The following is a 57,105-nucleotide window of genomic DNA, read 5'->3' as shown; positions in this document are numbered from 1 at the left end:
TTCAACGAGCAAAAGAGCAAAGCCAATCTGTTGGCCACCATAGGTCCGGCGGAGGTGCCCGGTATCGTGCTTTCGGGCCATACCGACGTAGTATCTGTAGACGGTCAGTGCTGGAGCGTTGCGCCGTTTGAACTGACCGAGAAGGATGGCAAGCTGTACGGGCGTGGCACCGCCGACATGAAGGGCTACCTCGCCTGCGTGCTGGCCAGCGTACCGGCGCTGGTGCAGGCACCGCTGCGCATGCCGGTGCATATCGCGCTGTCTTACGATGAAGAGGTGGGCTGCCTGGGCGTGGGGTCGCTGATCGAAGCGTTCCATGCAAAAACCGTCAAGCCGTTACTGTGCGTGATCGGCGAACCGACCGAACTCAAGCCGGTGCTGGGCCACAAGGGCAAGCTGGCGATGCGTTGCGAGGTACATGGCGCGGCGTGCCATTCGGCGTATGCGCCGTCGGGTGTGAACGCCATCGAATATGCCGCGCTGTTGATCATCGAACTGGGCCGGCTCGGTGAAGAACTCAAGGCGCCGCAACATCACGACGGGAGTTTTGATCCGCCGTTCTCCACCGTGCAAACCGGCATGATTGCCGGTGGCAACGCCCTGAATATCGTCCCGCAAAACTGCAGCTTCGACTTCGAAGTGCGCTCACTGCCCGCACAGAATCTCTGGCACGTCGCGGACCAACTGCGGGGTTACGCCGAGCACACCTTATTGCCCGCGATGCAGGCGGTGAGCGGGCAGTGTGCAATCCACTTCAGTGAGCTGTCGAGTTACCCAGGGTTGTCGACATCAGCGCAGAGCCAGGCGGCTGAATGGGTTGCCGACTTTTGTGGCTCTCAGGCATACGGCACAGTGGCGTTCGGCAGCGAAGGCGGGCTGTTTGATCAGGCGGGCATTCCCACCGTGGTATGTGGACCGGGCAGCATGGACCAGGGGCACAAGCCTGACGAGTTCATCAGCGTTGCGCAGCTTGAGGCCTGTGACCGGATGCTGGAGAAAGTGTTGGTGTTTGCCAGTCGGCAATCCTGATTCAGCAAGCACCCATCCTGTGGCGAAGGAACTTGTTCCCGTTGGGCTTCGAAGCAGCCCTAAACCCTGCAATCGTATCGACCTGAAGGAACACCAGTGCCTGTTTTGGGGCCGCTTCGCAGCCCAGCGGGAGCAAGCTCCCTCGCCACAGGGTGTCGGCTGCCCTTACGCTTGCGGTATTGGTCAGACGGTTACCGTTCTGCCACCTGCGCTGAGTGCTTTCGCCCCATTTTCGCGCACGGCACAGCGTGTTTTGCACGACGTCCCGCCTATCCAGCGGGCCCGACAACAGCGGTCCGTTTCTTGCTAGAGCCAGCTTAATCAATGACATGGCATTTTGCCGTCAATCATTTCAAAGCTTGATTCGCTGTTGAGGCGAGTGGTTCTAGGAGTAGTCGGACATGCAAAGTGTGTTGTCGCCAGGTATCCGCCTGCTCGGACGTTTTGGATTCGCGCGCAAGTTCCAGATCCTGTTTTTCCTGTTCATGCTGCCCCTGGCGGGCAGCCTGTGGATGATCGCGCAGGAGTACCGCACCAAGCTGACGGTGATTTCCAATGAGCAATCCGGGGTGCGCGAACTGCTGGCGCTGGATGCCCTGGACGCCCAACTGACCGCCCAGCGCAACCTGGCGGCGCGCTGGAAAGCCGCCGACATCCTCCACGACCAGACACCCGCGGCCAAGGCGGCCATGACTGCGGTCGATACCAATTTCCCGCTGATCCTGCAAAGCGTGCAGGCCCTGGGCGAGGCCCTCAAAGCCCAGAACGCCCGCCCGGATACCCTTGCACGTTTTGAGGCATTGCAAGCCTCGGTCACGGGCATGGATTCCCAATCCCTGCGCACCGTGGGCTGGTGGCCGGATGGTTATGACCGCTTCACGTCTGCGCTGAGCGCGATGCAAACCCTGCGCGAACAGATCACCATGGACACCGGGTTGATCCTCGATCCGTGGCTTGAAACCTATTTGCTGATGCAGATTTCCACCCAGCAAACCCCCGACCTGATCGAGCGTATCGGGCGTATGGCGAGCGTCGGGCAGTCATCCATCGCATCGGGGCAGTTCACCCTGCAAAGCCGTTTGCAGATGCGTGATTTGCGCGGTCGCATCGGCGATGCAAGGGACCAGTTGGTCAAGGCCGCCGCATCCCTCAAGGCCAAGCAATACCCGGGGCTACAAACCTGGATCGCGCAATACGACGACAGCTTGCAACTGCTGGACAACGAACTGAAGACCCTGGACGAAGGCGTGTTCGGCGGCACCATCAAGCTCGATACCACCGGCTTCGAACGCAGTGTGGATGGCATGCTTGGCGCCCTCGGCGCGTTACGTAAACAGTCGCTGACCTCGCTGGACGCGCGCCTGGGTTACTACCGCGACAGCTCGCTCAAGCAATTCATCCCGGTGGCGGTGACGTTCAGCGTGCTGGCGCTGGCAGCCCTGTACCTGTTCGTGTGCTTGCAGGCATCGATTCGCCGCAGTGCCAGCGGCATCACCACCCTGGCCGAATCCCTGCGCGACGGTAATCTGTGCGTTGAAGTGGCGGTGGAAGGGCGCGATGAACTGGCGGCCATCAGCACGGCGCTCAACGTGGCGGTGGTGCAGTTGCGCACCAGCCTGCTGGGGGTCAATCACGAGACGCAGCAGTTGGGCTCTGCGGTGCTGACACTCAATTCGCAATCGGGCAGCACGCTGACCGAAGTGGAAGACCAGCAACAGCAGATCAGCCAGATTGCAGCGGCCGCCACACAGTTGGCCGCGACCTCCATGGGCGTCGCCAAGAGCTGCGAGCAGGCCTCCGGCAGCGCGCAGAAAACCCGGCAGATTGCCGAGGACAGCAGCCGCGACAGCCAGCGCACCACCGCGAGTATCCAGCAACTCAACCAGCGCTTGACCGACACCTCCGATGCATTGGAGCGCGTCAGCCAGCAGGGCCAGCAGATCCAGTCGGTGGTTGACACCATTCGGGGTATCGCCGAGCAGACCAACCTGCTGGCGCTGAACGCTGCCATCGAGGCTGCGCGGGCCGGTGAACAGGGGCGGGGATTTGCGGTGGTAGCCGATGAAGTGCGCAGCCTGTCGCAACGGACCCAGGCCTCCACGGCGCAGATCGCCGGCACGGTCGACAGTTTGCGCGCGACGGTGAGCCAGGCGGTCACCCTGATGGGCGTGGCCTGTGAGCAGGCGGTGACCGATGCCGAGTCCGTCACGGGCCTGGGCCATCGCCTGGGGGAGATCGCCAGCGCGGTGCAGAGCGTCACTGACACCCTGGCGCAGATCGCCACGGCGGTTGAGGAACAGGCAGCGACGGCGGATGAAGTGAGCGGCAATATCCAGCAGGTTGACCAGGCCGCCGGGCGCTTGCTCGACGGCGCGCGGGCGGTGAACCAGGCGGCGGATATGTTGAGCAAGGGCAGCCGGGCGTTGAGCGACAACACGGCGCGGTTCCAGCTGGGTTGAGGGGCGGCCTACAGCGCAATGGATAGATGTTCTATCATGAGCATCTATTCATAAACGGTGAAGCAATGCCATGAGAGACCTGCCACCCACCTCGGCATTGCGCGCCTTTGAGGTTGCCACACGCCACGCAACCTTCACTTCGGCTTCAGAAGAGTTGCATGTCACCCAGAGTGCCGTCAGCCATCAGCTCAAGCACCTTGAAGAACTCTGGGGATTGCAGTTGTTCCAGCGGGGCAAGTCACTCAGCCTGACGCCTGCCGGAGCAGCCCTTGCGCCGATCGTGCGCGAGTTTTTCATGAACCTTGAGGCGACACTCGCGGACCTGCGCGAGCAAAAGGGCAGGGTCCGGCTCAAGGTCAGTACCACCTATTCCTTCGCGCTGAAATGGCTGCTGCCCCGATTGCCGAGCCTGGCCCAACGGCACCCTGAAATATTGGTCACCCTGGACTCCAGCGACAAGATCATCAACTTCTCCAGTGCGGAGGCTGATGTTGCAATCCGCCTGGGCAACGGGAATTACCCGGCGCTGTATTCGGAGTTCCTGTTCCGCGAGCAGATTTTTCCGGTGGCCAGTCCCGATCTGTTGAAGCGCTTTGGCCGGCCACACACACCCGCCGAATTGCTGCGCTATCCCTTGCTGATGCGCGACGGCGCCGACCTGGTGCCGAAGTGGGAAGTCTGGTTCCAGCACGTCGGGCTCGCGATTGCGCCGCTCAAGGAAAGTGTCAGGTTTGCGGATACCAACATGACGATAGAGGCGGCCTTGCTCGGCCAGGGCATTGCATTGGCGCGCAGTGGGCATGTGGAGTCAGAGCTGAGCGATGGCAGCCTGGTGAGGCTGTTCGATGTGCCGTTCCCGTCACCGGTCGCTTATTACTTTGTCTGCCCCAAAGGCATCGAGTCCCAGCCGCATATCGTCAGCTTTCGTGATTGGCTGATGCAGGAAGCCGTAAACGCCGGACTGGCTTACGAATAAAGCATGAGGATTTGCTCATTCTTCAATGAGCAGACTTCGCTTCAGTTAAGGCGCCGGTTTGCTTAGGATGGGCGCATGCCTTATCCCATTATTCTCCTGGTCCTCTTCGCCGCCTTACTGCACGCCAGTTGGAATGCGCTGCTGCGTGGCGGCGCCGACCGGCTCTGGTCGATGACGGTCATGTGCCTGGCGGTCGCTATCGCCAGTGGCGGCGTTGCGGTGTTCCTGGACCCTCCGGCGCCAGCCAGCTGGTTTTATGTGGTGCTGTCAGCGGTGCTGCACGTGGGCTACAACCTGTTCCTGGTGCGCAGCTACAAAGTCGGAGACCTGGGGCAGACCTATCCGATTTCACGGGGCTCCTCGCCGGTGCTGATCACCCTGGGTGCCGCCGTGTTTGCCGGGGAGAGTGTCTCGGCCAGCTCGCTTCTGGGCATTGCCCTGGTGTCGGGCGGCATCATTTCCCTGGCGTTCAGGGGGCGCCGGCTCGCCGTTCCCAGCCTGCCATACGCCCTGGGCACCGGCTGTTTCATTGCCGCCTACAGCGTGACAGACGGCATCGGCGCGCGCCTGTCGGGTGCGCCGATGGCCTATACGGTGTGGATGTGCGCCTTGTGGGGCGTGTTGATGCCGGCGGTGTATATCGGCCTGCGGGGCCCGAAAAGTCTGTTCAGCCTGCGGCCCGGGTTTTTCACGGCCTTCGCCGGTGGGCTGGTGTCGCTCCTGGCCTACGGAATCATTATCTATGCCATGGCCGGTGCGCCCATGGGCGCGGTCTCGGCCTTGCGCGAGACCAGCGTGCTGTTTGCGGCACTGATCGGCTATTTCTTCCTGGGCGAGACACTGACGGTCCGCAAGGTGCTGGCGTGCGTGGTGATTGCCACCGGCACCATCCTGATCGGCTGACAGCAGGCAAAGCATTTTCCACCACCACATGAAGGTTCGCGCAATGGATACCGTCCCGCAGGCACCGCTGATTCTGATAACAGGTGGAAGTCGTGGCGTTGGCGCCGCCACCGCGCGGCTGGCCGCCGCACAAGGTTATGACGTGGCGATCAGCTTCGTTTCCGATGAGTCTGCCGCCCTCGCGGTGGTGGCGGATGTAGAAGCGGCAGGGCGCCGGGCGTTGGCCGTACGCGCGGACAGCGCAGACCCGGAACAGGTCGTCCAGTTATTTGCGGCGATAGATCGGACGTTCGGGCGCATCGATGTGCTGGTTAACAACGCCGGGATCAACGCGTTGCAGTCCCGGGTCGAAGACTTGCCGTTCGAGCGGATGCAGCGGATTTTCGCGGTCAACGCGATCGGGCCGATGCTGTGTGCCCAGCAAGCGGTGAAGCGCATGTCGTTTCGTCACCAGGGGCGGGGTGGTGCCGTGATCAATATCTCGTCGGCATCCGCCCGGCTGGGCAGCCCCAACGAATATGTCGACTACGCCGCATCAAAGGGGGCTCTCGAGACCTTCACCATCGGGTTTGCCAAGGAAGTGGCCAGGGAGGGAATACGCGTCAACTGCATCCGCCCGGGGCATATCTACACCGACATTCACGCCAGTGGCGGGGAGCCAGGGCGGGTTGATCGCGTGAAGGATTCGATCCCCATGGGCCGCGGCGGTCAGCCTGAAGAAGTGGCTCGGGCGATCCTGTGGCTGGCAGGCGCCGAGGCGTCCTTCATCACCGGTACGTTCCTGGATGTCACCGGCGGGAAATGAGCAGCAGGGCATGGCACCGAGGTTTCCCTCGGTAGGCCACGCCCGGCATGCATGCACTGGCTCAGCTGTTGAGCCTGACTTGCTCCTTCGCCAGCTTCACCACATTGTCCAGGGTAAAGCCGAACTTGGCCTGCAACTTGGACAGCGGTGCCGAGGCGCCAAAGCTGTTCATCACCACCTTGGCCCCGGTTTGCCCCACGTAGCGGTCCCAACCCAACGGGCCGGCCTGTTCCACCACCAGTCGTGCCTTCACTGCGGGTGGCAGCACGCTGTCGCGGTAGGCCTGGTCCTGTTCTTCGAACAGTTCCCAGCTCGGCATCGACACCACTTGCGCCGCCACGCCTTCAGTCTTCAGTTGCTCATAGGCTTCCACCGCCAGGCTGACTTCACTGCCGGTGGCCATCAGGATCACCTGGGGCTTATCGGCGCCGGCCAGCACATAAGCACCACGGGATGTACCCGTCGCCGCTGCGTATTTCGTGCGGTCCAGGGTCGGCAGGTTCTGCCGCGACAGCACCACGCAGGTTGGCCGATGGGTCTGGGCCAGGGCGATCTTCCAGGCTTCCAGGGTTTCATTAGCGTCGCCTGGGCGCAGGGTCAGCAAACCCGGCGTCGCCCGCAACTGGGTCAGGTGTTCGATGGGCTGGTGAGTGGGGCCGTCTTCGCCGACACCAATCGAGTCATGGGTAAACACGAACACCACCGGCAGCTCCATGATCGCCGCGAGGCGAATCGGCGGCTTCATGTAGTCACTGAACACCAGGAAGGTCGAGGTATACGGCCGCAGGTACGACAGCGCCATGCCGTTGGCAATCGCGCCCATGGCATGTTCACGAATGCCGAAGTGCAGGTTGCGCCCGCCGTAGTTCTCGGCGCTGAAGCGCCCGGCGTCGTCGAACGTCAGGTTGGTCTTGGTGGACGGCGACAAGTCGGCCGAACCCCCCAGCAGCCATGGGATCTGCTTGGCAAACGCATTCAACACCTCGCCACCGGCGGCACGGCTGGCGACGCCTTTGGCATCAGTGGCAAAGCTCGGCAGTTGCTCCTGCCAATGCTCGGGCATCTCGCCGGCACGCATGCGGCGCAGTTCATCGGCCAGTTCCTGTTCGTACTGTTCGAGGTGGGACAGGGTCTCAGTCCATTGCTCATACAGCGGCTTGCTGCGCTTGAGCAGTGCATCCCGCAGGACCGTGCGCGCTTCATCCGGCACCAGGAAGCTTGAGTCTTCGGGCCAGCCGTACGCGGCTTTGGTCAGGCGGATTTCTTCTTCGCCCAAAGGCTCGCCATGGGCCGACGCGGTGTTGTGCTTGTGGGGCGAGCCATAGCCGATCACGCTGTCGACCACGATCAGCGTCGGTGCCCCGGTGTTTTTCTGGAAGGTGCTCAGCGCGTCGCTCAGGGCCAGCAGGTTGTTCGCATCGGTGACGTGCAAGGTGTGCCAGCCATAAGCCTGGAAACGCTTGATCACGTCTTCGCTGAAGGCCAGTTCAGTGTGGCCTTCGATGCTGATGGTGTTGTTGTCGTAGATCCAGCACAGGTTCTCCAGCTTCAAGTGCCCGGCGATGGACGCGGCTTCGCTGCTGATGCCTTCCATCATGTCGCCGTCACCGCACAGGGTGTAGACGTTGTAGTCGAACAGCACCTGGTCGTCACGGTTGAAACGTTTGGCCAGCCAACGCTCGGCCATGGCCATGCCGACGCTGTTGGCGCACCCCTGGCCGAGAGGCCCGGTGGTAGTTTCTACTCCCGTGGTCATGCGGTATTCAGGGTGGCCGGGAGTTTTGGAGCTCATCTGCCGGAACTGCTTGATGTCATCCAGGCTGATGGCCGGCTGGCCGGAGCGCTTGCCGTGGGCGTCAATCTCCACCACGCCCGCCAGGTGCAACAGCGAATACAACAGCATCGAGGCATGGCCCACCGACAATACGAAACGGTCACGGTTGGGCCAGTCGGGGTGCTCGGGGTGATAGCGCAGGAAGCGGCTCCACAAGGTGTAACCGACGGGCGCCAGGCCCATGGGCGTGCCGGGGTGGCCGGAGTTGGCCTTCTGCACAGCGTCCATGGCGAGGGTACGAATGGTGTTGATGCACTGGGTGTCGACAGCGTTGGCAGCGTGATTCATGGAACCTGTTCTCCATCGGGTGACGATCTACAGTGGAGGGCAGCGTGCGCCAAAGGTTTTATGAAATCGTCTGCCCCGCGACGAACGGGGACGCAAACGCGACAGGTTGATCTCAAACATGACAAGAGCCCGCCGGATGGGCTAGCTTCAAGGGGCATTCAGTCAATGATCAACTTGCGGAGGTACTCCATGCCAGTGAAACACGACCTGTATCAGGACCTGGGTTTGAGCAAGGAAGCTATTCATGAACGCAGGGCGAGCGATAACCGATTGGATTCGCTGCTCCACCAATACGACAGCGCCGACAAGGAGGTGCTGGAGCTTGAGTCCTCAAGCGGCGGTGACGAGGAGCTGGAGAAGCTGAAGAAGAAACGCCTGTTGATCAAAGACAAGATCGTCGAGCAACTGGAGAAAGCGACGGCCAAGTAGAAGATTTGTTCAGAATTGCCCGAAAGACAGCAGCACCGCCGCTGCCTATCATGCCAACCGTTCGCCCGGCACTGGGGCTCTTAGACGGCGCATGGAATGCGCTGTGGCCGGGCGAACTCTCTCTTTCAAGCCAGCAGCGCGCGCTTGCATTCGTCAATCGAGCGCTGCTGGGTTTCACCGTACAACTTCAACTCGTCGATAGTCTGGCGACCCAGGGCCTTTTCGAACTCGGCCTGGTTGGAGTTGGCCGCGTAGTGACTCTGCGCCGCATCCCCCAGGTTCGACTGGAAAATCCCCGCCGCACTCACCGGCAGAAAATCTTCGTACACCAACGGCTCCACGTCCACGTGGCCGGCGGCGATCAGTTCGTCCAGGGTTTTAAACTTGTCCTGGGCGGCCAAGCCTTTCTCGGTTACGAAATAGCGGAAGTACGCCAGCTCCTGTTCGCGCATCTCGCGGTGATTGTCGGGGAACGCCTGGAAGTGTTGCTCCATCAATTCGGTGTAGCGCCCGGCATTGGCCTCATTCGGAAACGCGCCCAATTCATCCCGTGCGGCATTCAGCAATTGGTCGTACAGCGCGCGGCCCTTGGGGGTCAGCGCCACGCCGCGTTGTTCGATTTCACCAAAGCGCGCGCTGTGGCTGCCCTTGGCATCGGTAAAGGCGATTGCCTCGTCGAGGGCCTTGAAGCTGGTCTGGCGCAGCAGTATCGGGCACTGGCGGCGGGGCGGGCCTTCGATCACCGCCTTGGGGGTGATGCCTTTGCCGGGCATTGCGGCCTGCACCTGGTCAATGTCCAGGGTGCGCGGTGTCAGGTGGTTGATGTGCGGGCCCTTGAAGGCGACCACGTCGGCGATCAGCCGGTGCTGGTCGCTCAGTTGCTGGTATTGCGCGGCAGTGACGGTGGCGGTGTGGTGCCAGCGGAAGGTTTCCAGGGCTTGCTGGATAAACTCTTCGGCATGGGCGGCATCGAGGCCGCCGTCGGCTTCGGCTTGCTGGATCAACTCAAGGGCGCGTGGGGTGAAGATCGAACGCTTGGCCAGGGCTGACTGGGCGAAGGCCCGCAGTTCCGGGTTTTCGATCAGCTCCAGGCGCAGCAGCGAAGTGAACACCCGGAAGGGGCTGGTTTGCAGGGCGCTTTCATGCACGGCGCGAAAGGCGGTGGAGTGCACCGGTACCCCGGCCGGCGTGAGGTCGTAATAGCCCACCGGCTGCATGCCCATCACCGCAAACAGGCGGCTGATGGTGGCCAGTTCTTCAGCGGTGCCCAGGCGGATGGCGCCGTGGCGCTCCCTGTCCAGGCGCTGGATTTCCCCGGTGCGTTGCAGTTGATGAGCCAGCCCTGCGTCGGTGTCGAGCACGTGGGCATTGGTCTCGGCCACCAGTTCCATCAGTGCGCCATACAGCGGCACTTCATCGCGGTACATGTCAGACATGGCCTTGGAGAAGCCTTTGCGAATCTCGTCAGGGCTGACTGGGCGGGCGGCGGGCATAGAAAAATTCCTGGCGGCTATAGAGAGGAAAGGCACGGTTGCCTGATTTTGTTGGGCCTGCCGACGCCTTGCAAACGAAGATTCCTCTGGACTTCATTCTGCAAATGAATGAGCTGGATGACGTCAGCTTCACGTGCATCTCACCGTCGAAGGGCTCTACACTGGCCGTCACCTCTGAACGCGACGGAAGACTCGATGACGGCACAGCCTGCGACGAACATTCTGGAAACGATTGAAGGCCAGCGCCTGGCCAAGCCTGACGGCGAGCGCTGGCGTGACTGGGGCCCCTACCTGAGCGAACGGCAATGGGGCACGGTGCGCGAAGACTACAGCGCCGACGGCGATGCCTGGCGCTACTTCCCCCACGAGCACGCCCGCAGCCGCGCCTACCGCTGGGGCGAGGATGGCCTGGCGGGCTTCAGCGACAAGGCCCAGCGCTGGTGCCTGGGCCTGGCGCTGTGGAACGAGCACGACGCGATCATCAAGGAGCGCCTGTTCGGCCTGAACAACGCCGAGGGCAACCACGGCGAAGACGTCAAGGAACTGTACTTTTTCGTCGATGGCGTGCCGAGCCATGCCTACATGCGCATGCTCTACAAATACCCTCACGCGGCCTTTCCCTACGATGACCTGATCACCGAGAACGCCCGCCGTGGCCTTGGAGATGCCGAATACGAGATCCTCGATACCGGGGTTTTCGAAGACAACCGCTATTGCGATGTCACCGTCGAATACGCCAAGCACCAGCCCGATGATGTGTTCATGCGCATTACCGTGCACAACCGTTCGGACCAATCCACACGCCTGCAGGTGTTGCCGCACCTGTGGGCGCGCAACGACTGGAGTTGGACCCACGATGCCCCCAGGCCCGAGTTGCGCCTGGAGGGCGAACAGGTGGTGGCGCGGCACCATGAGCTGTTCGATCGCCACCTCAGTGCCTGGGGCCAGGACGGGGTGGAATGGCTGTTCTGCGAGAACGAAACCAACTACCCCAGGCTGGACGGGCAACCGGCGCCGGGGCCGTTCAAGGACGGGATCAACGACTATGTGACCACGGGGGCGCAAGCAGCGATTCGCCGGGATGCGGGTACCAAGGTGGCTGCGCGTTTCATCCTCGAGCTGGCGGGCCAGGAAAGCAAAACCCTGTACCTGCGCTTCGCCCCGGCGGAGGCGCCGTGGATCAATGCGCGCAAGCTGTTCGAAGAACGCCGTCAGGAGACCGATGATTTCTATGCGGCGCTGCAACAGGGCATCGCCGATGAAGACGTGCGCAACGTGCAGCGCCAGGCCCTGGCGGGGTTGCTGTGGTCCAAGCAGCTGTATTACTTCGACGTGAATCAATGGCTCGACGGCGACCCGGCCCAGCCCGCGCCGCCGCCCGAGCGTTTGCATATCCGCAATACCCATTGGCGGCACTTGTCGAATTTCGACATTCTCTCGATGCCCGACACCTGGGAATATCCGTGGTATGCCTCCTGGGACCAGGGGTTCCAGGCGGTGGCCGTTGCCCTGATCGACCCCGGTTATGCCAAGCAGCAACTGTTGCTGTTGGTGAAAGACCGCTTCATGCACCCCAACGGTCAGTTGCCGGCCTACGAGTGGCGTTTCGACGACGCCAACCCGCCGGTGCATGCCTGGGCCAGTTGGCGGGTGTATCAGCAGGACAAGGCGCTGAATGGCGTGGGCGACATGGATTTCCTGGAGCGGATCTTCCACAAGCTGCTGCTGAATTTTTCCTGGTGGGTCAACCGCAAGGACGCCGAGGGCCGCAACCTGTTCCAGGGTGGGTTTCTTGGGCTGGACAACATTGCGCTGTTTGATCGCTCGGCTGATTTGCCGCCGGGTTATCAGTTGGACCAGGCGGACGGCACAGCGTGGGTTGCGGCGTACGCGCTGGACCTGATGCGTATCGGCCTGGAATTGGCCAAGCGCAATGTCGTGTATGTGGATATCGCGGTGAAGTTCTTTGAGCACTTCCTGTACATCGCCGGGGCGATCAACCGCGTTGACGATGGCGCCGAAGGCTTATGGGATGAGCAGGATCAGTTTTTCTATGACGTGCTGCATCGTCCGGGCGGTGAAAGTGAGCCGGTGCGGCTGCGTTCTATCGTCGGCCTGATGCCGCTGTTTGCGGTGCTGGTGCTGGAGCAGCGCGAGCATGAAGGGCTGGAGGGGCTGCGCGAGCGGTTGCTGGGGTTTATGAAGCATCGGCCGGACCTGGCCAAGTTGGTGTCGCGCTGGAACGAGCCGGGGCAGGGGAATCGGCTGTTGCTGGCGTTGTTGCGGGGTGAGCGAACCAAGGATTTGCTGCGGCGCATGCTGGATGAGTCTGAGTTTCTCTCGACGTTTGGTGTGCGGTCGCTGTCGAAAGCGTTTGCCGAAGAGCCGCTGGCGCTGAAGATGAATGGCAATACGCTGTGTGCCCGTTATGAGCCGGCAGAGTCGGATTCGCGGTTGTATGGGGGTAACTCCAACTGGCGTGGGCCCTTGTGGATGCCGGTCAATTACATGCTGATTGAGTCGCTGCGGGAGTTTCATCGGTACTACGCGGATAATTTCTCGGTGGAGTATCCGGCGGGGAGTGGGTATCTGGCGTCGCTGGAGGAGGTTGCCGATGGGCTCAGTCAGCGGTTGACGCGTTTGTTTCTGAGGGATGAGAACGGTTCGAGGCCGTCGATGGTGGGGTATGCACAGTTGGAGGCGGACCCGGCGAGCCGCGACCTGGTGTTGTTCCATGAGTATTTTCATGGCGAGACCGGGCGGGGGTTGGGGGCTTCGCATCAGACAGGGTGGAGTGCGTTGGTGGCGCTGTTGTTGCAGCCAAAAACCTGAAAACAGCACAATCAAAATGTGGGAGCGGGCTTGCTCGCGAAAGCGGTGGGTCAGCCAACAAATCCTGCGCTGATACACCGCTTTCGCGAGCAAGCCCGCTCCCACACGGGTCTTGCCAGGGTTGCCCTGATCAGGCCGGGAACAGCTCGCTCAATTTCATGGCCAGCATCATGTCGCCTTCAGTGCGCAGTTTGCCGCCCATGAATGCCTGCATGCCGTCGGTTTCGCCGCTGACGATGCCTTTCATGGTGTCGCCGTCCATCACCAGGGTGACTTGGGCGTCCGGGTTTTCACCTTCCAGCAGTTCGCAGGTTTTGTTTTTCACGACCAGCGAGAAGTTCTGGGTGTCGTCGATACGGAAACCGAACACCAGGTCCAGGCCGTCGGCAGCGGCTGGGTTGAATTTGGCTTTCATTGCTTCTACGGCTTTAGCTACGTCAGTCATGGTTTCGATCCTTTTATGGTGAGTCCAGTGACCTTGGGGTCACGGTTGGCCGCAATTCATCGGAAAGTGATGAGCTGCGGCGCCTTCAACAGTTGCAAGTGGGTATGGCTGTTGAAGGAAGCCAGTGCCACCTCGCGACCACGGAATTTCAGCTGGTTGAGCGAGGTGTTAACAATTTGCCAGTTCAGTTCGAAGGCCTGTGCGGCAGGCATTCGGGTAATCAGGTGGAGCAGGGCCGTGATGGTGCCGCCGGAGGTGAACACGGCGATCTTGTCACGGTTGTCGGCGGCTTCGAGGAGGCGTTGCAGGCCACCCTGGACACGTTCGACAAATCCCAGCCAGCTTTCCAGGCCCGGCGGGTCGTAGGTGCCGGCCAGCCAGCGTTCGACAATCAGGGAAAAGATGCGCTGGAACTCGCCACGGTTTTGCGCGGCGTTACGCAATATGTGCAGGGCTTCGGGTTCGCTGTGCAGCAAGTCCGGGAGCAGGGCGCGGATGATCGCCTCGGCGTCGAATTCGTTGAACGCGCTGTCGATTTCCAGCGTGGGTACCGGCAGGCCGAGGGCGCTGTATTGTTCGAAGGCGGCGGTAGCAGTGTGCTGCTGGCGGCGCAGGTCGCCCGACACGCAGCGGTCGAAGCCCAGGCCCAGTTCCGCCAGGTGGCGGCCCAGCACTTGCGCCTGTTGCACACCGATGGGCGACAGCACGTCGTAGTCGTCTGCACCGAAGGAGGCCTGGCCATGTCGAATCAGGTAGATGCTGCCCACGTCCGTTTTCCCGGTACGTTGAAAGTCTGGCGAGGTTATGAGGATGCCGGGAAGCTGTCAATGAAAAAACATACGCTTGTTTTAAAAGGTCGTTAGAGGCCCGCTGCTGGCGGTTTGATCACTGGCTCCATGGCGGTGGCGTCGGTATGCTTGGGCAATCCGCGCCTGGCGCACTGCACTTGTAAGGAGTCACATGGATTTTCTGGCCGAGTACGCTACTTTCCTGGCTAAAACCGTCACCCTGGTCGTCGCCATCCTGGTGGTGCTGATCAGTTTCGCCGCACTGCGCAGCAAAGGCCGCCGCAAAGCTGCCGGCCAGTTGCAGGTCAGCAAGCTCAATGACTTCTACAAGGGTTTGCGTGAGCGCCTGGAGCAGACCCTGCTCGACAAGGACCAGCTCAAGGCCCTGCGCAAGTCTGAAGGCAAGGCCGAAAAGAAGAAGGGCAAGAAGAAGCCAGAAGCCAAGCCACGGGTGTTCGTGCTGGATTTCGACGGCGACATCAAGGCCTCGGCCACTGAAAGCCTGCGCCATGAAATCACGGCACTGCTGAGCCTGGCCACACCCAAGGACGAAGTGGTACTGCGCCTTGAAAGCGGCGGCGGCATGGTTCACAGCTACGGCCTGGCGTCGTCGCAACTGGCGCGTATCCGCGAGGCGGGCGTGCCGTTGACCGTGTGCATCGACAAGGTCGCGGCCAGCGGCGGCTACATGATGGCGTGCATCGGCGAGAAGATCATCAGCGCACCGTTTGCCATCCTTGGCTCGATTGGCGTGGTGGCGCAGTTGCCCAACGTCAACCGCCTGCTGAAGAAGCACGACATCGACTTCGAAGTGCTGACCGCCGGTGAATACAAACGCACCCTGACCGTGTTTGGCGAAAACACCGAGAAGGGCCGCGAGAAGTTCCAGGAAGACCTGGACATCACCCATCAACTGTTCAAGAACTTCGTGTCGCGCTACCGCCCGCAGCTGGCGATTGATGATGTGGCCACCGGCGAAGTCTGGCTGGGCGTCGCGGCGCTGGACAAGCAACTGGTGGACCAGCTGCAAACCAGCGACGAATACCTGGCGACCAAGGCCAAGACCGCCGAGGTGTTCCACCTGCACTATGCCGAGCGTAAAAGCCTGCAGGAGCGGGTGGGCCTGGCGGCCAGCGGTTCGGTCGACCGGGTGCTGCTGACCTGGTGGAGTCGCCTGACCCAGCAGCGTTTCTGGTAACAATTCCAGCTGACGTTCGAAGATCAAAATGTGGGAGCGGCGGTGCGACGATTCGACTTGCTCGCGAAGGCGGTGGATCAGTCACAGATGTATTGACTGACCCACCGCATTCGCGAGCAAGCCCGCTCCCACATTGGGTCGTGGTGGTCGCATTATCGAGTCAGTAAAGAGGCCTGCGGCACCGCCGGTATGGGATGCCGCATCAACGATCCCACCACCAACGCCCCCAGCAAACCCAACAACCCCGCCACCCATAGCACCACGCTGAACCCGCCGACGAACGCCTGCCGCGCCAGTGGCTGCACCATCCCTCGTGCCGTTTCAGGCAGCAACGCCATGGCCGCGGGCATATCGCCAGCCACTACCCGTGAAGCAATCCCTGCCGCCTGTTCCTGCCACTGGGAGCCGATGCTCGTGTGCAGCAACTGTTCGCTATGGCTGCTCAACAACGCCCCATACACCCCAATCGCCAACATGATCGCGCTGAAGCGCATGGTGGTGCTCATGCCCGACGCCATCCCCGCGCGGTCCCGTGGCACGCAAGCCATGATGTTTTTCTGCGTATCGCCATTGAGCAATCCCGCGCCGGCCCCCGTGACGGCAATCGCCAGGGCGAACGGCAGATAGCCGCCGATATTGACCGCCCAGGCACTCAGCAGGTTGCCGCACCCCACCAGCGCCAGCCCCGTCGCCATCATCGTTGCCGGGGCAAAACGGCTAGCCAGTCGGGCGCCTATCCGCGGACAAATCAACATGGTCAAGGCAAACGGCAACATGCCCAGCCCGGAGGCAATCGCGGAGAAGCCCAGGCCGTTTTGCAGGTAGAACGGCAGCAGCGTCATCATCACCTGGGCACAGCCGGCGTAGGCGAACATCCCCAGCAGTGCACCGATAAAGCGCGGGTGCCTGAACAGTTGCAGGTCGACCATGGGCCGCTGTTGCAGGCGTTCGGCGAGTACAAAAACACCCAGCAACGCAGCGCCTCCCAGCAGCCGCGCATAAGTCAGCGGGTTGTCCCAGCCGATACGGTTGGCTTCGATCAAGCCCCAGATCAGGCACAGCAGGCTGGCACTGAAACTCAGGCTGCCCCAAGGGTCGAGCCTTGCAGCCTGGGCATCGCGGGATTCCGGAATCGCGCGCAGCACCAGTCCCATCAGCACCAGGCCGACCGGCAAATTCAGATAGAAAATCCAGCGCCAGCCCAGGTACTGGGTAATCAACCCGCCGAGGGTCGGTGCGGCGGTCATCGCCACGCCCATGCACGCGCCCCAGAAGGCCCAGGCCTTGGCGCGTTCCACTTCGTCATGGAAGGTATGGCCGATGGAGGCCAGGGCCGAGGTCAGCAGCAGCGCTGCGCCGACACCTTTGACGGCGCGAGCGATATCCAGGAGCAACGCATTCGGCGCCGCACCGCAGCCGAGGGAGGCGAGGATGAAAATACCCAGGCCCCAGACCAGGGTCTTCTTGCGGCCAAAGCGGTCGGCAATGCTTCCGGCCGGCAATAACAGGGCGGCGAAGGCCAGCATATAAGCGCTGACCACCCATTCGATATCGGCAAAATTCGCCCCCAGGTCCCGGGCGATGCTCGGCAGGGTCACGGCGACGATATTGGTGTCGAGCACGATCAGCGAACAGACCCCGGAGGCGGTCAGCAGCGTCAGGCGCGGGCTGACCTTGCTCATGGTTGCACCGAAGCCACCGCCGCGAGGGCGATCTCGTCATCGTGGGCCGGAGTATCTGCGCTAATGCCGATGGCGCCCACTACCTGGCCTTCAAGGATGATTGGCTGGGCGCCCTTCATCATCAACAGGCCGGCGGTGATGGCTGCCGGGCGGCCATTGTTGATGGCGTTTTCCAGATCCCCGGACGGCCGCTTGAAGAGCGCGGAAGTGCGCGCCTTGCCCTGGGCCAGCTCAATACCGGCCACCACGGGAGCGCCATCCATGCGCAGCGTCAGGATCGGCCAGCCACCGTCATCGACGATGGCCACGGCGCAGGGCCAGCCCTTGTCGGCGGCGACCTTGCGCGCGTGTGCGGCGATCTGCTGGGCCGCTGCCAGGCTCAGGATTGCCTTGTGGGCAATGCTTGCCGGGGCTTCTCCGGCCAGCGCTGCGGGCACGGTGCAAAGACCGGCAAGCACCAGGACCAATGATTTGACGAACATGGGAAAGCCTCTCTACTGTGAACGTACCGCGAGCTTATCCCCGGCAGGTGGCGTCCTTGTTAGGCGCCATACAGAACTTCATTACCTTTGAGCTAATCCTGTGATGGAAATACGTCATTTCCGCTACTTCCTGGCGGTTGCCCGGCAACGCAATTTCACCCGTGCTGCCGAACAGCTGGGTATCGCGCCGCCGACCCTGAGCCGGCAGATCCAGGACATGGAAGCCACCCTCGGTACGCGCTTGTTTATCCGCCGCCAGCGCGAGGTCAGCCTGACCGAGGCGGGCGCGGCCTTGCTGATCGAGGCAGAGGCCACCGTGCGCCAGTTCGAGTTTGCCCAACGCAATGCCCAGCGCGCCGGGCGTGGCGAGATCGGTCATATCGAACTGGGTTATGTGGCGTCGGCGGTGTATTCGGGGTTGTTGCAGCGTCAGGTGCAGTCGTTCTGCGCGGACTGCCCGGACGTGAGCCTCACCGTGCGCGAGAGTCCCATGGCGGCGTTGCCGGGGCTGGTGGCGGAGGGGCGTTTCGACATTGGCTACATTCGTTCGCCGATGACCTTGCCTGACGGAGTCGACGGGGTGCGGTTGAGCAGTGAGGGGTTTGTGTTGGCGTTGCCCCAGGATTCGTGGCTGCTGGGGTTGAAGGCAATCAGTTGCGAGCATCTGCAGAACGAGACGTTTATCTTGCCCGAGCAGATCAGCGGCACGCTGCACGTGGCGGCGCAGGGTGGTTATGCGCCGCGCCTGGGGCCGCAGCCGGGTGGGTTGGTGGCGGTGATTGCGTTGGTGTCACTGGGGCAGGGCGTGGCGGTGGTGCCGGAGTCGGTGGTGGGGCATGTGAGCTTGCCGAATGTCGTGTACCGCAGCATTGAAGGCAGCGAGGCGTCGTCCTGGTTGTCGCTGATTTACCGGCGCTTTGAAAAGGCGCCGGCGGTGGCGCGGTATATAGAGCAGGTGAAGCAGGTAGCCAGTTTGAAGGTTTGATCGCGGCGGGTTAGGTGCTTGACGGGTTAAGTGTGTTGCTGCCTTCGCGAGCAAGCCCGCTCCCACATTCGACGGCATTCCAAAGATGGAATTCGGTCGAAGGTGGGAGCGGGCTTGCTCGCGAAGGGGTCATTTCAAGCACTACACCAACCGCGGTTGAACCGAATCCGCCAATCGCGTCAGTATCAAGCAGCACGATACCGCCCCGGCATCCAGCACGCCCAACGAGCGCTCGCCCAGGCGGCTGGCACGCCCAATCTTCGCCACCAGATCCCTGGTGGAATCCCGCCCCCGCGAAGCAGCACTTTTCATCGCCTCCAGCGCATCGCTGAATGACGCTCCTGACCCATGGGCCTGTTCAAACGCCTCCACCGCCGGAATCAAGGTGTCCATCAAACACTTGTCACCCACGCCGGCTTCGGTGATGTCCTGCAACGAGGTCAGCCCGCCCCGCAGCAAATGGGCAAAGGTCGCCGCGTCAATCTGTTCGCTGCCGCGCACCTCATCCGCCATGCCGATAAACAGGCTGCCATACAGCGGCCCCATGGAGCCGCCGATGCCTTCCATCAGGCTCAGTGTCAACTCATCCAGGGCTTCGGCCAGGGTCAGCTGGCGGCCTTCAATCGTGCGCCCGCAATGGGCGAACCCCTTGGCCATGTTGATGCCGTGGTCGCCATCGCCAATGGCGCCGTCGACTTCGCTCAGGTATTCGCGGTTGGCAACGATCACGCTCACCAGGTCGGCGACGATGGCGCTGCCGTCGTGGGTGGAGAAATGCTGGCTCATGGTTTAGTCCGCCTGGGTCATGCCGATGGAACGGCAGGGTTGGTCGATCAGGGATTTCAGCTCGGCGTCCAGGCCCAGTAAGGTCAGGGTCACGCCCATCATTTCCAGGGAGGTGAAGTAGTTGCCCACGTAGCAGCGGTGAATCTTCAAGCCCCTGGCTTGCAGCTGACGTTCAACCTCGGCGTAGAAAATGTAAAGTTCCATCACCGGCGTCGCACCCAGGCCCGAGACCAGCACCACCACGCTGTCGTCCTGGCTGAAGTCGCGGTCGGCGAGGATCGGTGCGAGCATGCGGGCCGCCATGGCCTCGGCGGATTCGATCGGGATGACTTCAATGCCCGGCTCGCCGTGATGGCCGATGCCCAACTCCATCTGCCCGTCGGGAATCTGGAAGTTCGGCTTGCCCACTGCCGCGATGGTGCAGGGCGTGAGGCCGATGCCGATGGAGCGGCAATTGTCGACGGCCTTCTGGGCGACACGAATCACCCCGTCCAGGTCGTAATGCTGGGCCGCGGCTGCACCGCCGACCTTCCACATGAAGATCTCGCCTGCCACGCCGCGACGCTTGGCGATGTCGGCCTTGGGCGCCGAGGCCACGTCGTCGTTGGCGACCACGGTGCGGATGCGCATGTCCTTGCTGGCGGCCATCTTCATCGCCAGCTTCACGTTCATGTTGTCGCCGGCATAGTTGCCGTACAGGCACGCCACCCCGGCGCCGTGGTCGGCGGCACGGAAGGCGTCGAAGAAGCTTTTGGCGGTGGGCGAGGAGAAGATTTCGCCGACGGCCACGGCGTCCACCAGGCCCGGGCCGACATAGCCGAGGAACGCTGGTTCATGGCCGGAACCGCCGCCGGTCACGATGCCCACCCGGCCCTGTGGTGACGGCTTGGCCTTGCCGATCACCCGGGGATTGGTTTCGTATTGGCGCAGCTCGGGGTGCGCGACCAGAATACCCCGCAGCATGTCCTCGACCACCTGGTCGGGATCGTTTATCACTCGATTCATAACGCGGTTTCCTGTGTTCTTGTTCTTGGTGTGGGAGCCAGCTCCCACAAAGAGCCCGGCGCCCGCAGGGTTTTGGGTTATTGGGCCAATCAGGGTTCCAGGACGACTTTAAGCGACTTGTCCCCGCGCTCCATCACCGCAAACGCTTCCTTGAAGTCCGCCAGGGCAAACTTGTGGGTCACCACGTCGCGCATGTCGATCTTGCGGTTGCCGATAAAGTCGATGGCGCGCGGGTACATGTACGGGCCGAGGTGCGAGCCCAGCACGTCCAGTTCCTTGCGGTCACCGATGATCGACCAGTCCACCGTGGCCTCGTCGTTGAACACGCTGAATTCCACGAAGCGCCCCAGCTTGCGCAGCATCGCCAGGCCCTGGTTCACCGCCTTGTGGTGCCCGGTGGCTTCGATGTAGATGTCGCAGCCGTAGCCATCGGTGATCTCGCGAATCTTCGCCATCACGTCGACTTCGGCCGGGTTCCACACTTCGTCCGCGCCCATGCGCAGGGCGAGGGCAGCGCGTTCGGGTTTCATGTCGAGCACGATGAGCTTTTTCGGGTTGCGCATGCGCACCGCACCGATGATCCCCAGGCCCAGGGTGCCGGCGCCGGCCACCACCACGATGTCGTCGAAATCCACATTCGCCCGTTCCGCCGCGTGCAGCGAACAGGCCAGGGGTTCGATCAGGATGGCTTCGTCCGGGGCAATCGAGTCCGGTACTTTGTGGATGATGCCTTCCTTGGTGAAGATCATGTACTGGGCCATGGCGCCCTGGACGTTGTTCTGGAAACCGTACAAGTCGTGTTTCTGGCACATCCAGTACTGGCCGTGGTTGCAGAAGCGGCAGCCCCAGCACGGCACGATCTGTTCGGAAATCACCCGGTCGCCGACCTTCACCCCGCGCTTTTCCGCGCCGGGGCCGAGGGCGACCACGCGGCAGACAAACTCGTGGCCGGGAATCATCGGCGGCTTCACGTAGCGCGGCTGCTCGGCGTCGCCCCAGAACGAGGGCGCGCCGCGGTAGGTCTTGATGTCGCCCATGCAGATGCCGCACAGCTCGACCTTGGTGAGGATCTCGTCGGGGCCGGGCGTCGGCACATCGACGGTCTCCAGGCGATAGTCTTCGGGGCCGTGACAGACCACGGCCTGCATGGTTTTCGGAATGACGGGGGACAGTTGTTCGGCAGTGCGTTCGGTAACGGTAGACATGACGATAAACCTCACGACAAAGGATCAATTACTGGATGCTGTAGCCACCGTCGATCACCACGTTTTCCCCGGTGATCATCTGTGCGGCGTCGCTGAGCAGGTACAACGCCAGCCCGGCGATTTCTTCCGGCTGGGCAAAGCGGCCCGCCGGGATCTGCAATTTGGCCCGTTCCCCCAGCTCGCCCGCCCAGGCCTTTTTGCCGAGGGCGGTTTCGACGATGGTCGGGGAGATGGCGTTGACGTTGATGTGGGGCGCCCATTCCATGGCGAGCACCTTGGTCATGCCGACCACGGCGGCCTTGCTGGCGCAGTAGGCGACGTGACGGTCCAGGCCGATCACCGCCGCTTGGGAGGCGAGGTTGACGATGCGCCCGCTGCCCTGGGCCAGCATGTGCCTGGCGCAGGCCTGGGCCACGAAGAAACTGGCCTTGAGGTTGATGTCGAGAGTGGTGTCCCAGGCGTTTTCACTGACGTCCAGGGCCTTGTCCAGCAGGGCCACGCCGGCGCTGTTGACCAGGTAATCCAGGCGTTTGAAGTGATCGAATACGTAATCGACGGTGCTGTGCACCTGGTCAAGTTGGCGCAGGTCCACGGCGATGCCGATGTTCCCGGCGCCGAGGCTGGCGGCGACTTCGACCACGGCCGGGTCGCGGTCCAGCAGGGCCACCCGCGCGCCGCGTTCCACCAGCAGGCTGGCACAAGCCAGACCGATCCCGGCGGCCCCGCCGGTGATCACGGCGCAGCGGCCGGTGAGGTCGAAGGCTTGATTCCAGAATCCAGACATGAACATGACTCCATTTTTCAGATCGGTGGAGATCCAATGTGGGAGCGGGCTTGCTCGCGAAAGCGGTGTATCAGGTGGCACATCTGTTGAATGATCCACCGCTTTCGCGAGCAAGCCCGCTCCCACACTTGACCGGGTTTCAAGTCAAAACTTACTTCGTACCGCTCACCTGCTGATACAGCGCATCCGCATTCGCATTGGTCACCGGCACCCACGGCAGGATGTAGTTCCTGGCGGTGCCGTCACCCCATTTCACGTCCTTGCCATAACGTTCCCAGATCACCGACTGCGGCTTGTAATCCTTGCCGGCCAGCGCCCGCAGCGCCACATCCAGCGCGCCTTGGGACTGGGCCTGGGCGTCCTGCAGGAAGGTGGTTACTTCATCCTTCTTCGCCGCCTGGATCGCATCCGGCATGCCGTCGATGGACGTCACCGGCACATCCTTGGACGTCAGCCCATGGGACTTCAACGCCTGCACCGCACCGAGGGCCATGTCATCGTTTTGCGCGATCACCCCGTTGATGCCCTTGGGGTGTGCGTTCAGCCAGTCTTCGGTCAGGGCCAGGGCCTGGGCGCGGTCCCAGTTGGCGGTTTTCTTCTCGATGATCTTGATGTCCGGGTGCTTGCCCAGTACTTCCATCTCGCCCTTTTCGCGGTCGATCTGCGCCGACTGGCCAATCGGCCCCTGGATGATCACCACGTTGCCGCGGCCCTTGAGTTTGTCGACCATGGCCTGGGCCTGCAGGCGACCGCCTTCCACGTCATCGTTGCCAACATAAGGCACGTTGGCGTCCGCCACCTTGGTGTTGGAGGCGATCACCACCACGTCATTGCTCATGGCGGCCTTCACGGTGCCGACGCCGGCCTTGGTGTCGATCGGCACAAACAGGATCGCGTCGTAGTGCTGGGTCACCATGTTTTCAATCTGGTTGTTCTGGGTCAGTGCGTCATAGTTGCCGTCGAACACGGTCAACTGCACGGTGCCGTCCTTGACTGCGGGGTGTTCCTTCAGCTCGCGCACCCAGTTCTGCATGAACTGGCCCTTGAGCCCGTACACGGCGGCGCCGATCTTGTAGGTCTTGCCATCGGCGGCCAGGGTGACACTGCTGGCGAGCAGGGAGATTGCCGCGACGGCGGCCAAAGTCGTACCAGGTTTCATGAGAGAACTCCGTTATTGTTGTAGTGGTAGTTTTCAGAACTAGCGTTTCTTCTTGCGCCACACGTCAATCAGCACTGCGAACACGATGATCAGGCCCTTGGCGACCTGCTGGTAATAGGAGGACACGCCGAGCAGGTTCAGGCCGTTGTTGATCACGCCGATCAGCAATGCGCCAAACAGCGTGCCGACAATCGTGCCGGTACCGCCCGACAGGCTGGTGCCGCCGATTACCACGGCGGCAATCGCATCCAGCTCATACGAAGTGCCGGCCTGGGGCAGGGCAGAGGTGGTGCGCGCCGACAGCACCACACCGGCCAGCCCGGCGAGCAGGCCCGAGACCACGTACACCGAAAACATCACCTTGCGCACGCCGATCCCGGAGGTGCGCGCGCTCTTCTCGTTGCCACCCACCGCGTACACATAGCGGCCGTAGGTGGTGTAGCGCAGTACCATCCAGAAGATCAGCGCGACCACGGCGAAGATCACGATCGGCACACCGATCGGGCCGATCTTGCCGATACCCAGCGCCAGGTAGGCGTCGGGCAGGTCAGTGATCGGGCTACCGTCGTTCAAGATGAAGGTCATGCCCCGGGCAATGCTCAACATGCCCAGGGTCGCGACAAAGGGCGGGATCGACAGGTTGGCGACCATAAAGCCGTTCACCACCCCGAGCATCGCCCCGGCGAACATCCCGGCGCTGACTGCCGCGAGCACGCCATAGCCCTGGGTCGCGACCATGGCGCTGCACAGCCCGGCAAAGGCCAGGATCGAGCCCACCGACAGGTCGATGCCCTTGGTCAGGATCACGTAGGTCATGCCCACGGCGAGGATCCCGTTGATCGAGGTCTGGCGCAGGATGTCCATCCAGTTGCGCCAGGTCATGAAGTATTCGCTGGCGAAGGCCATCACCAGGCACAGGAGGATGAACACCAGCGGCAGGCCGAAGCGGTCGAGGGACAGGCGCAGGCGACTGCGGGGTGCGGTCGTGACGGGGGCGGCTGCAGGTGTAGAAAGTGATTTGGCATTCATGAGGCAAGACTCAACAAGGCTTCCTGGGAAAGGGCGGTATCGCTGCTGATGGTCACCAGCCTTCCGCCTTTGAACACGGCAATACGGTCACTCAGGTGCAGCAATTCCGGGGCTTCGGACGACACCACAATTGCCGCGCCGCCGGCGCGCACGAACTGGTCCAGCAGGTGATAGATCTCCTGCTTGGCGCCTTCATCGATGCCCCGGGTCGGCTCATCGCACAGCAGGCAGATCGGCTGGGTCGACAGGCATTTGGCGAGCACTACTTTCTGCTGGTTGCCGCCGCTCATGGATTCCACCGGCAGGTCCAGGGAAGTGGTCTTGATCTGCAGGCGCTTGACCATGTCCTGGGCCAGTTGGTTTTCCTTGCGGGCATTGATCAGCGACCAGCTCGACAGCTGCTTGTACGCCGACAATGCGATGTTCGAGAGGATGCTGCCGCTGAGCACCAGGCCGCTGTCCTTGCGGTCTTCGGTGACCAGTGACATGCCGGCCTGGATCGTTGCCTTGGGCAGGCCGATGGGCATCGGTTTGCCTTGCAGGGTCACGCTGCCGGAGTCCGGCGTGGTGAGGCCGTAGATGCAGTTGAGGAATTCGCTGCGGCCCGAGCCCATCAGCCCGTAGATGCCGAGAATCTCGCCCTGGCGCAGTTGCAGGCTGATGTCCTGGAACTCGCCGGCGCGGCTCAGGCTGTCGACGTCCAGGCAGCATTCGGCGGCGCATTCGCGGCCGACCTTGTGGTCGATGCGGGTCAGTTCCTGGCCGACGATGCCGCGCACCAGGTGGGCGCGGTCGATATCGGCCATGCGCCCGGTCTCAACGAAGGCGCCGTCGCGAAAGATGCTGTAGTCGTCGGCAATCTGCGCCAGTTCACTGAGGCGGTGCGACACATAGATGATGCCGGCACCACGGGCGGTGAGGCGGCGGATCGCCTTGAACAGGGTTTCGGCCTCACGCTCGCCGATGGCCGAGGTGGGCTCGTCCATGATCATCACCTGGCAGTCGTGGCTGAACGCCTTGGCGATCTCCACCAGCTGGATCTGCGCCACGCTCAGGCGATGCATGGGGCTGGTGGCGTCGACGTCGAACTCCAGGCCTTCCAGCAGTTCGCGAGTGCGCCGGTTGAGCTCCTTGCTGTCGACGATGCAGCCGGCGCGGCACGGTTCGCGGCCCAGCCAGATGTTTTCGGCGACGGTCATGTAGGGGATGGGTTCCAGCTCCTGGGTGATCATCGCGATCCCCGCCGCGAGTGCTTCGCTGGGGCGGTTGAACTGGACGGGGGAGCCGTTGAGCAGGATGGTCCCGGCGTCACGCTGGGTGATGCCCATCAGGATGCTCAGGAAAGTCGATTTGCCTGCGCCATTGCCGCCGCACAGGGCGTGGACGCTGCCGGCCCGCAGAGAGAGGCGCCCCTCACGCAGGGCAGGAATCCCGGCGTAAGCCTTGGCGACGTGTTCAGCCTGGAGCAGTAATGGCGTGGCCATCGGCGTGTCCTCGTGCTGTGAATTCTTATTAGGTCGCACAGTCATGTTTCGCTGTGAGCATATGTGTATCAAATGAAATTCTGATCAGTCAATCTCTTTCACTGAAAAGTTGTAAATGGATGGATTTGCGCAAAGTAAGCCGGTTTAGAGGGCTTTGACTGGAAGGTCAGCTAAATCCTGCTTGACAGGGCGACTGGAATATCCGAGAAATGACTGAGCTAAATTTCACAGAGTGATCATATGATCACTCTCCAGCACCCAAAACGGCAGCGGAGCCAAACGCCATGAACACACCTTTCCCGGTGGCTATCGGATGCGATGAAGCGGGTTATGAGCTCAAAGAACTGTTGAAGCGCCATATCGAGGCGCTGGGTTACCCGGTGACGGACTTCGGCACCCATTCCACGGCGCCGGTGCTGTACCCGGACATTGCCCTGGCGGTGGCCACGGCGATCAATGCCGGCGAGCAACGCTTGGGCGTGCTGGTGTGCGGCACTGGCATCGGCATGGCCATCTCGGCCAACAAAGTCCTGGGGATTCGTGCGGCCCAGGCCCATGACACCTATTCGGCGGAGCGGGCACGCAAGAGCAACGATGCGCAGATCCTGTCCATCGGTGCACGGGTGATCGGCGCGGAGCTGGCCAAGAGCATCGTCAAGTCGTTCCTGGAGTCGGAGTTCGAAGCCGCGCGTTCCGGGGCCAAGGTCGACCGCATCAACGCGATCGAGCGTGACGGGCATCAGTAGTGGACGGAACGGGGCAAGAGTCGGGAGAATGCGCCTTTGACACCGAAACGGAAGCCCGTGCCCATGAGTGACAGTACCCAGCGCATCGCCAGCGACATCGACCTGATGACCGAAGTGGCGATGCTCTATTACCTTGAGAACGTCACTCAGGAAGCCATCGCCAAGCGCTTCGACCTGTCCCGGGCAAAAGTCAGCCGCCTGCTCAAACGCGCACGGGATGAAGGGATTGTCGAGGTGCGGGTGTTGCAGCACCCGGCGATGAACAACGAGCTGGAACAGGCGCTGGTGGAGCGCTTCCAGCTGGACCGCGCTTTGATTGCGGTGGACCACAGCGACCCGGACACCCAGCGCTCGGCGGTGGCGAGCCTGGTGGCCAACTACCTGAACAAAACCCTCAGTGACGGCATGATCGTCGCGGTCGGCATGGGGCGTAACGTCGGTGCGGTGGCCGATAATGTGTTTTTGCCGGTGACCCGCAACTGTACGTTTGTGTGCGCGATTGGCGGTTCGCTCAAGGCGGGTGAATACATGAACCCCGACCACATTTGCCGGCGCCTGGCCCTGCGGTTTGGTGGCGAGAGTGAAAGCCTGTACGCCCCGGCGCTGGTGGCCAATCCGGAACTGCGTGGGGTGTTGATCAGCAACGATACGGTGCGTTCCACGCTTGACCGTGCCCGCCGTGCGGACATGGCGTTGATCGGCATCGGTGACATGAGTGAAAACAGCAACATGGTGCGCATGGGGTGGTTTTCGCCCCAGGAAATTGCACAGGCGCGGTTGTCCGGCACCGTGGGGGACATGATGGGTTATGACTTCATCGACATTCATGGCCAGCCGGCGGTCAACGCGATTCAGGGGCGGGTGATCGGGTTGACGGTGCAGGAGCTGTTTCGGATTCCGGATGTGGTGGCGATTGCCAGTGAAAACACCAAGGCGGCGGCAACGCTGGGGGCGTTGCGTTCGGGAGTGATCAATACCCTGGCGACCACGGTGACCAATGCTCACACCATCCTTGCGCTGGATGACGCGACGCGTAAAAGCTGACACCGCCGATAGTCCAGGCCCTGAACATCACCTGTGGGAGCTGTCGAGCCTTGGCGAGGCTGCGATGGCATCACCGCGGTATGACTGGAGTACCGGGTTGTCTGCATCGCGGACAAGCCCGGCTCCCACAGTTGACTGCCTCAGGGTTTCCACACCTGCACATCCTGCGCATCCACCGCCTTGGGCAACAACCCCGCCTTGAAGAACGCATCCGCAATTTTCTGCTGTTCCCCCAACTGATCCAGCGTCACCGGTTGCACCTCATAGCTGCGATGAGCATTGGCGGCCTCGACAGTCTCCACATCCAGGTTGCCCCACAATGGCCCCAGCACTTTCGCGGCATCACGCGGGTGGCTCTTCACCCACTCGCCAGCCTGGTGCAACTGCTCGTACACCAGCTTCAGCACTTCGGGATGCGCCTTGGCGTAGGGCGTAACCGTCAGGTAATAGCGCTTGTAGCTGGCCAGCCCGGTACCGTCCGCAAGGGTGCGGGTGGGCAGTTGGCGCTGCACGCTGGTGAGGAACGGTTCCCACGTGACCCAGGCATCAACCTTGTTGTTTTCAAATGCAGCGCGGCCATCGGCGGGCGTCAGGTACGCCGGCTCGATATCGGAGAAGGCCAGCCCCGCCTTGTTCAAGGCAGCGATCAATAAATAGTGAGTGCCGGCGGCCTTGGTCACGGCGATTTTCTTGCCTTTCAAGTCCGCCAGTTGCTGAATCGGCGAGTCCTTGCGCACCACGATCGCCTGGGCTTGGGGCGAGGGCGCTTCCTGGGCGAAGTAGGTGAGCTTGGCCTGGGCGGCCTGGGCGAAGATCGGTACGGTGTCGGCCACGTCAGCGCTGATATCCACGTTACCGACGTTGAGTGCTTCCAGCAGCGGCAGGCCACTGGGGAACTCGTGCCAGGTGACGTCGATGCCGTCGGCCTTGAGGGCTTTTTCCAGGGTGCCCTGGGTTTTCAGCAAGGTGATCAGGGTCGAGGATTTCTGGTAGCCGATGCGTACGGTTTCCTCGGCCTGAGCGTTCAGGGCGGTGCAGAGGCCCAGTGTGGCAAGGCCTGCGATGAAAAGGCGATGGAGCGAAAACTGGGGCATGGCGTGCTCGACTCTTAATGGATTAAGGTGAGCTTATTGTTCTAAAAAACATTCGATAAATAATTTTTCGATCTTAGCTTAGGCCTTTATCGGGTGCGCCGTTCGCGGCCTTTCAGCGTCAGGATGAAGGAGGGCGGTATGCAGTTGTATGTTGTTCGTCACGGCGAAACTCAAGCCAATGCCGAGGGGCGTTACCAGGGCTCGCTGGACATTGATCTCAACGAACGGGGCGTGCTGCAGGCGCGGGAGTTGCGGGAAAAATTGCCGGCGCAGATCGACGCCGTCATCGTCTCGCCGCTGCGCAGGGCTCAGCAAACGGCGGCCATTGTGTTTGCGGATGATGGGCTGCAACTGCCTACGCTGGATGCGTTTCGTGAGCGCGGCGTGGGGGTGTTTGAGGGACTGACCCAGGCGGAGGCGGCGCAGCGTTATCCCGACCTTTGGGCGCAGAATATTACCCGGCAATGGGAGCGGGCACCCACGGACGGTGAGTCAATCTCGCAGTTCGTCGAGCGCATCCGGGGCGGATTGAATCAGTTGCTGGTGAACCATGGGCAACAGGTGGTGGTGCTGGTTGCCCATGGGGTTGTCGCCAAGGCGATTCGCGCATTGGTTCGCGATGATTTCTCAGACTTCTTCGCCTGGCAGTTGCGCAATGGCGAAGTGCTGAGTCTCAACATCGCCACAGAGCCCAATGTGGCGAGGGAGCTTGCTCCCGTTGGGGTGCGAAGCGCCCCCTGGTAGGCCTCTGCGGTCTTTCAGGATGGGCCGGTCAATGCTTTTGGGGTTGCTGCGCAACCCAGCGGGAGCAAGCTCCCTCGCCACAGTGTGGGTGTGAGTCATGTCTACAGGGGAACGCTCAACGCCTGCGCAAACGCCTGGGGCGTAGGGCTTTCCGGCCAGGTCGGAACACCCTCCACCAGCGTTACCCACGGCTGCTTGTGCCGCAGCCAGATATGCGCCACCGGCTGCACGGACGGGCTCTCATCCAGTGTCCCGACCCGCAGCACAACCAACCCCGGCGCGGCCGTCGTGGTGTTGCAGATCCGCGTATGGCACACCCCGCACAACCGATGTTCCGAGCGCTGCCCATCAACGTCATAGGCATATTCCGTCAGCGAACCTTCAACCCGCAGCGCATCCGCCGGCAACAGCGCATGCAGGGCAAACGCGCTGCCGCTCCAGGTCTGGCAGTGGCGGCAATGGCAGGCATACACCGCCAGCGGCGCGTCGGTATCGAGGGTGTAGGTCACGCGGGTGCAGCGACATTGGCCCGTGAGTGTCATCAAAAACGATCCTGTGCAAAGTGAGGGCGAAAGCCCCATCGGTTATGCTCGCCAGCATGCCGCAGCCCCCGAACAAAGAACATCCGCCAAAACTGCCCAGCGGCTCACAGGAAATGTATGAACGCCCCGCAACTCCAATGGGAAACCCAGCGCGCCTTCCTCGCCGTGTTGCGCACCGGCAGCCTGTCGGGCGCGGCCCGTTTGCTGGGGATTGCCCAGGCCACCGCGCGGCGACGGATCGAGGCCCTGGAGCAGAGCGTCGGGGTCAGCCTGTTTATCCGCTCACCCGCCGGGCTGTTGCCCACCGACACGGCCAAGGACCTGATCAGCCACGTTGAAGCGATGGCCGTTGCCGCCAACGCCTTCAGCCGCGCAGCCTCGGCCGACACGGCCCTCGCCGGCGGCACGGTGCGGCTCACCAGCGGCAAGCTGCTGGGCGTTGAAGTGCTGCCGCCCATGTTGCGCAGCCTGCGCCGTGATCATCCGCAATTGGCCATCGAGCTGAGCGTATCCAATCGGCTGCAGGCGCTTGCCCGGCAAGAGGCCGACGTCGCCGTACGCATCCGTCGTCCGGTCGAATCCACGGTGGTCGCGCGCAAGGTCGGCGACCTTCACGTAGGGTTGTACGCCGCACCCGACCTGTTGGCAGAGCAGGGCACGCCGGACACCGTTGCGCAATTGCACGGCTACCCGCTGATCGGGCCGGACCGCAACTTGCTGGAGATCGAATTCCTGGGTGAGCGCGGTTTCGACTGTTCGGCGCCCAGTACGGTGATTCGCACCGACGATCACCTCGCGCAGTTGGCCGCTCTGCGTGCGGGGCTTGGGATCGGCGTGTGTTCAGCCCAGGTGGCACAACGTCACGGGCTGGTGCGGGTGTTGCCCGCGCAGGTGGATTTCAAGGTTGACGTGTGGATCGCCATGCATCAGGACATGCGCAAGGTTCCGCGCATCGCCGTGGTGTTCGATGGCTTGGGCGCGGCCCTGACGGACTTCTTTCAGCCGCGATAACGCAACGCGTCAACCAACAATGCAAATGCGGGGGAGGCCGTGCGGGCCATTCGCCCCGGCGACACGGTATGGATTGCACCCGGTGTCAAGCATTGGCATGGCGCCACGGCGAACACCGCCATGACCCATATCGCGATCAACGAAATGCTCGACGGCAAGGTGGTGGACTGGATGGAGCAGGTCAGCGACGAACAGTACGCCGCGCAGTAATCGGTCTCACCGCCGCAACTGCGGCTCGCCTTCAATGCAGCTCACCAGAAACTCCATCACCACCTTCACCGAAGGCGAGCGGCGCATATCCGGATACACCGTCAGCCAGATATCGCGAACCGGGCCTTCGGTGTTCGTTGCCAACCGCACCAATGCCGCGTCGTGATCGCCCACCAGCGTGGGCAACACCACTGCACCCACCTGGGCCCGGGCGGCCATTTGCTGGGTGATCAGGTCGCTGGCGGCGAAGGCAATCGTGCGGTTGCCGCGCACCTGATGCATCCACGCCTGTTGGGGCAGGTGGTCGCGGGTGGCGTCATAGGCAATGAACGTCCACTGTTCAGCGGGTAACTGCTTGAGCTCGGGCGTGGCATAGAGCCCGAAACGCACGGCGCCGACCTTTCTGCGTACCAGCGCTTCTTCATCGGGACGTACCGTGCGCAGGGCAATGTCGGCTTCGCCTTTGTCGAGGGCGGCCAGCGTCGTCGAGGACATCAACACGATATTCAGCTTGGGATACTGCGCCCTGAACCGTGCGACATGGGGCGCGATGCAGTGGATGGCAATCGACGGCGGGCAACTGACCCGCACGGTGCCGGCCACTTCGATCGAGGCCACGCGGGACAGGCGCATCACTTCGGTAGCCATCTCGCCCATGCCGGCCGCCAGCTTCGCCAGTGCCAGGCCTTCCTCGGTGAGCGGTCGGCTGCGGGGCAGGCGATCCACCAACTTTACGCCGAGGGCTTTTTCCAGGGCATTGACGCGCCGGCCAACAGTGGCGTGTTCCACCTGCAGTTCGCGGGCGGCAGCCGACAGTGATTGGGTGCGCGCCAGCACGGTGAAGAAATACAGATCCTGCCAGTCGAACATCGGGTTATTTCCGCACGGAGGGTGGGAGGTATTGGGGAATTCTCGTACAGAGTAGCGCCTTTTACCATGGCGCATTCCCACTGCAAACGGAGTTGTCCCGCGATGAAAGCCCTCACCCTTGAAACCTACGGCGGCCCGGAAGTTGTTCAACTGCGTCACGATGTCCCCACACCTCAGGTGACCGCCGGCCATGTACTGGTCAAGGTGGCCTGTGCCGGGATCAATTTCATGGATGTTCACACCCGCCAGGGCAAGTACGCCAAGTCGGTGACCTACCCGGTACGGCTGCCGTGCACCCTGGGCATGGAAGGCGCGGGTGTGGTGGTGGCGGTGGGCGAGGGCGTGAGCCATCTGGCGCCGGGTGATCGAGTGGCCTGGTGCATTTCATGGGGCGCGTTCGCCGAATACGCCAGCGTACCCGCCGCGCGAGTGGCGCAGATTCCCAATGCGATCGGCTTCGATCAGGCGGCTGCGGCGATGTTCCAGGGCTGCACGGCTCACTACCTGATTGAAGATGTTGCGCGGTTGCAGGCGGGCAACAGCTGTTTGATCCACGCGGCGTCCGGCAGCATCGGCCAGTTGCTGGTGCAAATGGCCCGGCGACTCGGTGCCACGGTATTCACCACCGGCAGCAGCACTGAAAAATGTGCGATTGCCCTTCAGCGCGGTGCTGATCACGCCTGGTCATACGACGGGTTTGCCGAGCGAGTCTTGCAGGTAACGCAGGGGCGGGGTGTGGACGTGGTGTTCGATTCGGTGGGCAAGGCCACCTTGCGTGAAAGCTTCAAGGCCTGTCGTACGCGGGGGCTGATCGTCAATTACGGCAACGTCTCCGGTTCGATCACTGACCTCGATCCGATGGAGTTGGGGGAGGCCGGTTCACTGTTCCTGACTCGCCCACGGCTCAACGACCACATGGCTGACGGGCCTACGGTGCAGAGGCGTGCCAATGCGGTGTTCGCGGCGATACTTGAAGGTTCGCTGACGGTGGATATCGAAGGGCATTACGCCCTGGAAGAGGTGCAGCAGGTGCACGCGAGGATTGAGGCACGGCAGCAGATTGGCAAGGCGGTGGTGTGGCTGGACCGTGAACTTCACTAATGGAGAGGGAGCTTGCGTGGCGAGGGAGCTTGCTCCCGCTGGGCTGCGAAGCGGCCCCAACACCTGCCAATGGGGTCTTCCTGGAGAAACGCGGTGAGTTCATTGGGGCTGCTGCGCAGCCCAGCGGGAGCAAGCTCCCTCGCCACAGGGGTCGTGGCGCTTGTGAGGATCAGTTAACAGCAGGCGAAAAAAAGCCGGCTGATCAGGCCGGCTGGGGGTGAACCGCGAACGACAGGGGTTACGCGCGGTTTTCCATCAGGCGGTCAGCGCCACCTTCAGCTACACGGTTTTCTTGAAGACGGTCAGCACCACCTTCAGCTACACGGTTGCCCTGGAGACGTTCAGCGCCCCCTTCAGCAACACGACGTTCCAGCAGGCGATCAGACCCGCCTTCAGCAACGCGGCGTTCCAGCATACGGTCAGACCCACCCTCAGCCACGCGGCTGTCCATCAGGCGATCCGCGCCGCCTTCAGCGAGGGCAGGTTGGGTAAAGGCGCTTACAGCAAGTACCGAGAAAGCGAGGCTAAGCAAGAGTTGGCGTTTCATGAGGGTGTGCTCCGGGAAAGTCGTTGGTTGGTATGGATGCGATGTTACGCGGCAGATTTTTTAAGAGAACTTCATTGGGCTGATGGTGACTATCGACGCCAGCGATGGCCCGTTTTCCCGGGCCATCGCGTCGCTCATCACGGCATTTCTGGCAGTTCCCGAGGGCGCAGGTCGAACACCAGCACCTCGGCGTCCTCCCCATGGCTCAGGTGAATCTCCCGCTCATCGCGCACTCGGGCACCGTCGCCTTCGTGCAAGCGTTGGCCGTTGACTTCAACGCTGCCCCGCGCCACATGGATGTAGGCGTAGCGTTCCGGGGCCAGCGGCAGGCTGGCGGTTTCAAAGCCGTTGAACAGCCCGGCATACACCCGCGCGTCCTGGCGCACGCCGAGGGAGCCGTCGGTGCCTTCCGGCGAGATGATCAACTGCAACCGGCCGCGTTTTTGCGCCTCGGTGAAGTGCTCCTGCTGATAGCGCGGTTCGGCGCCCGCCACATCCGGCACGATCCAGATTTGCAGGAAGTGCACGCCCTGGGTGTGGCTGTGGTTGAACTCGCTGTGGGCCACGCCGCTGCCGGCGCTCATCAGTTGCACGTCGCCGGGGCGAATCACCGAACCGGTGCCCAGGGTGTCCTTGTGTTCCAGGGCGCCTTCGAGCACATAGGAGAAAATCTCCATGTCGCGGTGCGGGTGTTGGCCGAAGCCCTTGCCGGCGGCAACCCGGTCATCGTTGATCACCAGCAGGTCGGAAAAACCCTGTTCTTTGGGATTCCAGTAGTTGGCGAACGAGAAGGTGTGGAACGACTTCAACCAACCGTGATTGGCGGCGCCGCGTTCCGAGGCTTTGCGAAGGGTCAGCATGGGGTGTTCTCCTCAAGGGAAGCCTGGCTGCGAGATGCAGGGCTTCGGTGTGAGGAGAAGATTACTGGTTAACGATAGGTTGATTAAGAAGCTGAAATCGGAATGACTGTCTCTTTTAGATTGACGATCGCCAGCTGTGCCGTCCGCAGATGATGGCGGTAGCGCAGCTGAAGTTTGCGCCAGGCCATCGGGTTCACGCCTTCGCTGCGGCTGAACAGGTGACAGAAGTGCGCCTGGTCGCAGAACCCGCATTCCTGGCTGATCTGCGTCAGGCTCAGGGCGGAGCCGGTGATCAGCACCTTGGCCTGCTTGATGCGTTGCTGGCGAATCCATTCCTGGGGCGATACACCGGTGGTGCGCTTGAAGGCCCTGGAGAAATGGCTGCGGGAAAGCTCACAGGCGCGAGCCAGTTCCGTCACCTCCAGAGGGCCAGCAAGATTGGCGAGGATCAATTGCTTGACCCTCTGTTCCCGCTCTGAACACAGGGTCCCGGTTGCAGCTGCTGGTTGAGCCATGATCGCTATCCGTGGTCGATGGGCGCTTGTTTTCACACACCTTACCGGTGAATGAATCCCCAGTGTAGACCGCTGCAAGCATCTGTTGAACTGAGCACATGCATGCAATTTTTCTGGATCGGGCCGTCGCAAACTAGCGCGAACGTTCAAGCATCCAGGGGAAGGGCACGATGGACTCAACAGCACAAGGCGGGCCGGACGAGGTCGTGACCCTGGTGGTCAAGCACCGCATAAAACCCGGGCTTGAAGCCGACTACGAAGCCTGGCTGCGACGCATCGTGCGTATTGCCGGTGAGCGTCCCGGGCACCTCGGCGTCGATGTGGTGCGCAGTAAACAGGGCGGGTTGGCGCTATTCACCTGCGTGCTGCGTTACCGCTCCACCGAAGACCTGGAGCGCTGGCTCGATTCGCCGCAGCGCCTGGAGCTGATCAACCAAGCCGCACCAATGCTGGCCGACGGCGACCAGACCGAAGTCGGCGCGGTCAACGAGTTCTGGTTCTCGCCCCTGGCCGATGCTGCCGCCAAGCCGCCGCGCTGGAAACAGGCAGTGGTCACGCTGCTGGTGATCCTGCCGCTGACGTTGCTGGTGCCGATCATCTGGGGCCCGGTACTGCGGCTGCACCCGTTCCTGTCCAACTACATCGTCGCCACCTTCCTGGTCACCCTGACCATCGTTGTACTGGTGGTTTACCTGCTGATGCCGGCGGCCACCCGCCTGTTCGCGCCCTGGCTTGAAGCCTCTGTAAAGGAAACCCTATGAACGCCGACCTGATTCTGTTCAATGGCCAGTTCCACACCGTGGACCGTGAAAATCCCCGCGCCACGGCAGTTGCGATCCACCAGGGACGCTTCGTCGCGGTGGGCACCGACGGTGAAGCCATGGCCCTGCGCGGCAGTGGTACCCAGGTCATCGACCTCAAGGGTCGCACCGTCATCCCTGGCCTCAACGACTCGCACCTGCACCTGATCCGTGGCGGCCTGAACTACAACCTCGAACTGCGCTGGGAAGGCGTGCCGTCACTGGCCGATGCCCTGCGCATGCTCAAGGATCAGGCTGACCGCACGCCCACGCCGCAGTGGGTGAGGGTGGTGGGCGGCTGGAACGAATTCCAGTTCGCTGAAAAGCGCATGCCCACCCTCGACGAACTCAACCAGGCCGCCCCCGACACGCCGGTGTTCGTGCTGCACCTGTATGACCGCGCCTTGCTCAACCGTGCCGCCCTGCGGGTGGCCGGCTACACCAAGGACACGCCGAACCCGCCCGGCGGCGAGATCGTGCGCGACCATAACGGCAACCCCACCGGCATGCTGGTGGCGCGGCCCAACGCGATGATTCTCTACGCGACCCTGGCCAAGGGCCCGAAACTGCCCCTGGAATACCAGGTGAATTCCACCCGCCAGTTCATGCGCGAACTCAACCGCCTGGGCCTGACCAGTGCCATCGACGCCGGCGGTGGTTTCCAGAACTATCCCGACGATTACGCCGTGATCGAACAGTTGGCCAAGGACCAGCAACTGACCGTGCGCATCGCGTACAACCTGTTCACCCAGAAGCCCAAGGAAGAACTCAGCGACTTCAAGAACTGGACCGGCAGCGTGACCCTGCATCAGGGCGACGACTACCTGCGCCACAACGGCGCCGGCGAAATGCTGGTGTTCTCGGCGGCCGACTTCGAAGACTTCCTCGAGCCACGCCCGGACCTGCCGCTGACCATGGAGCAGGAACTGGAACCGGTGGTGCGCCACCTGGTGGAACAGCGCTGGCCGTTCCGCCTGCACGCTACCTACAACGAGTCGATCTCGCGGATGCTCGACGTGTTCGAGAAGGTCAACCGCGACATCCCGTTCAACGGCTTGCCATGGTTCTTCGACCACGCCGAAACCATCACCCCGCAGAACATCGAGCGCGTGCGGGCGCTGGGCGGCGGCATCGCGATCCAGGACCGCATGGCGTTCCAGGGTGAGTACTTTGTGGAGCGCTACGGCGCCAAGGCCGCCGAGGCCACGCCGCCGATCAAACGCATGCTCGCCGAAGGCGTGCCGGTGGGCGCTGGCACCGACGCCACCCGGGTGTCGAGCTACAACCCCTGGACCTCGCTGTACTGGATGGTCAGCGGCCGCACCGTCGGCGGGCTGGAACTGCACGCCGAGGGGCTGCCCCGGCTGACGGCCCTGGAACTGTTCACCCACGGCAGCGCCTGGTTCTCCTCCGAGCAGGGCAAGAAGGGCCAGATCAAGGTCGGCCAACTGGCGGACGTGGCGGCACTGTCGGCGGACTTCTTCAGTGTCGATGAGGAGGCCATCAAGTGGATCGAATCGGTACTCACCGTGGTCGGCGGCAAGGTGGTCTACGGCGCCGGCGACTTTGAAGATTTCGCACCACCCAGCGTGCCGGTGCTGCCGGACTGGTCGCCGGTGGTCAAGGTACCGGGCCACTGGCGCCCGGCCTCAGCGCTGCAAGCCCAGGTGCACCAGTGCAGCGGCCCCTGTGGCGTGCATGCCCATAGCCATGAACGGGCGCGTCTCTCGAACGTGCCGGTCAGCGACTTCCAGGGTTTCTGGGGCGCGTTTGGCTGCTCTTGTTTTGCCTTCTGAATCTAACCCCAAAGGAGTATTCCCATGACTTACAAACGCCTGAACAAAGATGACGCCGTGGTCTTGCTGGTGGATCACCAGACCGGCCTGATTTCCCTGGTGCAGGACTTCTCGCCCAACGAATTCAAGAACAACGTGCTGGCCCTGGCGGACCTGGCCAAGTTCTTCAAGCTGCCGACTATCCTCACCACCAGTTTCGAAAGCGGCCCCAACGGCCCGATGGTGCCGGAGCTGAAAGAACTGTTCCCGGACGCGCCGTACATCCCGCGCCCTGGCCAGATCAACGCATGGGACAACGAAGATTTCGTCAAGGCAGTGAAAGCCACCGGGCGCAAGCAACTGATCATTGCCGGTGTGGTGACCGACGTGTGCGTGACCTTCCCGACGCTGTCGGCCCTGGCTGAAGGGTTTGAAGTGTTTGTGGTGACCGATGCGTCGGGCACCTTCAATGAGACCGTGCAACAGGCGGCGTGGGCACGCATGACGGCGGCCGGTGCACAGCTGGTGAACTGGTTCTCGGTGGCCTGCGAGCTGCAGGTGGACTGGCGCAACGACATGGAAGGCCTGGCGAATCTGCTGTCGCCGCGCATTCCCAATTATCGCAATTTGATGAACAGCTACTCGGCGCTGACGGCCAAATAAACCGCTCTCTGATATGCAGGTAATCCAATGTGGGAGCGGGCTTGCTCGCGAAGGCGGTGTGCCAGTCAATACATGTACCGACTGACCCACCGCCTTCGCGAGCAAGCCCGCTCCCACATTTTGATTTGTGGTGTGGCGACTGACCGGCTATAAAACAGCCCAGCGTCCACCGAGAAGCGACAATGAACCCCTTCGAAGACATGCGCCTTTTTTGCCAGGTCATGGAATCCGGCAGTTTCACCGCTGCCGCCGAGCATCTTGGCCTGTCCAAGCAGTTTGTCAGCCGCCGCCTGATCCAGCTGGAAGAGCGCCTCGACGTACGCCTGCTCAACCGCTCCACCCGCCGCCTGGACGTCACGCCGCTGGGCCAGAGTTACTACGAATCCGCCCTGCGCCTGCTCAGTGAAGTCGAGCAAGTGGAGCAGGGCATCGCCGGGCAAAACACCGAGCCCCGAGGCACCATTCGCCTGAGCGCGCCGTTGTCGTTTGCCATGGCGCACCTGGGTTGCCTGTTGCCGCTGTTCCTGCAACGCCACCCTCACGTCACCGTGGAAGTGGACCTCAGTGACCGCCCGGTAGACCTCATCAGCGAGGGCTACGACCTGGTGCTGCGCATCGGCACCCTTGAGGATTCGACCCTGATCGCCCGACGCATCGCCAGTGTGCAGCGCGTCTACTGCGCCAGTCCCGACTACCTGGCCCGCCACGGCACGCCGCAGAGTCCCGATGACCTGGCCGATCACGCATGCCTGCCTTACGGCCATGGTCGCCAGGTGCAATGGCACTTCAAGGTCGATGGCAACCCCCACACCCGCAACGTCAGCGGGCGCATGCGGGTCAACAACGGTGAGCTGCTGCGGGATGCCGCCGTGGCCGGGTTGGGCATCACCTATCTACCCCATTTTATCGTTGCCCAAGCCTTGCAGGACGGCCGCCTGGTGACGCTGCTGGAAGACTGCGCGCCCGAACCCCTGACCCTTTCCGCCGTTTACCCCCAGCACCGCCAGAGCTCGCGCCCGGTGCAGGCGTTGATCGAGTTCCTGCGTGAACGCCTGGCCGGCGGTTGTTGAATCAGAACGCGTACTGCACCCGGCTGTAGTAATACCCGCCGGTAAACCCGAACGGCGAATAGCTGCCCCAGTTATCGCCGAACGACGAGTTCTTCACGCCGATGTGATCCGGGTATTTGTCGAACAGGTTGTGCGCACCTACGGCCACCGTCAGCTGTTTGCTGATCGCGTAGGCCACGTCGAGGTCAGTGATCCACTTGGCCGAATACGTGCGGTCCAGGCTCGCGTCGCTGGAGCTGTTGACCTCGGTGTAGGTGCCGTAGCGAGTCAGGCGCAGGTTGACGTCGAAGTCGTGGATCGCCCAGTCGGCGGAGAAGATCATCTTGCTGCTGGGTGAAGTCTTGGTGATCAGTGCCCGTGACTGGCGACCCATCAACTGGAAGTTGCCCAGGGCGGCTAGCTGCGCCGGGGTGTCGTTGACGCTGAGGATCTGCGTGTGGTTGTAGTTCAGCGCCGCCGTCCATTTCACCGAGCCGTAGCGGTCGAGGTTCTGCCGGTAGTTGCCCACCACGTCCACCCCGGAGGTGCGGGTGTTGGCGCCGTTGGTGAAGTACTGTGCGCCCGCCGTGGCCGGTACGCCGATGCTGTCCAGCAGGGAGGCAATGCCCGGGCCCTGGAAGCGTTCGCTGAGCACCAGGCGGTCCCGCAGGTTGATCACGTAGCCGTCCACCGTGAGGCTCAAGTCATCGCTTGGGGTCACGGCGAAACCGAGGCTGAAGTTGGTCGAGCGCTCCGGCTTCAGTGACTTGGCACCCAATGCCTGAGCGCCGGCGGAATCCACCGGCAGGATCACGTAGTTATACGACTGGTACACGCCATTGATGGTGTCGAACCCGGTGGAGCGTGCGGTAAAGATCTCGTTGGCCAGGGACGGTGCGCGAAAGCCGTTGCTCACGGTGCCGCGCAGGGCGAACACCGGGTTGAACGCATACCGCGTGCTGAGCTTGCCGCTGCGGGTACCGCCGACGCCTTCGTTGTAATGTTCGTAGCGTCCGGCCACGCCGATGTACCACTGCTCGGTGGGGTAGAACCCGAGGTCGACATAGCTGGCGACGCTGTTGCGGCTGACCTTCTGCGCGTCTTCCGGACGGATGCCGTTGGTGACCTGAGCCCCCGGATCGGGACGCTGCCCGGCACGCGGATGGCCTGCCGGGAACACGTAGCCGCCATCGATATAGGAAGCCTCGGAGCCGGCGCGGGTCTCGTAGCTTTCGCGCCGGTGCTCCAGGCCGAACGCCACGTCCAGCGGCTTGGCCAGGCCGATCTCGTAGGTGTTTTTCAGGTCGAGGTTGGTGGTGAGCTGGTCGGCGATGTAGATCCCGGAGGTGAACTTGTTCGGTGTGCTTTCGCCCAGGGACGGGTTCTGGTTGTCGTAGGTGCGCTGCTTGGCGTAGTTGCGCCCGTAGGTGCTGCTCAGGTCCCAACCCCAACCGCCGCCAAGGTCGTTGCCCTTGGCGCCGAAAGCCGATTGGAAGTCCGTCTCGTTGACCAACCAGTACGGGCTGTAGCCATCGGGGTATCCATTGGGCCCGGTGGTGATGGTGTTGCGGCCGTTGGGCAGACGGAAGTTCTGGCCGTCGTTGTTCTCTCGGGTGGCCAGGGTGGAAAACGAGTACAGCGTCAGGTTGTCGTTCAGCGGCAGGTCGAGGTTGTACGCCACATCGCCCAACTGGCTGCGGGGCGAGCCGTAGCCTTTGTAGGTGTGGTGGCTGGAGGTGGCTTCGCGCGGGTCGGGGGAACCGTCCGCCAGCGGGTAGTAATGGCTGCTGTAGCCGTTGCTGCCGGCCTTGTTGTCGCGCTCCTGGTAGCGGGTGTCGAGGGACACGTTGAGCACCCCGGCTTCACCCACCTGGAAGCCATAGTTCAGCGCCTCCTGGCCGGTGCCGCGCTTGCCGTCGTAGTTCTGGCCCAGGGTGGTGTCGGAACTGCCGCCGGTGGTCTGCTTGAGGATGATGTTGATCACCCCGGAAATCGCATCCGAGCCGTATTGCGCCGCTGCACCGTCGCGCAGCACCTCCACATGGTCGATGGCAGCCACCGGGATCAGGTCGAGGTCGCTGGGGGCCGCGCCGCTGTTGATGCCGTTGATGTTCAGGGTGGCGCTGGTATGGCGGCGTTTGCCGTTGACCAGCACCAGTACGTGAGAGGCGGTGAGGCCGCGCAAGGTGGCCGAACGCACCACGCCGCTGGCATCCCAGCCGGCGCGGTCGGGCAGGTTGAACGAGGGGATGAGCTTGCCCAATGCCTCCAGCAAACTCGGCTTGCCCACGGCCCGCAGCTGTTCGCCGCTGATCACATCAATCGGCGTGGGGCTGGTGGTGACGGTGCGTTGTTCGGCGCCACGGTTGCCGGTGACCACCACGGTGTCGAGGGTGGGGGAGCGGTCTTCGGCAGATTCGACGCCGAAGGACGCCAGGCCGCACGCCAGCGAGAGCGGCAGGAGTTTCAGATGATTGTACCGGTGTAGCCTTTTACGGTGAGCGAGCTTGCTGTGGCGAGTGGGCTTGCTGTGGCCAGGGAGCTTGCTGTGACGAGGGAGCTTGCTGTGGCGAGGGAGCTTGCTCCCGCTGGGCTGCGTAGCAGCCCCAATACGGTCTTCCGAGGAAATTGCGGAGTCAGGCTTCAGGGCCGCTGCGCGCCCCAGCGGGAGCAAGCTCCCTCGCCACAAAGGTGCCGTCAGCCAGTTGAATTTTCGCATGAGAGTGGAGCTCCTTGGTCTCGAGTGATGTCCCTGTCAGCGTTTGCGCGCGGCAACCGCTTCGATTTCTACCAGCCCGCCGGGCAATGGCAACGCGACGACTTGCACCGCGGTGCGCGCCGGTTTTTTCGGCTGCTCGGCACTGCCGAAAAACGGCGTGTAGCCTTCCTGCAACCCGGCAAAGTCGAGCTTGCCGCCCTTGGCTGGATCGCCCACCAGGAATATCCGCAGCTGCACCACATCTCCCAAATCCAGGCCCTGGCCTTGCAGCACACCCTTGAGCTTGTTGAGGATCGACGTGGTCTGGATGGCCGTGTCGCCATAGGCGGCAAACGAGTCTTTCGGCGCCTTGGGGTCATGCAGGTCGGCCAGCAACCCACTCACAAACAGCAGCTCGGTCTGCGGCGGCACCGACACCGCCAATGAGATCGGGAAATTCGAGTTCGGCAGCGGCACGCGCTTGATCTCATCGGCGTGGGCGGCAAGGGTGGTGGCGGTCATCAGCAGTCCTGCAAAAAGCGTCTTCATCGGTTCATTCCTTGAGAGAGAAAAGTCAGGCGGCGACGCCCGGTTGCTGGCGTTCGGCATGCCGGCCGATCAGCGAGACGATGCGCCGCGCCGAATCGGCGGCGCTGTTCTGCCAGATGCCGACGCCGCCGTGGGCGAGGGCGTCGCTGGCCAGGTACGTGCGGCCCTGGGGCTCGTTGAGCAGGCGGTAGGCGCTTTCGCCGACCTCGTCGTTGACGATCCACGGGCCCTTGCTGTAGCTGACTTTCGACCAGTTGATCGCCACCGGTTTTTGCAGCTTGGCGCTGTGGCCGGGGTGCAACAGCTCCACCGCCTGGCGTGACGAGGCGAACTGTTCGGCCAGGGATTTCTGGCTGAAGGCCTGGGCCGATTCACTGGTGTTGTAGGCCGCCACCAGAATCCCCTGGGCGCTGTTGAGGCGGTCGCTGGGGTACCACAGGCCTTTGACTTCATGGTCGAGGTACGACAGGCCGCCGTAGATGTTGAAGTCGGTTTCCCAGAAGCGCGGCGCCTGCCAGGCCACCTTGTTGGCCTGGTCGCTTTGCGCGGTCTGGATCGCCTGCTTGAAGGGTGCCGTGAAGTTGGTTGGCAGCTTGGCCAGCAGCGGCAAGGGCACGGTGACAATCGCGTAGTCGGCACTCAGCACCTGGGTCTTGCCGCTGATGCGGTCGCGGTAGGTGATTCGGCTGCCTTGCTCCGAGGTCTGGATATCGCTGACTTCGGCGTTGAAGCGCACCGCATCTTTCAGATGTTCGTAGAAGGCATACGGAATGCGGTCCATGCCGCCCACCGGCTGGAACATGGTGGAGGAAAACTCCGGGATTTCATCGAACACCAGTGCGCCCCACAGCTTGGGATTGAGCAGGGTCTGCAGCTCCAGCGGCGCGCGGGTCACGCCGGTCTGGTCGCCGGCGCCGGGCACGCGGGTGTAGCCGGAGCGCACCGAACCCTTGTATTGCAGGTCGCCGTTGAGGTCGCCGTACACCTTGAGGAAACTCAGCAGCGCCTTGCGGTCATCCACGCTCAGGTCCTGGTCCAACGCCTTGCGGCTGACTGTGCGGGCCAGCAGTTCCGAGAGCTGGCCACGGGTGTCATTGACCGCCTGGCGCAACTGGAACGCCGGCTGTTGCGTATCCGGCCGGGCCAGGGCGTTGCGGCTGCTGTTGACCAGTACTTGCAGCTCCACACCCAGCTCGCGGCAGTAGCCGAGGATCGTCTGGTGGTGGCTGGGAATACGCGCGGGGCCGGCGTTGAAAAACTGCCCGTCATCAAAGTCGACGGTCTGGCTGACGCCGTCGTCGAAATCGACCTTGGTGCCTCGGCGCAGGGTCCAGTTGCGTCCACCCACCCGGTCGCGGGCTTCCAGGATCGTCACGTTGAACCCGGCCTTGCGCAGCTCATAGGCGCTGACCAGCCCGGAGATCCCGGCGCCGACCACCACCACCTGCTTGCCTTTGCCGGTGCTGCCCAATTGCAGCGGGGTAAAGCTCGATGCCACCGCCTGAGGCGTCAGCCCCAGCGCGCCCAATGCGCTGACAGCGGCGGAATAACCGCCCACGGCGGCAATACGGGAAATCAGTTCCCTGCGGGTAAAAGCCATGATTCGCTCCTTGAGATAGCGGTTTGTCAGAGGTCGTAGCGCACGGTCAGCAACAGGGTTCGCGGGTCGTTGACCGAGTAGTAGCGGGCGCCGCTGGAGGGCACGTAGCCCACCGACTGCGGGTAGGCGCGGTCCAGCAGGTTTTTCACCGCCAGGGTGGTGGTCCAGTGGCCGTCGCCGCTGATGTAGCGGGTGTTGGCGTTCCAGAAGGTCTGTTGCGGGATTTCCTGGATGTCGTCGTTCAATGCGTTGGCGTAGGACTTGGTCTGGAACTGCGCATCGGTGCCTGCCAGCCAGGTGCCCGGCAGCCCGGCCGGGATGGTGTAGTTCAGGCCAACGCTCGCGTTCCAGCGTGGCGAGAACACCAGTTGCTTGCCGTTGGCATCCACCCCGGCACCGCTGGCGTTCTGGAAGTCGTCGTACTTGCTTTGCAGGTAGCCGACGTTGGCGGTCAGTTGCAGGTCGCGGCTCAGGGCGGTGAGGGTTTCCAGCTCCACGCCGTAGGTGTGGGCACGGCCGACGTTGGTGCGCAGGCTCACCCCCAGCGCCGGGTCATAGGCGTTGGTTTGCAGGTCTTTGTAGTCGTTGTAGAACAGCGCGACGTTGGCCCGCAGGCGCTGGTCGAAGAAGTCGCCCTTGACCCCGGTTTCCCAGGTGGTCACGTCTTCCGGGGAGAACGCCTGTTCGGCGGCGGCCTGGGTGGGGGCGCGGTTGTCGTAGCCACCGGCCTTGAAGCCCTTGGCGACGTAGGCGTATTGGTTCAGGTGCGGGGTCCAGGCGTATTCGAAGCCGATCTTCGGGCTGGTGGACTGCCAGGATTTGCTCGACTCGGCGGTGAAGTTGGTGCCGGTGATTTGCCGGTCGGTGTTGATCGCGTAGTTGGTGAAGTCGAAATTCTTGTGCTCGCGAGTAAAGCGCAGGCCGGCGATCAGCGACAGTTGTTGCGTCAGCTTGTAGGTGCCCTGGCCATACAGCGCATAGCTTTCGGTGTTGGTGGTGCTGTATTGGCCCTGGCCGATCACCCGATTGCGGGCGATGGAATAGGTAAGGTTGTCGCGGTCGGCGTCGAACTTCTCGCGGTACAGGTACACCCCGGTGCTGAAGCTGAAATCGTCGTAGTCGCCGTTGAGCTGGAACTCCTGGGTCGCATAGTTCTGCTTGTAGAGAATCAGGTTGTTCTGGATCAGCGCGGCTTGCCCTGAGTTGTCGTAGTCCACCGGTTGGTGGAACGCCGAGTAGGCGGTCACCGATTTGAAGTTCAGGTTGTCATTGATCGCGTAAATCGCCCGCAGTACCGAGCTGCCCTGGTCCAGGCGGTTTTTCGGGTCGAGGCTGCTGTAGCTCTTGAATTTGTCGAAATGCCCGTTGGCGTCGAAAGGCGTGTAGCTGGTGGTGTCGCCCCGGTCGAAGGTACCGGCCAGGGTCAGTTGCACATCCCACGGCGAATCCACCGGCTTGTAGCGCAGCTTGCCGCGGTAGGACTGGATGTCGACGTTGTTTACATCCTTGCCCCGGGTGGGGTCGGAGACGGTGCCGTCGCGGCTCAGGCGGATCGCCGAGAAACTGCCGAACAGCGCGTTGTCCACCAGCGGGCCGCTGATCAGCAGGCGTGCGTTCTGCGCGTCGTAGTTGCCGGCGCCCAGCTCTACAAAACCACGGGTTTCCTGGGTCGGATCGCGGGTGATCACGCGGATCGCGCCGGCGCTGCTGTTGCGTCCGTACAGGGTGCCCTGGGGCCCGCGCAGCACTTCGACACGCTCCACATCGTTGAAGTCGAGCATCGACGAAATCGCACGCGGGATGTACAGGTCATCGGCATACACGGCGACGGCGGCTTCCTGGATCGGGTCGGTTTCACCGATACCGCGAATGCCGTAGGTCTGCGCGCTGTAGGAGATCGACTGGCGGCTGAGTGTCAGGTTCGGCACCTGGCCCGAGAGGTCGCGCACGCTGTTGATCTGCTTGTCTTCCAGGGCCTTTTCATCAAACGCGGAAATCGCCAGCGGGGTTTTTTGCAGGTCTTCGCTGCGGTGCTCGGCGGTGACATTGACCACCGGCAGGGCGGTGTCGTCGGCGTGAACGGAAAGCCCGAACAGGGCGAGGGAGATGGCCAGTGCCAGGCGATTGGGTACGGCGGTAGGACTCATGATGGACCCCTGAGGTGGTTGACGGTTTAGGCAAAATTGGGCCTCCACCTGGTCAGGGGTCGGTACTGGATGTAACAGTATTTGTATAAATGCCGGGCGTAAAAGTCCGATTAGTTATAAGTTAATTATAAAAAATAGGTATGTATTGGTTTGAATGTGATGCGTAAGGCTGATGATATTTTTCAGCCGACAAAAAACAAATGTGGGAGCGGGCTTGCTCGCGAATGCGGTCGCTCAGTCAACATTGATAGTGACTGAAACACCGCATTCGCGAGCAAGCCCGCTCCCACATTTTGATCTCTGTTGGGTTTAGTAACCGCGTTGGGTATCAGCGAGGTTTTCCAGCGGCCGATCGCTCAGATACCTTTCCAGATTGCCCAGGAAACTGTCCGCAATATCATGCCGGCTATTGGTCGAAATCGCCGACGTATGCGGCGACACCCTGACCCTCGGATGCCCATACAACGCATGCCCGTCCGGCAATGGCTCGGGCTCGGTCACATCCAGCGAAGCCAGCCCGATATGGCCGCTGTCCAGCGCCTCCAGCAGCGCCTCATGATCCACCAATCCTCCCCGGGCAATATTGATCAGGTGCAACCCTGGCTTGGCATTCGCCAGCGCCTCCCGATCGACGATATGCCGTGTGGCCTCGGTCAGTGGCGCTGCCAGTACCAGGTGATCGGAACGAGCAAACAGGTCATGGATATCCCGCGCCGCTTCCACACCCTCCACGTCAAACGGCGTGTCAGTTTGGCGTAATGCCACCACCTTGATCCCCAACCCATGAGCCTTCTGCGCCAGGCTGCGGCCAATCGCGCCAAACCCGAGAATCCCCAGGGTGGTGCCCTTGAGCGGGCGCAACGGGGTGAACTGCCATTGGGCATCCTTTACCCAGATATCCGGCAAATGCTTGGCCGCCGCGAAGATTGCCGCGAGGGCGAACTCGGCGAGGTTTTCGGCGGCGCTGCCCCGTGAGGTGCTCACCGGCGGCCCGTTGAACAGCCACCTGGGATAGAAGTCGATGCCCGACGACACCACCTGGATCCACTGCACGCCGTACGGCCAACCCGGTGGCGGTGTGTCCGGCGCGGTGTAGCCGCGCACATTGATCGGCCGGGCCAGCAGGATATTGGCCTGGGCCGGCAAGTCGCTGGGCACACCGGCCGGCACACTGATCACCTCGGCACCGGGGTGGGTGAGGGCCAGCCGCTGGCGGATGACTTGATTGAAATCTTCGTCCAGCTGGCTGGCGATAATCACCTGGCTCATGGGCGTTCCTTGTGTCGTTGAGCGAAGACGGCCTTGCCGACGCCTTGCAGCACCGCGTCGTTCTGCGGGGTATGCACGCGGCTGCACAGCACGTCGCGGTAATGCCGCTGCAGTGGGCTGTGTCGGGACAGGCCGGGATTGCCGGACGCCTCGATGGCCAACTCGACGGCACGGATCGCGTTGCCGGTCACCAGGTATTTGATCTGTGCGGCGTGGGCTGCCGGGGTGTGCCCGTCGGCGGCGGCGTCCAGCAGGCTGCGGTTGGCAAACAGCAGAGTGTCGATATGCCCGACGGTCTCCTGAAAGCGCGGCAAGGTCGACAGCGCGGCGCCGAGGTTGGACGGCTTGCGTTGTTCCAGCCAGTCCACCAGCCAGTCGCGCGCGGCCTGGGCCACGGCGTCGTACACCGATGAGAGCAGTACCGACATCCACAGGAACCCGTCACCGTCCAGTTCCGCCTGCGGTGCGCTCCAGGGGCTGACGCTGACCGCGTGGTCCAGCGGCACCAGCACGTTGTCGAACACCACTTCATGGCTGCAGGTGGCGCGCATGCCGAGGTGGTCCCAGGTGTCGATGATGCTGATGCCGGGGCTGTCCCTGGGCACCAGCCAGGCGCCTACCAACGGGTCTTCATCGCTGCTGCGGGCCCACACGCTGAACCAGCTCAGGCCATGGCTGCCGGTGGAGTAGATCTTGCGCCCGCTGATGCGCCAGCCGGCGGCGGTACGCCGGGCGATGGTCGCGGGCAGGCCGCCACGGGCCGGGGTGCCGAGGTCGGGTTCGACGCGCAGGGCATTGATCAACGCCCCATTGCGCGCAGCGTCTTCGGCGACCTGGGTGCGCAGGGCGGGCGGCCAGGTTTTGCTGTCTTGCAGGCGCGTGTGTTGCAGGTACTGCATCACCAGGATCAACGCGGTGGACGGCTCGCCCTTGGCAATCGCGCTGATGGCCTTGCGCGCCTGGCTCAGGTTGGCACCGCCACCGCCGAGGGCCTTGGGCACGGTCAGGGCGACAAGGCCGTGTTCGTGCAGCAGCTTGAAGTTGTCGTGGGGGAAGGTGCCGCATTCATCAACGATGTGTGCAGTGGCGGCGAGCTGGGCGCTGAGGCGTTCCAGCAAGGCTTCGAAATTGGCCACTTCCACGGAGCGCAGTGACGGTTGAGAAGAAAGGCTCATGATGGGTGTACTCGTTCAAAATGTGGGAGCGGGCTTGCTCGCGAAAGCGGTGTGTCAGGTTGCACATCCGTTGGCTGATCCACCGCTTTCGCGAGCAAGCCCGCTCCCACATGGGTTATTCGGCGTTTTCGAAGGCGGGTTATATCGGCAGCAACTTGAACTGCCGGTCCCACAACGGGCTGACATCCAGCCGCTCGTTCAATACCCCGGCATTGAAGAACAGGTCCGCCACTTCCTGCTGCGAAGCGATGGCCTGGTCGTTCACCTCGATCACGCTGTAGGGCTGGCTGCGGTTGTTGTACACGTCGAGGAACACGGCCTTGTCCACACCGAGCAACTTCGCCGATTTTTCAGCCCACGGCTCAGGGTTGTTGTTCATCCATTCCAGCGTGCGCGCCTGGCGCTGCAAGTAATCCTGGATCGCCTGTTTGCGCAGCGGGTCTTCCAGGGCAGCGGGGCGGGCGCCGATCAGGTAGTTGCCGGAGAGGTAGCCGAGGGCGGTTTTCAATACCCGGGCGCCGCTGCGGAATTTCGCCAGCTGGATAAACACCCCATAGATCACCCAGGCGTCCAGTTGGCCACTCTGGAACGCGCTGAAACCGTCCTGTGGCGTGAGTGCCACGGGGGTGATGTCGTTGAAGGTCAGCCCTTGCTCCTTCAAGGCCTTGATCAAGAAGTAGTGCGAGGTGGTGGAGCGCACATAGCCCACACGCTTGCCTTTCAACTGGGCGATGGATTCAATTTTCGACTCCTTGGGAATCAGGATCACCTGGTTATTCACGTCACCTTGCAGCACCGCAATCAGCTTCGGCTCGCGGTGGCTCTGGATCGAGAAGATCGGCGGGATCTCGCTCATGCCGCCAATGTCCAGGCTGCCGGAGGCCAGCGCTTCGACGATCAGGTTGCCGCCGGCGAACTCGGCGTAGTCGACTTTATAGGGCGTGTTGGAAGTGCCGGCGTCGTCGGTGAAATACGAGTCCTGGCCACGGTAGGTGGCGACGGCCAGGGTCAGGTCCGAGAGCTTCGCAGGTGCAGCGAAAGCCCGGGGCACCAGCGAGGCGAGGCCCAGGGCGCCAAGGGCAATCGAACTGGCACCCAGGAAGCCGCGACGATTGAACTGTCCGTGTTTGATCGTGTTCGTCATGGTTGTGCCCTGGTCAGATGGCGATCTGCGTTGGTTGAGTTTCGAACGGGGTGCTGTAGCGGTTCGCCGGCACGTCCAGGCCAAGGTTTTCCCGCAGGGTGGCGCCGCTGTATTCGCTGCGCAACAGCCCGCGTTGTTGCAGCACCGGCACTACCAGCTCGGTGAAGTACTGCAAGCCGTCCGGCAGCAGTGAATTGATGATGAAGCCGTCGGCCGCGCCGGCTTCGAACCAGGTCTGGATCGCGTCGGCGACCTGCTCCGGGGTGCCGACAAAATCGCGCTTGGGCCGGGAGAACCGCAGGGCCACTTCCCGCAGGGTCAGGCGTTCATCGCGGGCCAGTTGCTTGATGCGGTCGGAGCCGCCTTTCTGGCTGTTGGAGCCCAGGTCGCCGAGTTCCGGGAAGGGTTCGTCCAGCGGGTACTTGCTGAAATCGTGGTCGTTGAACGGGCGGCCCAGGGCGACGATTGCGTCCTCGACGGTCACCAGCTCCACAGCTTGCTGATAGCGGCTTTCCACCTCGGCTTCGTCGCGGCCAACAATCGGCCGGATGCCCGGCAGGATCGACAACTGATCAGCATCACGGCCAAAACTGCGGGCGCGTTTCTTCAAGTCCTGGGCGTAGGCTTTGGCTTCGTCGAAGGTCTCGGCATGGACAAAAATCGCGTCGCTGTTTTCGGCGGCAAAATTGCGCCCGTCCTCGGAAGTGCCCGCCTGGAAAATCACCGGCTGGCCCTGGCGCGAGCGGGCGATATTCAGCGGGCCCTTGACCGAGAAAAACTCGCCTTTGTGTTCCAGTGCATGCAGCTTGCCAGGGGTGAAAAATTCGCCGCTTTGCTTGTTGTAGGCGAAGGCATCGTCTTCCCAGGAATCCCACAGGCCCTTGACCACATTTACGTGCTCCCTGGCGATGCGGTAGCGCACGGCGTGGGGCGGGTGCTCGGCCTTGCCGAAGTTGTCGGCGGTGCCGCTGAGCCACGAAGTCACCACGTTCCAGCCGGCGCGGCCGCCGCTGATGTGGTCCAGGGAGGCGAACTGGCGCGCCACCTGGAACGGTTCGGTGTAGCTCACGGTGACGGTCGCCACCAGGCCGATGTTCGAGGTCAGGGCCGCCAGGGCCGAAAGAATGGTCAGCGGCTCAAAACGGTTGAGGTAGTGCGGGCTGGATTTTTCATGGATATGCAGGCTGTCGGCGATGAACACGAAGTCGAACTTCGCGCCTTCGGCCAGTTGCGTCTGATGCTTGTAGAACCCGAAGTTGACGCTGGCATTGGGCTGCGCCTGCGGGTGGCGCCATTCGCCCCAGCCGTGACCGACGCCGTGCACCATGGCACCGAGTTTCAGTTGGCGTTTGCTCATGTTCTCTCTCCTTTTAGCGGGAAGCCTGGGTAAGCGGGGCACGTTTGGCGTTGAAGCTTTTGTCGAAGCCTTGGGAGACGTCGATGTGTTTGGTCAGCAGGCCTTCGTCCTGATAGATGTCGGCGGTGGTTTGCAGGCCGCTGATCACCGAGTCGTCAATCGCCACCGGTTGCATATGGGTGGCGTTGGCCACGGCTACGTGCACCTCCAGCGGCAAGCCGGTGATTTTGGCCATGGCGGCGGCGAACGCCTGCGGGTGATCGTTGCTCCAGCGGTAGGCGCGGTCGACCCGGGCCACGAAGTCGTCCAGCTGCACGCGCTTGTCGGCAATCGCCTTGCTGGTGGCGGCGAGGTACAGGTGATTGCTCAGCAGGTTGTTGCCGCTGGCAAGGACCCTTGCCTGGCTCTGGCTGGTGACCACGGTGGTGTAGGGGTCCCAGGTCGACCAGGCATCGGCGGTGCCGTTATCCAGCACCAGCCGTGACTCGCTGGGCAGCAGGAAGATGAACTGCACGTCGTGGGTGGAAAGGCCGGCGCTGCGCAGCGCCTTGATCGCCAGGAAGTGCCCGATGGAGCCGCGGGTGGTGACGATGCGCTTGCCCTTGAGGTCGGCAAGATCGTGGATCGGGGAATCTTTCGGAACAATCAGCGCGGTGGTGTTGCGGCCTTCGGCGTGGATGATGCTCACCACCTTCAGCGGTGCTCCGGCACCGAGGGCGAACACGTAGGGCGCGTCCCCCAGCGCGCCGATGTCCACGGCCCCGGCGTTGAGGGCTTCGCCCAGCGGTGCGGCGGCGGGGAACTCGGACCACTGGATTTCGTAGGGCACATCCCGGGTTTCGCCGGCGACTTCCAGCAGCGCCTTGATGGTGGATTTCTGGTTGGCCACTCGCAGGGGCTGCAGGTCGGCGGCCTGGCAAGTCGCACCCAGGGTGAGGGCGGCCAGTAAAAGGGCAAGGGTAAAGCGCATCAGGCGGGCTCCAGGCTAGGTCTTGCGTTCAGTCGCCTCCGCCTGGAGAAGGGGTCGGCTGGTAGTGGGAAGAGGAGCGAGCGGGCTCGCTCCTGGGGGTGTTCAGATCACATAAAACCCGTGGGTGCCGTCGCGGGCCAGCTGGTCCACCAGGCCGAACTCCCAGTCGAGGTAGGCCTGCATGGCTTCCTTCGGATTGTCGGTGCCTTCGTACGGACGGCGGTAGCGGTCGATGCGCGGTGAAGCGAGGCGGGTCTCGCCTTCCTCCAGCGGCAGTTGCGCGGCGATCCAGCTGGCAGTGCCGTCCTGCAGCAGGAACACGGGCTTGCCGGTCAGCGCTTCGACTTGCGCCACCGCGAGGCGCGCCAGCTGGCTGCTGCCACAGGTCAACACGTAGCGTTCGGCAGCAGGCACCTTGCGCAAGGCTTCGGGCAACTGCCCGCGCAACGCCCACCATGCACCGGGAATGTGGCGCTTGACGTAGTTGGCGCTGGCGGTGAAATCCAGTACTGCGGTGTCGCCATGAGCCTGCCATTCGGCGAGGGTGTGCGGGCTGATGAGTTCGGCCTGTTGCGGCGCCGGGACGGGGGCAACCCAGGCCCCCGGTTCGCTGAAGTGCGCAGGTTGCAGGTCATCCAGCACATGCACTTCCCAACCCAGTTGTGCGAGCCAGGACGCAGACATATCGGCCCGCACGCCGTCGTCATCCACCAGTACCAGCCGGGCGCCGCGTACGCTGGCGACGTGATCGGTTTCCTGCACCAGTTGGCCGCCCGGTGTGGAGCGCGAGCCGGGCAGGTGGCCGGCTTCGAATTCTTCCGGGGTGCGTACGTCGAACAGGTAAGTGGTGCGCGCCGCTTCCTGCTGCCAGCGTTGCAGGTCGGCGAGGGTGGCGCGGCCTACGCGGGCCTTGTCGGCGACTTGGCGGGCGTCCCTGGCGGCGATCTGGCGGTGTTCTTCCGAGGTCGGCGCGAAGCGTCGAGCCTGGCCGTGTTGCAGCTTCTGCCCGGCCAGGGTCCAGCCGATGGTGCCGTTGCGCAGGGCAGACACCGGGTTGGCGATGCCGGCATTGATCAGCGACTGGGTGCCGATGATGCTGCGGGTACGCCCGGCGCAGTTGACGATAATGCGGGTGGCCGGGTCCGGTGCCAGCTCACGGGCGCGCAGCACCAGTTCGGCGCCGGGCACGCTGATGCCGGTGGGAATGCTCATGGTCTGGTATTCATCGAAGCGGCGGGCGTCGAGCACCACCACGTCGGCGTTGCTGTCGAGCAACGCCTGCACTTCTTCAGCCGCGAGCGACGGTGTGTGGCGCTGGCTTTCCACCAGCTCGCCAAAGGATTTGCTTGGCACGTTGACGTCGATAAACAGCTCGCCACCGGCGCTGCGCCAACCGTCCAGGCCGCCTTCCAGCAGGCTGACCTCGGTATAGCCGAGCGCCTGCAAGCGCTGGGCGGCGATCTGTGCCAGGCCTTCACCGTTGTCGTACACCGTCACCTGGGTATCCCGGCGTGGGATGCGTGAATACACTTCCAGTTCCAGTTTCGACAGCGGGATATTCGCGGCGAACAGCGGGTGGGATTCGGCGAAAGGCGCTTCCTCGCGCACATCCACAAGGGCGACTTCTTCACGGTCCAGCAGGGCCTGGCGAATCTGGGCGAAGCTGCGGTTCGATACAGTCATGGGGCAGGGCTCTCTTTGGACAGGGCGTCTTTGGACAAATCCCAGATGTTCGGGAGAAAAGCGTTGGAATAACCGGAGATAAACAGTTTCTCGCTGCCGTCCGGCTGGTACACGGCGCGGCGTACCGCACCGATGTTGGCGCCATACACATGAATGCTGATGGACACCTGGTCACTGAAGGCATTGCTGACTTGATGGATGTCACCGATCTTCGGCGACACGGCTTCCACCTGGCCGGGTTCCAGCTGGATGCGCTTGCCGTCGGCGACCAGTGCGCCCTCGGCGTTACGCTCAAAGCCCTGGGAATACTCGGAACCGCGCAGCATGCCGATCAGCCCCCACACGCGATGGTCATGGATCGGCGTGGTCTGCCCCGGCCCCCACACAAAGCTGACGATGCTGAAGCGCTGGCGCGAATCGGCGTGCAGCAGGAATTGCTGATAACGCTCGGGGTCGGGTTGGGCAAACTCGTCCGGCAGCCAGTCATCGTGGCTGACCAGTTGCGCCAGCAGCTTGCCGCCGCGGTGCAGCAGGTCGCCTTCGCGAGGGTTGCCGTCGATCAATTCCGCCAGGGCGCCAATGAATGCTCTGAGTCTCTCCGGGTGTCGGGCCTGGGTCATGACAATTCCATCGTGGGTGGTTCGTGGTGATGGGTTTATCTAAGCATAATGTTTATAGTTAATATGCTATTTTTTAATGATTAGGTTATAGCGGAAAGTAATTTAGAACCGGTTTGAATAGCGTTAGACGTTATCGATCCGGGGGTTGGGCTATCCAGCCACCGTTTATGGAACTATGCTTTTCACACATCTTAATGACTGTTCTCTATGTGCGGCCCAAATGAAAATTGACGATATCGATGCCTTTGTCGAAGTGATTCGTTGCCAGTCCATCAGCCATGCCGCCGAGTCGCTGCAACTGACCCAGCCGGCCATTACCCGTCGCGTGCAGAACTTCGAGCAGGCGCTGGGGGTGGAGTTGTTCGACCGCAACACCAAGCCGCTCAAGCCTACTTTGATCGGAACGCGGGTGTATGAACAGTGCCGTTCGATCCTTCGGGAAATGGACGCCCTGCGGGAACTGGTGGCCACCGACGCGCCGCCCACCGGCCTGCTGCGCCTGGGGGTGCCGCAGACCATTGGCGACGTGGTGTTGCTGGACGCCCTCAAGCACCTGCGCAGTGAATTCCCCGAGCTGCGGGCCCAGGTGGCTACCGGCTGGGGCAGCCAACTGGTGGGCAAGATCGAGCGCGGCGAACTGGACGCGGCGGCGGCGCTGTTTCCGGCGGGCAAGATCTTCCCGGACAACATCGTCGGCGAGTCCATCGGCAAGATGGAACTGGTGGTGGTGTGTGCCAAGGCCCAACTGCCGAAGAAGCCCTGCAAGCTGGCGGACGTGTACCAGAATGGCTGGATCCTGAACCCGGATGGCTGCGGTTTCCGTGCCGGGTTGCAACGCACCCTGTCGGACCAGGGCCTGGCGTTGCGGGTCAACCTGGAGACCTTCGGCACCGAGCTACAGTTGGGCCTGGTGGCTGACGGCCTGGGCCTCGGCCTGGTGCCACGCCCGCTGCTGGAGCGCAGCGCCCATCGCGATCAACTGGCGGCCATGCCACTGAAGGACTTCAAGCCGGTGATGGACCTGTGGCTGATCTACCCGCATTTTCTGGGCAACCTGCAAGGGCCGGTGGACGCGTTTGGCAAGCTGGTGGCGGCGTCGTTGCACAAGGTGCGCAATGCGGCGTGATATGAAAAAAAATAATAATTAGCTTAGATTAAAATGTGCTTTTTATTATTTTTGGTCATCCCCTAGGCTTGCCTGGAAGTCCTTAAGGCCATCCAGGAAGTTTTGCCATGAGCAGCGTCACCTCGATCTCCAGTGTCTCGAACAACGTCCGCCAGCGGGTTACCCCGGAAGAGTGGGAGGTGCGCGTTAAACTTGCGGCGGCCTATCGGCTGGCGGCCTTGTACAAGTGGACCGACCACATCTACACGCACTTCTCCGCCCGGGTGCCGGGGCCTGAGGAGCATTTCCTGATCAATGCCTACGGGCTGTTGTTCGATGAGATCAGCGCTTCGAATCTGGTCAAGGTGGATATCGACGGCACGATTGTCGATGACCCTACGGGCCTGGGGATCAACTATGCGGGCTATGTGATCCACAGCGCGATCCATGCGGCTCGCCACGATTTGCAGGCCGTGCTGCATACGCATACGCGCGACGGTATTGCGGTGTCGGCGCAGAAGGACGGGTTGTTGCCGATCTCCCAGCATTCCATCGGGTTTTCCGGGCGCGTTGCGTACCACGGGTATGAAGGTGTGGCCCTTGACCTGGATGAGCGTGAGCGGTTGGTGGCGGACCTGGGGGACAAGAGTGTGATGATCCTGCGCAACCATGGATTGCTGACGGCGGGGGTGAGTGTGGAGCATGCGTTCCAGCAGCTGCAGGGGCTGGAGCGGGCGTGCAATATCCAGATTGCGGCGCAGGCGGGGGGAAATGCCGAGTTGATCTTTCCGCCGGCGGAGGTGGTGGCCAAGGTGGAGAAGCAGGCAGAAGTGTTCAAGAGCGGGGATGGGCCGGGGGTGGCGCGGCACTGGAATGCGTTGATTCGGCAATTGGAGCGTACGGATACTGATTACAAACTTTGACGTTGTGGGTTTGGTATTTTCGCTTGGTTGTGGGTGTATATCCGTTATTTGGGTGATGGCCGCCATTGGTTCCGCTCTTACAGCGGCTCACTTTTGAACAGCGCAAAAGTAAGCAAAACGCTCTTTCCCCACCACTCGGCACCTCGCCTAGGCTCGGTGTGCCCTCACTCCGGCATTACTCCGCGGGCCGCCGCGACGGGGCGTCCCTGCCCCG

Annotated in this window: 50 protein-coding genes and 1 pseudogene (1 of these 51 only partly in view); 21 read left to right on the top strand and 30 right to left on the bottom strand. The window is 62.5% G+C overall.

Translation table 11 applies throughout. The features are described from left to right. The 5 genes from argE to A462_RS18100 all read left to right on the top strand — a co-directional run. Positions 1–1,029, top strand: the 3' portion of a protein-coding gene (argE, locus tag A462_RS18080; protein WP_008434684.1) for an acetylornithine deacetylase. Its footprint begins 129 nt before the window's first position; the window shows 1,029 of its 1,158 coding nt (coding positions 130–1,158); its start codon lies off the left edge, out of view; its stop codon occupies positions 1,027–1,029. A 401-nt stretch (positions 1,030–1,430) separates the two neighbouring features. Next, on the top strand, positions 1,431–3,488 hold the full coding sequence (locus tag A462_RS18085; RefSeq protein ID WP_008434682.1) for a methyl-accepting chemotaxis protein: 2,058 nt from the start codon (positions 1,431–1,433) through the stop codon (positions 3,486–3,488). A gap of 70 nt (positions 3,489–3,558) precedes the next feature. Then, entirely contained in the window at positions 3,559–4,464 is a 906-nt protein-coding gene (gene gcvA, locus A462_RS18090) for a transcriptional regulator GcvA (RefSeq protein WP_008434679.1), read from the top strand. A 75-nt stretch (positions 4,465–4,539) separates the two neighbouring features. Then, positions 4,540–5,367, top strand: a complete 828-nt coding sequence (locus tag A462_RS18095; RefSeq protein ID WP_008434678.1) for a DMT family transporter — start codon at positions 4,540–4,542, stop codon at positions 5,365–5,367. 43 nt (positions 5,368–5,410) lie between these two features. After that, positions 5,411–6,172 (top strand): SDR family oxidoreductase, encoded by a 762-nt coding sequence (locus tag A462_RS18100; protein WP_003215653.1) that lies wholly within the window; start codon positions 5,411–5,413, stop codon positions 6,170–6,172. Positions 6,173–6,233: 61 nt separating this feature from the next. Here A462_RS18100 and tkt read toward each other — a convergent pair whose 3' ends face one another. Beyond that, complete coding sequence (tkt, locus tag A462_RS18105; protein ID WP_008434675.1) at positions 6,234–8,294, bottom strand: transketolase; 2,061 nt, start codon at positions 8,292–8,294, stop codon at positions 6,234–6,236. A gap of 189 nt (positions 8,295–8,483) precedes the next feature. On the opposite strand from tkt, the gene A462_RS18110 reads away from it, so the two are divergent. Then, on the top strand, positions 8,484–8,723 hold the full coding sequence (locus A462_RS18110; protein ID WP_003215657.1) for a DUF465 domain-containing protein: 240 nt from the start codon (positions 8,484–8,486) through the stop codon (positions 8,721–8,723). A 125-nt stretch (positions 8,724–8,848) separates the two neighbouring features. Here A462_RS18110 and hglS read toward each other — a convergent pair whose 3' ends face one another. Then, on the bottom strand, positions 8,849–10,216 hold the full coding sequence (gene hglS, locus A462_RS18115; protein ID WP_008434672.1) for a 2-oxoadipate dioxygenase/decarboxylase HglS: 1,368 nt from the start codon (positions 10,214–10,216) through the stop codon (positions 8,849–8,851). Positions 10,217–10,411: 195 nt separating this feature from the next. On the opposite strand from hglS, the gene A462_RS18120 reads away from it, so the two are divergent. Next, positions 10,412–13,048, top strand: coding sequence for an MGH1-like glycoside hydrolase domain-containing protein (locus A462_RS18120; RefSeq protein ID WP_008434671.1), 2,637 nt, complete (start codon positions 10,412–10,414; stop codon positions 13,046–13,048). Positions 13,049–13,178: 130 nt separating this feature from the next. On the opposite strand, the gene A462_RS18125 is transcribed toward A462_RS18120, so the two are convergent. Continuing rightward, complete coding sequence (locus tag A462_RS18125) at positions 13,179–13,493, bottom strand: SCP2 sterol-binding domain-containing protein (RefSeq protein ID WP_008434667.1); 315 nt, start codon at positions 13,491–13,493, stop codon at positions 13,179–13,181. A 56-nt stretch (positions 13,494–13,549) separates the two neighbouring features. Next, a complete protein-coding gene (locus A462_RS18130; RefSeq protein ID WP_008434665.1) occupies positions 13,550–14,260 on the bottom strand; it encodes a histidine phosphatase family protein in 711 nt (236 codons plus the stop codon). A 193-nt stretch (positions 14,261–14,453) separates the two neighbouring features. Here A462_RS18130 and sohB point away from each other — a divergent pair, with 193 nt between their 5' ends. Then, complete coding sequence (gene sohB, locus A462_RS18135) at positions 14,454–15,479, top strand: protease SohB (RefSeq protein WP_008434663.1); 1,026 nt, start codon at positions 14,454–14,456, stop codon at positions 15,477–15,479. 152 nt (positions 15,480–15,631) lie between these two features. On the opposite strand, the gene A462_RS18140 is transcribed toward sohB, so the two are convergent. Both A462_RS18140 and A462_RS18145 read right to left on the bottom strand, forming a co-directional pair. After that, positions 15,632–17,161 (bottom strand): MFS transporter, encoded by a 1,530-nt coding sequence (locus A462_RS18140; protein ID WP_008434660.1) that lies wholly within the window; start codon positions 17,159–17,161, stop codon positions 15,632–15,634. Beyond that, positions 17,158–17,643: a GlcG/HbpS family heme-binding protein gene (locus A462_RS18145; RefSeq protein WP_008434658.1), complete on the bottom strand. Its 486-nt coding sequence runs from the start codon at positions 17,641–17,643 to the stop codon at positions 17,158–17,160. Before A462_RS18145 ends, A462_RS18140 begins: the two co-directional genes overlap by 4 nt. Before the next feature lie 103 nt (positions 17,644–17,746). Between A462_RS18145 and A462_RS18150 the strand changes: the two genes are divergently transcribed. Beyond that, the gene (locus A462_RS18150; RefSeq protein WP_008434657.1) at positions 17,747–18,628 is read left to right on the top strand and encodes a LysR family transcriptional regulator; all 882 of its coding nucleotides are present in this window, start codon (positions 17,747–17,749) and stop codon (positions 18,626–18,628) included. Between the two features lie 141 nt (positions 18,629–18,769). On the opposite strand, the gene dhaL is transcribed toward A462_RS18150, so the two are convergent. From dhaL to A462_RS18185, 7 genes are all read right to left on the bottom strand, one after another. Next, on the bottom strand, positions 18,770–19,414 hold the full coding sequence (gene dhaL, locus A462_RS18155) for a dihydroxyacetone kinase subunit DhaL (RefSeq protein ID WP_003215682.1): 645 nt from the start codon (positions 19,412–19,414) through the stop codon (positions 18,770–18,772). A 3-nt stretch (positions 19,415–19,417) separates the two neighbouring features. Continuing rightward, positions 19,418–20,419 carry a dihydroxyacetone kinase subunit DhaK gene (locus A462_RS18160; RefSeq protein ID WP_003215684.1) on the bottom strand — a complete coding sequence of 334 codons (1,002 nt, stop codon included), beginning with the start codon at positions 20,417–20,419 and terminating at the stop codon, positions 19,418–19,420. Between the two features lie 89 nt (positions 20,420–20,508). Next, positions 20,509–21,624, bottom strand: a complete 1,116-nt coding sequence (locus tag A462_RS18165; protein ID WP_008434653.1) for an erythritol/L-threitol dehydrogenase — start codon at positions 21,622–21,624, stop codon at positions 20,509–20,511. A 28-nt stretch (positions 21,625–21,652) separates the two neighbouring features. Beyond that, entirely contained in the window at positions 21,653–22,408 is a 756-nt protein-coding gene (locus A462_RS18170; RefSeq protein WP_008434650.1) for an SDR family oxidoreductase, read from the bottom strand. A gap of 151 nt (positions 22,409–22,559) precedes the next feature. After that, positions 22,560–23,567 carry a substrate-binding domain-containing protein gene (locus A462_RS18175; protein WP_008434646.1) on the bottom strand — a complete coding sequence of 336 codons (1,008 nt, stop codon included), beginning with the start codon at positions 23,565–23,567 and terminating at the stop codon, positions 22,560–22,562. 39 nt (positions 23,568–23,606) lie between these two features. Continuing rightward, complete coding sequence (locus tag A462_RS18180) at positions 23,607–24,596, bottom strand: ABC transporter permease (RefSeq protein ID WP_003215711.1); 990 nt, start codon at positions 24,594–24,596, stop codon at positions 23,607–23,609. Beyond that, the gene (locus tag A462_RS18185; RefSeq protein ID WP_008434644.1) at positions 24,593–26,080 is read right to left on the bottom strand and encodes a sugar ABC transporter ATP-binding protein; all 1,488 of its coding nucleotides are present in this window, start codon (positions 26,078–26,080) and stop codon (positions 24,593–24,595) included. The genes A462_RS18180 and A462_RS18185 overlap by 4 nt, the downstream gene beginning before the upstream one ends. Positions 26,081–26,364: 284 nt before the next feature. Here A462_RS18185 and rpiB point away from each other — a divergent pair, with 284 nt between their 5' ends. Together rpiB and A462_RS18195 are read left to right on the top strand one after the other, a co-directional pair. Beyond that, positions 26,365–26,826, top strand: a complete 462-nt coding sequence (gene rpiB / locus A462_RS18190) for a ribose 5-phosphate isomerase B (protein ID WP_003215716.1) — start codon at positions 26,365–26,367, stop codon at positions 26,824–26,826. A 63-nt stretch (positions 26,827–26,889) separates the two neighbouring features. Beyond that, a complete protein-coding gene (locus A462_RS18195; protein ID WP_003215718.1) occupies positions 26,890–27,870 on the top strand; it encodes a sugar-binding transcriptional regulator in 981 nt (326 codons plus the stop codon). Between the two features lie 140 nt (positions 27,871–28,010). On the opposite strand, the gene A462_RS18200 is transcribed toward A462_RS18195, so the two are convergent. Next, positions 28,011–28,964 (bottom strand): aliphatic sulfonate ABC transporter substrate-binding protein, encoded by a 954-nt coding sequence (locus A462_RS18200; protein WP_008434641.1) that lies wholly within the window; start codon positions 28,962–28,964, stop codon positions 28,011–28,013. Positions 28,965–29,102: 138 nt separating this feature from the next. Between A462_RS18200 and A462_RS18205 the strand changes: the two genes are divergently transcribed. Beyond that, the gene (locus A462_RS18205) at positions 29,103–29,708 is read left to right on the top strand and encodes a histidine phosphatase family protein (protein ID WP_008434639.1); all 606 of its coding nucleotides are present in this window, start codon (positions 29,103–29,105) and stop codon (positions 29,706–29,708) included. Between the two features lie 101 nt (positions 29,709–29,809). On the opposite strand, the gene A462_RS18210 is transcribed toward A462_RS18205, so the two are convergent. Then, the gene (locus tag A462_RS18210; protein ID WP_008434637.1) at positions 29,810–30,250 is read right to left on the bottom strand and encodes a GFA family protein; all 441 of its coding nucleotides are present in this window, start codon (positions 30,248–30,250) and stop codon (positions 29,810–29,812) included. A 117-nt stretch (positions 30,251–30,367) separates the two neighbouring features. On the opposite strand from A462_RS18210, the gene A462_RS18215 reads away from it, so the two are divergent. Both A462_RS18215 and A462_RS18220 read left to right on the top strand, forming a co-directional pair. Then, complete coding sequence (locus tag A462_RS18215) at positions 30,368–31,261, top strand: LysR family transcriptional regulator (RefSeq protein WP_008434634.1); 894 nt, start codon at positions 30,368–30,370, stop codon at positions 31,259–31,261. A 30-nt stretch (positions 31,262–31,291) separates the two neighbouring features. Further along, a pseudogene (locus A462_RS18220) lies at positions 31,292–31,471 on the top strand ((R)-mandelonitrile lyase); the annotation flags it as partial. A 6-nt stretch (positions 31,472–31,477) separates the two neighbouring features. On the opposite strand, the gene A462_RS18225 reads toward A462_RS18220, so the two are convergent. Continuing rightward, positions 31,478–32,341 (bottom strand): LysR family transcriptional regulator, encoded by an 864-nt coding sequence (locus A462_RS18225; RefSeq protein WP_008434631.1) that lies wholly within the window; start codon positions 32,339–32,341, stop codon positions 31,478–31,480. A gap of 102 nt (positions 32,342–32,443) precedes the next feature. Here A462_RS18225 and A462_RS18230 point away from each other — a divergent pair, with 102 nt between their 5' ends. Continuing rightward, positions 32,444–33,442: a quinone oxidoreductase family protein gene (locus A462_RS18230; protein WP_008434629.1), complete on the top strand. Its 999-nt coding sequence runs from the start codon at positions 32,444–32,446 to the stop codon at positions 33,440–33,442. Positions 33,443–33,680: 238 nt separating this feature from the next. On the opposite strand, the gene A462_RS18240 is transcribed toward A462_RS18230, so the two are convergent. From A462_RS18240 to A462_RS0132450, 3 genes are all read right to left on the bottom strand, one after another. Beyond that, positions 33,681–33,989, bottom strand: coding sequence for a hypothetical protein (locus A462_RS18240; RefSeq protein WP_008434626.1), 309 nt, complete (start codon positions 33,987–33,989; stop codon positions 33,681–33,683). A 137-nt stretch (positions 33,990–34,126) separates the two neighbouring features. After that, entirely contained in the window at positions 34,127–34,849 is a 723-nt protein-coding gene (locus A462_RS18245) for a pirin family protein (protein ID WP_008434624.1), read from the bottom strand. An 83-nt stretch (positions 34,850–34,932) separates the two neighbouring features. Then, positions 34,933–35,364, bottom strand: coding sequence for an AraC family transcriptional regulator (locus A462_RS0132450; RefSeq protein WP_023658747.1), 432 nt, complete (start codon positions 35,362–35,364; stop codon positions 34,933–34,935). 170 nt (positions 35,365–35,534) lie between these two features. Here A462_RS0132450 and A462_RS18250 point away from each other — a divergent pair, with 170 nt between their 5' ends. The 4 genes from A462_RS18250 (at position 35,535) to A462_RS18265 (ending at position 39,672) form a co-directional block, all read left to right on the top strand. Further along, positions 35,535–36,125, top strand: a complete 591-nt coding sequence (locus A462_RS18250) for an antibiotic biosynthesis monooxygenase (protein WP_003207311.1) — start codon at positions 35,535–35,537, stop codon at positions 36,123–36,125. Further along, positions 36,122–37,960, top strand: a complete 1,839-nt coding sequence (locus A462_RS18255; protein ID WP_003207313.1) for an amidohydrolase — start codon at positions 36,122–36,124, stop codon at positions 37,958–37,960. Before A462_RS18250 ends, A462_RS18255 begins: the two co-directional genes overlap by 4 nt. Positions 37,961–37,978: 18 nt before the next feature. Further along, on the top strand, positions 37,979–38,602 hold the full coding sequence (ycaC, locus tag A462_RS18260; protein WP_161635723.1) for an isochorismate family cysteine hydrolase YcaC: 624 nt from the start codon (positions 37,979–37,981) through the stop codon (positions 38,600–38,602). A gap of 182 nt (positions 38,603–38,784) precedes the next feature. After that, positions 38,785–39,672: a LysR family transcriptional regulator gene (locus A462_RS18265; RefSeq protein ID WP_008434618.1), complete on the top strand. Its 888-nt coding sequence runs from the start codon at positions 38,785–38,787 to the stop codon at positions 39,670–39,672. 1 nt (position 39,673) lies between these two features. Here A462_RS18265 and A462_RS18270 read toward each other — a convergent pair whose 3' ends face one another. From A462_RS18270 to A462_RS18320, 11 genes are all read right to left on the bottom strand, one after another. After that, positions 39,674–42,370, bottom strand: coding sequence for a TonB-dependent receptor plug domain-containing protein (locus A462_RS18270; RefSeq protein WP_008434616.1), 2,697 nt, complete (start codon positions 42,368–42,370; stop codon positions 39,674–39,676). A 36-nt stretch (positions 42,371–42,406) separates the two neighbouring features. Further along, complete coding sequence (locus A462_RS18275; RefSeq protein ID WP_003211308.1) at positions 42,407–42,898, bottom strand: RidA family protein; 492 nt, start codon at positions 42,896–42,898, stop codon at positions 42,407–42,409. A 25-nt stretch (positions 42,899–42,923) separates the two neighbouring features. Further along, positions 42,924–44,498, bottom strand: a complete 1,575-nt coding sequence (locus A462_RS18280; RefSeq protein WP_008434613.1) for a flavin monoamine oxidase family protein — start codon at positions 44,496–44,498, stop codon at positions 42,924–42,926. Between the two features lie 26 nt (positions 44,499–44,524). Further along, positions 44,525–46,645 (bottom strand): TonB-dependent receptor, encoded by a 2,121-nt coding sequence (locus A462_RS18285; protein ID WP_008434610.1) that lies wholly within the window; start codon positions 46,643–46,645, stop codon positions 44,525–44,527. A 309-nt stretch (positions 46,646–46,954) separates the two neighbouring features. After that, positions 46,955–47,914 (bottom strand): D-isomer specific 2-hydroxyacid dehydrogenase family protein, encoded by a 960-nt coding sequence (locus tag A462_RS18290; protein WP_003211305.1) that lies wholly within the window; start codon positions 47,912–47,914, stop codon positions 46,955–46,957. Further along, positions 47,911–49,089 carry an acyl-CoA dehydrogenase family protein gene (locus tag A462_RS18295; RefSeq protein WP_008434608.1) on the bottom strand — a complete coding sequence of 393 codons (1,179 nt, stop codon included), beginning with the start codon at positions 49,087–49,089 and terminating at the stop codon, positions 47,911–47,913. Before A462_RS18295 ends, A462_RS18290 begins: the two co-directional genes overlap by 4 nt. A gap of 139 nt (positions 49,090–49,228) precedes the next feature. Next, positions 49,229–50,233: an ABC transporter substrate-binding protein gene (locus tag A462_RS18300; RefSeq protein ID WP_003211303.1), complete on the bottom strand. Its 1,005-nt coding sequence runs from the start codon at positions 50,231–50,233 to the stop codon at positions 49,229–49,231. A 13-nt stretch (positions 50,234–50,246) separates the two neighbouring features. Further along, positions 50,247–51,590 (bottom strand): LLM class flavin-dependent oxidoreductase, encoded by a 1,344-nt coding sequence (locus A462_RS18305; RefSeq protein ID WP_008434605.1) that lies wholly within the window; start codon positions 51,588–51,590, stop codon positions 50,247–50,249. Positions 51,591–51,603: 13 nt separating this feature from the next. Then, positions 51,604–52,560: an ABC transporter substrate-binding protein gene (locus tag A462_RS18310; RefSeq protein ID WP_003211301.1), complete on the bottom strand. Its 957-nt coding sequence runs from the start codon at positions 52,558–52,560 to the stop codon at positions 51,604–51,606. Positions 52,561–52,662: 102 nt separating this feature from the next. Continuing rightward, complete coding sequence (locus tag A462_RS18315; RefSeq protein ID WP_008434602.1) at positions 52,663–54,243, bottom strand: rhodanese-related sulfurtransferase; 1,581 nt, start codon at positions 54,241–54,243, stop codon at positions 52,663–52,665. Next, the gene (locus tag A462_RS18320) at positions 54,240–54,863 is read right to left on the bottom strand and encodes a cysteine dioxygenase (RefSeq protein ID WP_008434600.1); all 624 of its coding nucleotides are present in this window, start codon (positions 54,861–54,863) and stop codon (positions 54,240–54,242) included. The genes A462_RS18315 and A462_RS18320 overlap by 4 nt, the downstream gene beginning before the upstream one ends. A 220-nt stretch (positions 54,864–55,083) precedes the next feature. Here A462_RS18320 and A462_RS18325 point away from each other — a divergent pair, with 220 nt between their 5' ends. After that, on the top strand, positions 55,084–55,989 hold the full coding sequence (locus A462_RS18325) for a LysR family transcriptional regulator (RefSeq protein WP_008434597.1): 906 nt from the start codon (positions 55,084–55,086) through the stop codon (positions 55,987–55,989). A 107-nt stretch (positions 55,990–56,096) separates the two neighbouring features. Then, positions 56,097–56,891, top strand: a complete 795-nt coding sequence (locus A462_RS18330; RefSeq protein ID WP_003211295.1) for a class II aldolase/adducin family protein — start codon at positions 56,097–56,099, stop codon at positions 56,889–56,891. Positions 56,892–57,105: the final 214 nt, after the last annotated feature.

The sequence above is a fragment of the Pseudomonas sp. Ag1 genome (assembly GCF_000278565.1).
In the GTDB taxonomy this organism is placed as follows: Bacteria; Pseudomonadota; Gammaproteobacteria; order Pseudomonadales; family Pseudomonadaceae; genus Aquipseudomonas.
Note: the sequence above shows the minus strand (reverse complement) of the source record. Positions and strands in the feature narration are given on the sequence as shown.

Bases quoted from the DNA above. Each gene is read 5' to 3' on its own strand.
- A462_RS18085 (WP_008434682.1), top strand. From the start codon at position 1,431: ATGCAAAGTGTGTTGTCGCCAGGTATCCGCCTGCTCGGACGTTTTGGA.
- gcvA (WP_008434679.1), top strand. From the start codon at position 3,559: ATGAGAGACCTGCCACCCACCTCGGCATTGCGCGCCTTTGAGGTTGCC.
- A462_RS18095 (WP_008434678.1), top strand. From the start codon at position 4,540: ATGCCTTATCCCATTATTCTCCTGGTCCTCTTCGCCGCCTTACTGCAC.
- A462_RS18100 (WP_003215653.1), top strand. From the start codon at position 5,411: ATGGATACCGTCCCGCAGGCACCGCTGATTCTGATAACAGGTGGAAGT.
- tkt (WP_008434675.1), bottom strand. From the start codon at position 8,294: ATGAATCACGCTGCCAACGCTGTCGACACCCAGTGCATCAACACCATT.
- A462_RS18110 (WP_003215657.1), top strand. From the start codon at position 8,484: ATGCCAGTGAAACACGACCTGTATCAGGACCTGGGTTTGAGCAAGGAA.
- hglS (WP_008434672.1), bottom strand. From the start codon at position 10,216: ATGCCCGCCGCCCGCCCAGTCAGCCCTGACGAGATTCGCAAAGGCTTC.
- A462_RS18120 (WP_008434671.1), top strand. From the start codon at position 10,412: ATGACGGCACAGCCTGCGACGAACATTCTGGAAACGATTGAAGGCCAG.
- A462_RS18125 (WP_008434667.1), bottom strand. From the start codon at position 13,493: ATGACTGACGTAGCTAAAGCCGTAGAAGCAATGAAAGCCAAATTCAAC.
- sohB (WP_008434663.1), top strand. From the start codon at position 14,454: ATGGATTTTCTGGCCGAGTACGCTACTTTCCTGGCTAAAACCGTCACC.
- A462_RS18140 (WP_008434660.1), bottom strand. From the start codon at position 17,161: ATGAGCAAGGTCAGCCCGCGCCTGACGCTGCTGACCGCCTCCGGGGTC.
- A462_RS18145 (WP_008434658.1), bottom strand. From the start codon at position 17,643: ATGTTCGTCAAATCATTGGTCCTGGTGCTTGCCGGTCTTTGCACCGTG.
- A462_RS18150 (WP_008434657.1), top strand. From the start codon at position 17,747: ATGGAAATACGTCATTTCCGCTACTTCCTGGCGGTTGCCCGGCAACGC.
- dhaL (WP_003215682.1), bottom strand. From the start codon at position 19,414: ATGAGCCAGCATTTCTCCACCCACGACGGCAGCGCCATCGTCGCCGAC.
- A462_RS18160 (WP_003215684.1), bottom strand. From the start codon at position 20,419: ATGAATCGAGTGATAAACGATCCCGACCAGGTGGTCGAGGACATGCTG.
- A462_RS18165 (WP_008434653.1), bottom strand. From the start codon at position 21,624: ATGTCTACCGTTACCGAACGCACTGCCGAACAACTGTCCCCCGTCATT.
- A462_RS18170 (WP_008434650.1), bottom strand. From the start codon at position 22,408: ATGTCTGGATTCTGGAATCAAGCCTTCGACCTCACCGGCCGCTGCGCC.
- A462_RS18175 (WP_008434646.1), bottom strand. From the start codon at position 23,567: ATGAAACCTGGTACGACTTTGGCCGCCGTCGCGGCAATCTCCCTGCTC.
- A462_RS18180 (WP_003215711.1), bottom strand. From the start codon at position 24,596: ATGAATGCCAAATCACTTTCTACACCTGCAGCCGCCCCCGTCACGACC.
- A462_RS18185 (WP_008434644.1), bottom strand. From the start codon at position 26,080: ATGGCCACGCCATTACTGCTCCAGGCTGAACACGTCGCCAAGGCTTAC.
- rpiB (WP_003215716.1), top strand. From the start codon at position 26,365: ATGAACACACCTTTCCCGGTGGCTATCGGATGCGATGAAGCGGGTTAT.
- A462_RS18195 (WP_003215718.1), top strand. From the start codon at position 26,890: ATGAGTGACAGTACCCAGCGCATCGCCAGCGACATCGACCTGATGACC.
- A462_RS18200 (WP_008434641.1), bottom strand. From the start codon at position 28,964: ATGCCCCAGTTTTCGCTCCATCGCCTTTTCATCGCAGGCCTTGCCACA.
- A462_RS18205 (WP_008434639.1), top strand. From the start codon at position 29,103: ATGCAGTTGTATGTTGTTCGTCACGGCGAAACTCAAGCCAATGCCGAG.
- A462_RS18210 (WP_008434637.1), bottom strand. From the start codon at position 30,250: ATGACACTCACGGGCCAATGTCGCTGCACCCGCGTGACCTACACCCTC.
- A462_RS18215 (WP_008434634.1), top strand. From the start codon at position 30,368: ATGAACGCCCCGCAACTCCAATGGGAAACCCAGCGCGCCTTCCTCGCC.
- A462_RS18225 (WP_008434631.1), bottom strand. From the start codon at position 32,341: ATGTTCGACTGGCAGGATCTGTATTTCTTCACCGTGCTGGCGCGCACC.
- A462_RS18230 (WP_008434629.1), top strand. From the start codon at position 32,444: ATGAAAGCCCTCACCCTTGAAACCTACGGCGGCCCGGAAGTTGTTCAA.
- A462_RS18240 (WP_008434626.1), bottom strand. From the start codon at position 33,989: ATGAAACGCCAACTCTTGCTTAGCCTCGCTTTCTCGGTACTTGCTGTA.
- A462_RS18245 (WP_008434624.1), bottom strand. From the start codon at position 34,849: ATGCTGACCCTTCGCAAAGCCTCGGAACGCGGCGCCGCCAATCACGGT.
- A462_RS0132450 (WP_023658747.1), bottom strand. From the start codon at position 35,364: ATGGCTCAACCAGCAGCTGCAACCGGGACCCTGTGTTCAGAGCGGGAA.
- A462_RS18250 (WP_003207311.1), top strand. From the start codon at position 35,535: ATGGACTCAACAGCACAAGGCGGGCCGGACGAGGTCGTGACCCTGGTG.
- A462_RS18255 (WP_003207313.1), top strand. From the start codon at position 36,122: ATGAACGCCGACCTGATTCTGTTCAATGGCCAGTTCCACACCGTGGAC.
- A462_RS18265 (WP_008434618.1), top strand. From the start codon at position 38,785: ATGAACCCCTTCGAAGACATGCGCCTTTTTTGCCAGGTCATGGAATCC.
- A462_RS18270 (WP_008434616.1), bottom strand. From the start codon at position 42,370: ATGCGAAAATTCAACTGGCTGACGGCACCTTTGTGGCGAGGGAGCTTG.
- A462_RS18275 (WP_003211308.1), bottom strand. From the start codon at position 42,898: ATGAAGACGCTTTTTGCAGGACTGCTGATGACCGCCACCACCCTTGCC.
- A462_RS18280 (WP_008434613.1), bottom strand. From the start codon at position 44,498: ATGGCTTTTACCCGCAGGGAACTGATTTCCCGTATTGCCGCCGTGGGC.
- A462_RS18285 (WP_008434610.1), bottom strand. From the start codon at position 46,645: ATGAGTCCTACCGCCGTACCCAATCGCCTGGCACTGGCCATCTCCCTC.
- A462_RS18290 (WP_003211305.1), bottom strand. From the start codon at position 47,914: ATGAGCCAGGTGATTATCGCCAGCCAGCTGGACGAAGATTTCAATCAA.
- A462_RS18295 (WP_008434608.1), bottom strand. From the start codon at position 49,089: ATGAGCCTTTCTTCTCAACCGTCACTGCGCTCCGTGGAAGTGGCCAAT.
- A462_RS18300 (WP_003211303.1), bottom strand. From the start codon at position 50,233: ATGACGAACACGATCAAACACGGACAGTTCAATCGTCGCGGCTTCCTG.
- A462_RS18305 (WP_008434605.1), bottom strand. From the start codon at position 51,590: ATGAGCAAACGCCAACTGAAACTCGGTGCCATGGTGCACGGCGTCGGT.
- A462_RS18310 (WP_003211301.1), bottom strand. From the start codon at position 52,560: ATGCGCTTTACCCTTGCCCTTTTACTGGCCGCCCTCACCCTGGGTGCG.
- A462_RS18315 (WP_008434602.1), bottom strand. From the start codon at position 54,243: ATGACTGTATCGAACCGCAGCTTCGCCCAGATTCGCCAGGCCCTGCTG.
- A462_RS18320 (WP_008434600.1), bottom strand. From the start codon at position 54,863: ATGACCCAGGCCCGACACCCGGAGAGACTCAGAGCATTCATTGGCGCC.
- A462_RS18325 (WP_008434597.1), top strand. From the start codon at position 55,084: ATGAAAATTGACGATATCGATGCCTTTGTCGAAGTGATTCGTTGCCAG.
- A462_RS18330 (WP_003211295.1), top strand. From the start codon at position 56,097: ATGAGCAGCGTCACCTCGATCTCCAGTGTCTCGAACAACGTCCGCCAG.